Source organism: Psychrobacillus sp. FSL K6-1464, assembly GCF_038003145.1.
Lineage (GTDB): Bacteria > Bacillota > Bacilli > Bacillales_A > Planococcaceae > Psychrobacillus > Psychrobacillus psychrotolerans.
Window position 1 is genome coordinate 1,728,737 of the sequence record NZ_JBBOOP010000001.1, and the last position, 57,671, is coordinate 1,786,407.

A 57,671-nucleotide genomic window follows, 5' to 3' on the forward strand; every position below is an offset into this window, starting at 1 on the left:
TCAGAGACACTTCCTATTTTGCATAGTGTTTTGGATTATAGAAGAATGCTCACAAACCCGTTTACAGGAGAGGTGATAAGAGCACACCCTGATTTCTCGGTTATTTCTGCGATAAATGAAGGGTATATAGGTACAACCCCTATGAATGAAGCATTAAAAAATCGTTTCGTTACCTTTTCAATTCCATATATTTCAGGTGAGCATCTGGAAAAGCTATGGCAGGAGATGTTCCCCACAGCACCGAAAGACTTACATATACTTATGTTGAATTTGGCAAAAGATTTAATGGAACAAGTAGAACAAGGAATGCTCTCAGAAGAAGCAGCCTCCATTAGAAGTTTACTGTATGCTACTGAACTGGCATTATATATGGAACCAATCAGAGCGATTACCTATGCTATTGCTGAAAAGCTTGAAGATGACCAAGAAAAACAGCTTGTGTTAGCATTGGCATCTACTTGGATTAAGTGAGGGAGATAAATGGCTTCAGTTGACCGTTTTATACAGTTCAATAATGAAACGATAGATGCTAGGCAACTCATGCATTACGAAAATGTTGCTAAAGCTTTAACCAAAAATACATTATTAGCGATTAATGAGCGTAAACTGATCGAATTTCAACCAGCGGATCAAATAATTTCCTTAAGTGTGTTTTGGAGACATCGTGAGAAACATGTGATGCATGCAGGTAGAATTTCTGACATTTTCTTGATGGCAGAAGGGTTTTGGAAGTCCTTTGACGTGTTGAAATGGCAGCAGTTTCAGGAGGAAAAACCGACTAACTTAACTAAATTCATGGATCAGTTACTATTTTGTTTGGAAGAATTTCGTATGGTTGAAATGATTCAGAAAAAAAGAATAGGTACGCAAAAAGTATTTACAATTCGTATTCATACTTATTTAGAATTTCACAAACAGCAACTTCGTGTAAATGTTCAAAAAGGTTTTTTAGCGGACGCTTTTATAAGTTATTTATATATTTGTCTGTATGAAGGTACGATGTATGTAACAGGTCCAGATATATTTTCTGTGACAAATAGTATCATCCAAAAAGTATATGAATCTAAAAATACTCAACAATCTATTGATTTGGCCTATCAGCTATATTTTCTTTTAAACGAATATATAAATGAGGATAGCCTGCTACAATATTATGCAATTATATCGTATACACGGGTAGCATCCAAAGACTTTCACTATCATCAAGGGGCTAAAGATTCAGAACGTGGTGAGGAAGGTGAAAAAGATACGATTGAAGAGATATTTAGAACCTGGCACCGAGAAAATGAACAAGAAAATGGTGTGCATCTTCAATATGAACTAGAGCACGGCAGAGATGGGAAAGCACAACAAGCAATAGAAGCGGAGGAAGGACAGGAAGGGCACGAAATTACGATGACCGGTAAAGGTCAATCAAGTGGGAATAGCAAGGAAGGTCAGGTGGATCAGTCCACTAATGACCAATCCAGTGACTTAAAAAAAGCTGGTAAGTCCTTCGGAAAAGAACATACAAATGTGATGTATCAGGAAAAGCGTATTGCGATTACAAGTATTTCCGAAAACCAACATCTCCTATACAAATATCGACAAGACCATGCACCTTATCTAAAAGCATTTGTACAGGAAATGAAAAAACGATTAGAACAAAAGCGAGTAGATAAGCGTACGAACTTAACAAAGGGTAGGTTATCTACAAAGCTAACGGCTCTTTGGACAGATGAAAGACCAAAACCCTTTTATAAAAAAAATGCGCCAAGTATTCAATTAGATGCTGTTTTTGGTTTGTTAGTCGATGGATCAGCTTCCATGCAGGATAAAATGGAGGAAACAAAAAAAGCTGTTTTACTATTTCATGATGTATTAAGAGAACTAAAAATTACCCATGAAATTGTCCTCCATTATGAAGATGCTTATGAAGCGACGGAAACCTCTCAACCAAATGCATTTGAATGGATTCACAAGTTAGAAGATGGGCAAAAAGATAATGGTTTGGACATTCTTTCCATGGAAGCACATGAAGACAATAGAGACGGATTTGCCATCAGATGGATGGGTAAACGATTAGAAAATAGAGCAGAGGCTCATAAGTTTCTACTTGTATTTTCAGATGGAGAGCCTTCTGCATTTGGTTATGCCCAAAATGGTATTATGGATACAGCAGAAGCAGTGTTAGAGCAGGAGCAACTTGGTATCAACGTTTTACATTTGTTTTTGAATGATCGGGAAGCAACAGAAGAACAATTAAACTTGTTTCGTTTAATCTTTGATAAAAAGTCTGCCACTGCGTCTTCATTAGAAAAATTTTCAGAGGAAACACTTCGATTACTTCGGAAGATGCTACATCTGGTTGTGCAAAGTTCTTAAAAGAATCCTTATAATATGTTTATGAACCTTTAAATAGGGAATAAATATACTCGAGGATTTTTTTCGGCAACTTGTTCCTATTTAAAACAAACCTCCGAGCAAAATATAATTTTGAAAGGAGAACTATTACACATGAATTGGTATGAAAAGCTTAATCAATATTTTCCAGTGGATGAAATGAAATCTCGCGTTCATATGGAAACACTTTTGACGGATAAAGAAGATATCTATATAAAAGACGAGGGACCAAAGCATGTATTGATGTACGTGGAGTTTGAAAACTTCATTTTTGTAGACTATCTATTTGTTTCTAAAGAAGCTCGTGGAGAAGGCCTAGGTCGGAAATTATTGAGTCAATTAAAAGAAAAGAATAAGGTCATACTATTAGAGGTAGAACCTGTTAACTATGATGACTCTGATTCTGAGAAGCGTCTAAAATTTTATGCGCGTGAAGAATTCAAACATGCTACTCGCATAGGATACTCACGGCGTTCTCTAGCAACTGGAGAAAATACCATTTTGGAAATTTTATACTGGTCCCCAACAGACCAAGATGAGTATGCCATTTATGAAGCTATGAAATGGACATATGAAAATATCCACACGTATAAAGATGAACATTTTTATGGTGATTCTTATGATGCTTCTCATGAGGTATTAGTATTTAATGATGAGGATAAGAAAAATATGCTGAAGCCTTACTAAAGGGTCTTGCGACTTAAAAAAGAATTCATTTTAAATCAATTGTGATTTAAAATGAATTCTTTTTGTTGTGGTAATCTATTCTTTACTGCTCCATATAATATTATTAGGAAGAACGGTTTTTAGATTGGTCAGCAATTAGTAGTAGACGTTGTTTTAGTTCTTCTTCCATACGACCAATTTCTATTTCTGCTGCTTTTCGTTTTACACGACCATCAGCTTGAATACGCATCGTTTCTTCGATTGTTTGTAGTAAATTTTCTTGTGTTTTCTTCAATGTATCAATTTCTACAATGCCTCGCTCATTTTCTTTTGCCGTTTCAATACTATTCACTTTTAACATCTCCGAATTTTTCAATAATAAATCATTCGTCGTTTGCGTTACTTGCTTTTGTGCAGCTACTGCTTTTTGCTGACGATTTAAAGTTAAAGCAATAGCAATTTGGTTTTTCCAAAGCGGGATGGATGTCATAATAGATGATTGAATTTTTTCGGCAAGCGTTTGGTTGGTTTGTTGAATCATACGGATTTGTGGTGCACTCTGTATCGTAATTTGACGAGATAACTGTAGATCATACACTCTTTTTTCTAAACGATCTACGAATTGTGCCATATCATTGACTTCTTGATAAGCCATTTGATCGTTGGATAATTCTGCTTTTCGTCGTAACTCCGGAATAGTTACATTTACTATGTCATCCTTTTTTAACTCTGCAGCAGCAATATATACATTTAATGCTTGGAAATACGTTTTGTTTTGATCGTAAAGTTTGTTTAGCATTTGAACATCTTCCACAAGTCCTCTTTTAGAATGTTCTAGCTGAATGCCAATACGATCTACTTGTGTACTAAGCTTCTGATATTTTGTCATTACCTCCTGGACGGAGCGATTGACACGACTAAATAATTTTTTAATACCTGATTTTTTCTCGGTAGACAGTTCTTCGGGATTAATCTCGGATAATTTGCGCATCAAATCACTTAATATATCTCCAACAGGTCCGATATCTTTTTTTTGCACATGATCTAGCATCTGATGAGAAAAACGGGTAAGCTCAGATTGTGCGTTTGCACCGTAGGTTAGAATCGCTTCGTAGTCACCAGCTGGTATTTGGTCAGCTAATTGTCGAGCTTTTTGTTGCTCAGCTTCCGAAAGTCGATCGATCAGTTTAGTCGGGGCTGCTTCTGTTTCTGTAATGGCTTGTGGCTTAGTAGTATCTAGGTTAAAAGGGCTGGATAATAGTTCGTCCATTAATATATCTTCACTTGTATTTGATATCTTTTCGCTCATTTTCGGATTCTCCTTTTAAATATAAAGGTTTTTCTGTTTGTTTAACGGATAATTTAGCGAAATCTAACTCCATTTTAAGTAGCTCTACATCAGAGGCTAAGACACTTTGTAAATCTTCTTCCATTACTGTGTTGATAGATTCTAATGTCTCTCGTGTATCTTGCAAAGCTAATTTCATATCTTTATTCTTCACCGGTTGGGAAACTAATAAAGTATACTTTGATGTTAGTTCTACTGCTGAATCTAAATGTGCATAAAAGAACTTTTCAGCTTGGTAGAACTTTTTAGGGTTAGATCTTACAAGTGAAATAATCCTTTTTGCTAATCGATTCATTTCGAATAATTGTTTAAATGAACTGATTGAACGAACTTTCAGATACAGACTATTTAAAGCTTTTATCTTTTTATTTGCTTCTTTTAATTGTTGTTGGATATGGAAATACTCAGAAAGAGTCATTTGATGTTTTTTCATAATTCTTCTCTGTTGGATTTTCTTTATCGAAAAGTTAGAAACAATATATACTCCTATAGCAAAAACGGAGCTCCATAAAAATCCACTCTCGAGTGGAAAAAAGAAAACAAACCACGAAGTAATCATGATAGGGAAATTTAAGCAATGTCGTATGAAGGTTTGCAGTAGTTCACTCATGATGTTACCTCCTTTTTCCGGTATTAACGGGCAGTATCTCCCTCTTAATGGCTTGGGCTATATAACTGGCATAAGGGGGAGAAAACTGCCTGTAAAAACCCGAATGGTTTGATTTACACTTTTTGTAGGTGAACCGATCCTACGATAGAAGTTTCACTTTTTCTATACTACTATATACGATTCAATCAGCAGAAAGTTTCATTTCCTACAAATATTAAACAATATCTGACTCCATCGAAGTATAACCTTTTAGTTCATCAAATAATTCCATTCGATAAGCATTTGTCTGGGATAAAGGAGATACTCCTTTTTGAATATACTCCAAAAACTCCTCCAACTGTTGAATATTGCCTTCAATATGAATATGAATGAGTTTGTCTTCTGTTTGTTTGCAACTACCTTTCAATCCAAGTGATTGAGCTTTTTGTTTCACTAAAAATCTAAAGCCTACTCCATCCACATCACCATGCATTTGAATATAAGCCCGCTTTTTCATAGCATAGTCTCCTTACTTGTTTATAATAGTGTTATCTATAATTTAACTGAAAAAGTAGGAATATTCAATTTATAAAATTGCTAGGCATTTAAGTAGACATTTTATATAGGAGCAGTAAAATATGAGTTAATAAAAAATGTTAGAGGCGATGTCTATGTTCGAAGTAATTTATATGAAGGCAGACTATGAACCGTGGTGGCTTTTTGAAGGTTGGGAGCAGCATATTGTAGAAAAGCATACTTTTGAAACACAAGCAGATGCCCAATCCTATTTAAATGAGAAACTAGTAGAATTACGAGGGGAATTTCCAAAAGAAAAAGTGAAGGATGAGAAATACTGGGCTTTTTGGTCAGAAAAAGAAGTATGCTTTTGTGAATCATGTGACGATGATTTACAAATATATCATGGTTTAATATGGAATGAAATTACCTAAACTATTTAGAATTATGAAAATACTTATTGACTAAATCGGTACCAATGCTATAATTAATTTACAATTTAAAGTGAAAATCCGTACTAATGATTCACATATCCTATGAAGTGATCGATGTGAAATCGGTACTTCATGGAATATGTGAATTTTTTCACGTATTGATTAATTTTTTGGAGGTAATAGTATGAAACAAGGTACAGTGAAATGGTTTAACGCAGAAAAAGGATTTGGTTTTATCGAAGTAGAGGGTGAAAATGATGTATTCGTTCACTTCTCAGCTATCCAAGGTGATGGTTTCAAATCACTTGAAGAAGGTCAAAAAGTTGAATTTGAAGTAGTCGAAGGGAACCGCGGACCTCAAGCAGCTAACGTTACAAAACTATAGTCCCTTAAGAAGCACACCTTTAGGATGTGCTTCTTTTTATAGTCCTTCTAATTTAATTTAAAAGTGTGTTTAATTAGATTACATTTGGGTATAAAAAATAGAGTTTACTATTTTAGGGGGAACGACTTTGGACAGATTAACACTGGATCTTAACTTAAAACATTATTTAGAAGAAAACAAAGATGATTTTGAACAATATTTATTAAACCAGGCTGTTAATGTTAAAGATAAGATAAATGATATATTAAGAGTTGGAGATATAGATCTAATCAATAACGCTCATACTCTGACACATTATATTATTGATGAAAATACGAAAGATTTGAGTGCTTTTGCAAAGCAGGAAGGTATTGCATGGGCAACGTTTTCTTTGACGCTATCTTTTAAATTAGAATGGATCCAGGCCATTAGAAGAACTTTGTGGATCTTTATTCAAAAGTACAATAAAGACATACAACCGATTTCTATTGATTCGTTCTTTGAGTTAGAAAAGCAAATTAATAATCAAATAGATTATTTTTTAAATGAGTTTTTTATCAACTATTCGACTTATAAAGATGCTTTAATTTCTTCCCAACGTAAAGTGGTTGAAGCCCTTTCAGTTCCTATAATTCCAATTACACCCTCTATTTGTATTTTGCCGTTAATTGGCTCAGTAGATACTTTTAGAACAAGTATTTTAGAAGAAAAAGTACTAACAGAGATTGGCCGTTTACATATACAAACGTTAATAATGGATCTCTCAGGTATATCTGAAATGGAAACAGAAGTAATAGACCATTTACTGAAAATTATCTATGGTACTTCGATGATGGGCTGTGGCACCGTTATTACCGGTTTAAGACCGGATGTTGTGAGACAAATGATTCAATTAGGCGTTAAATTTGATGATGATACTAAAACCTTTGCAACGTTACAACAAGCGTTAAACGAGTATTTAGTCAAGTAAAGGAGAGGGGGATCGGGGGTTAGATCCGAAGCTTCTTTTATTTTTAATGGAGAAAAACAATTGAAATTAACACTACTAGAAGGGCATTTATTATTTTTCCAGCTTCTTATTCTTTAGGAATAGAACATAGAAAAGCCTATAATGTTTCAAATAGTCTTATTTTTGGTATAGTGAAGAGAGAGAGGGGCTATGAACTATGAATGTAGAACTTAAAAAAGAATTACCAACTTACGAGGAGCAACAAGACTTCTATATAAAACTACGATCTAAAATTACTGATTATGTAGAAAGTAAATCGGGTAAAGCAGGAAAGTTTACTCCATATCTTCTATTTGCTCCTGATTTATTTCACTTATTAGTAAAATCGATGTTTGATGACCGCATAGACGCGAAGAGTAAAACACTCGTTGGTAGTGGTATATTGTATTTCATCACGCCAGTAGACATATTACCTGAAGGTTTAATAGGACCAGGTGGTTTTATCGATGATATTATTGTAGCTACTTTTGTAGTAAATATGTTATTGAACAAATTTTCCCCTGAAATGATTGAAGAACATTGGGCTGGAGATGACAAACTACTAAACGTATTGAAGAAGGTTTCGGAAACAAGTGATTCCTTACTTGGAAAATTGCCGACAAGATCTCTGCTTGGTCGTTTTATTAAAACTTCTAAAAAGGGCACTGCAGTTAAAAGTTAATCCACACAGGAAAGTTCCAAATCCCTAATAAAAAAGCATTGCTATATAATATAGCAGTGCTTTTTTGATGTGTTAATGTTCTGAACTAGTCAACCCTATATCATGTATTGTAGGGGGGGATAAGAGAAGACATATCAAGTTAAGAAAAGTATGGTCCCCATAATCTGTACGATTTTCTTTTTATATTAATAAAAAAGAGTACAGGAAAATGACATATTGTCACCATCCTGTACTCTATTATTAGGTATTATAAGTTTTGTGTATCTTTCCACTCTAAGAACTCATCATAAGACAATTGTTTATCTAAGATAGACCCGTCTTCACGGATTTCAATTACGCGATTAGCAATTGTTTGAATGAACTGGTGATCATGCGATGTGAAGATCATTGCGCCTTTGAATAATGTAAGACCATTATTCAATGCTTGAATAGACTCAAGATCCAAGTGATTCGTTGGTTCATCTAGTAACAATACATTCGATTCGGAAAGCATCATTTTAGAAAGCATACAACGTACTTTTTCTCCACCTGAAAGAACAGAAGGTTTTTTCTTCACTTCTTCTCCTGAGAAAAGCATACGGCCTAGGAATCCACGTAGGAATGTTTCACTTTCATCATCAGGTGAATATTGGCGTAACCAATCTACTAATGATGGCTCATTGCCTTCAAAGTATTTAGCGTTATCAAGCGGGAAGTAGGCACGCGTTGTAGTAACACCCCAACGTACGGATCCTTCTTTTGGTTCTTCTTCCTCCGCAAGTATACGTAACAATGCAGATTTCGCTAATTCATCTCCAAGAAGAATAATCTTGTCTTCTTTGTTCAACGTAAAGCTGAAGTTAGAGAAGAGGTTTTTGTCTTCAGTAGAATGACCTAAATTTTGAACTTGTAATACATCATTCCCGATTTCACGTTTCATCGAGAAGTTTACATATGGATATTTACGCGATGATGGTCTGATATCATCTAGTTCTATTTTGTCTAGCATTTTCTTACGAGAAGTTGCTTGTTTCGATTTAGAGGCATTAGCACTAAATCGAGCAATAAATGCTTGTAGCTCTTTAATTTTTTCTTCTTTTTTACTATTTTGATCGGAAGCTAATTTGCCAGCAAGTTGACTTGACTCATACCAGAAATCATAGTTTCCTACATAAACTTGAATTTTACTGAAATCTAAATCCGCAATATGCGTACATACTTTGTTTAAGAAATGACGGTCATGGGATACAACGATAACAGTATTATCGAAGTTAATAAGGAAATCTTCCAACCACTGAATAGCTTTAATATCTAAATGGTTAGTAGGCTCATCCAGTAATAGTACATCTGGTTTACCAAAAAGAGCTTGAGATAAAAGAACTTTTACTTTTTCAGATCCAGTTAAGTCAGCCATTTTCTTTTGGTGCATTTCATCTGGAATACCAAGACCTTGTAAAAGTATTGCTGCTTCAGATTCAGCTTCCCAACCATTTAAGTCCGCAAATTCACCTTCTAGTTCGGCTGCACGCATACCATCTTCATCTGAAAAGTCTTCTTTCATGTAGATAGCATTTTTCTCATTCATTACTTCATATAAACGTTTGTGTCCCATCATAACTGTTTCTAAAACATTGTATTCTTCGTATTCGAAGTGATTTTGTTTTAAAATTGCTAAACGTTCATCTGGATTCATAATGACATTGCCTTCTTGGGCCTCAATTTCACCAGACAAAATTTTGATAAATGTTGACTTACCTGCTCCATTTGCACCAATCAATCCATAACAGTTTCCTGGTGTAAACTTTATATTTACGTCTTCGAATAACTTACGGTCACCAAAACGAAGACTTATGTTACTTACTGCAATCATGCTAGTACCTCCTAAAATTCACAATGAACTTATTATAGCACGAAATAGGAACGAATTCTACAAATCCTTGATTTTATAGGGTTTCAACGTATTTCAGTTAATGCCAACCCCAAAATCAGCCCCATATGCGTTTAAGCTTTGACTGAACAAGGAAACAGATTCTACTTCTATCTTTCAGGAGTTACTTTTAACTTTGGGTAGGGGGGAACTAGAAAGGATAAATGGTCAACCTGATATCCTTAGAATTAAAGCACAAGGGGGATGGGACAGGCAAGGTATTGGACGTAGACTATACTTTTTTCCAAGACACTTCGTTAACAGAGCCGGATTCTGAAGTTTTAGTGACTAAAATAATTCAAGAATCCTTAAGGTCATTAATTTTAGTTCCAGATCAGTATTCTGCTTTTAAAAAATTTGATTTTATTACACATAAAAAGAAAAACTGTATGACCAAAATTGGCCATACAGTTTTTTAGCCTTGTAATGATTTTTTTCGAAGTGGGGCTAAAAATAATGTGACGATCAAAATACAAGTTGCGATGACTACAGCACTAGTGAATAAGCCACCGTAACCGTTTTGTGCCGCTAATGTGGTCAATTGTTGCACACTAGTAGATAACATTTCTTTTAAGGTTGGATCTTGAACTTGATTTAGTAGTTGTGTCATGTCTGTATAAGCAGAAGCACCAGATGACATTTGCGCTGTTAGTTGTTGCAACTCAGCCGCACCTTCTTGACTTAAATTTGCTTTTGCAAGATTACCTTGTAAAATTTCAGGGAAGTCCGTTTTAAATAATGCCGGCATTTCATTGTAGCCGCGAGCAATAAAACCTGCGTATATTGTGGGTGCCAGCGTCATTCCAAGCGTTCTTGTTAATGATAATGTTGCAAGAGCAGTACCTTTATTTGCTTGTAATTTTTCAGTTGCTAACATATTTAATGGCGCGCCCAAAATAATCCCCATACCAAAGCCAGCGATGATTGAAGAGATGATAAATTGCCATTTTACTTCAATCCATAATGGGAATAATAAAAATCCTATTGCTGATATAACACTCGATAAGATGACCGCAAAAATGGGTCCGCGTTTATCTGTAAATACGCCACCTAAACCAGCACCCAAACCAGCTGCAAGAGCTAGTGGTGTCATCCAATAGCCGGAATTTTCAGATGCAATCCCAAGTACTTGCTCTGAAAATGCAGGGATGAAAATCATTCCGGCTAGTAATGCACCTGAAAATGCACCAATCACTAAAGTTAGTAAGTATGGCGGTTGACGTAGCAAGTGGAATGGTAGAATCGGGTCACCACCACGCTTTTCAAGACGATTTTCATGTACTAGTAAACCAATTAAAAGAACAATACCAGCAATGATATAGCCATAAACATTTGGTTGCAATAAGCTTTTTAAAAGGTGAACACCTTCTAAATTTGTCAGTCCATACATAATGCCTAAAATCGCTAAAGATAATAAAATAGTTCCAAATAAATCGAGTTTTCCAGGCTGTACATCTTTCGTTTCATCTAGTTTAATAAAGCCTAAAATAACGAGCACAATGGCAATAGGTACATTCACTAAAAATAGTACATGCCAGCTACCTGTAACGTCTAATAAAATACTGCCGATATTGGGTCCAAGTACGGCCGCAATACCGTTCATCCCACCAAGCATCCCAAGTGCCTTACCTTGTTTTTCGACAGGTAATGTACTTAATATATGTGAGCTACCAATAATGAAAATACCGCCGCCACCCATTGCTTGAATAAAGCGAGCGATTAAATAAAAAGAAAAGTTTGGACTCAAAGCCACGAGTAATGAGCCAATACCAAAAATGGCGATTTCTATAATAAATAATTTTTTGCGTCCATATCGATCAGAAAGTTTTCCAATAATCGGCACACTAATAGCTAAACCAAGTGTGTAAAGCGTGACACCCCATGCTCCCCAGTTTGCATCGACATCGAATGATTGATTAATCGTTGTTAAAGCAGCACTAATAATACCGTTATCAAGTGCGGCCATAAATACACCGATGGAAAAGAGGGAAATAGCCCAGGTTTGTGATGCGTTTTGCTTTTCTGTCATAAAATTCCTCCTTCGATTTAATATATTTTAACAAAACACCGCTCATATCGTAATATTGAATCAAATTTAAAATTATTCCTACGTTCGTATATCCCTAACTTTTGTAAAAGGCATAGCACTGTCTGTCAAGCAGGTTGAATCCGAATACAAGAATAGCTGTTAAACCCTGAAAAATATTGGTCATTATAACAATGTGATTTTTAAGTGTCTTGTATTTAAAGTTATCTATAATTATAAGGTATAAAAGTTAACCTAGTTTATAGTAGGAGATATTGCGAGGTGTGAATTGGATACGCGAGAGTATCGATTGTAGGACATAAGTTAGAAGCACAAGAGGTAGCGGTACGTGAGGCAGGGTGCGAGCGTCTATATGTATAGAAGGTAACAGGTACATCAACCGCGTCACGTACACAACTGACGGCTATGCTCGACCAGGGAAGGGAAGGTAATATGGTAGTAGTGACAAAAATAAACCGCCTAGCACGTAGCATAATCCACCTTAACAAGATAGTAATGGAGTTAACCGACAAGGGCCTGAGTGTCCAGTTTATACGTAATAATAAAACGTTCGATGCGGGCAAGGGGGCAAGTAGTATCAATACGTTATTGTTCAATATGCTCGGATCATTCGCACAGTTTGAGCGTGACATAATCGTGGAACGTACTACGGAAGGACTCGAGAGAGCGAAGGCACATAAATCATAGTTATACTGCAATGGCTCAATTGTTTTTAATTAAACAAATGATAAGAACTGACAAGTGGCGGGTGACTAGCGATAACGACATGACACTAAAATCTGCTTATAAAAAGATGTTTTCAGAGGAAATTCATGAAGGGAAATTACACTACTTTGTAAATACATTTGATAAGAGCTTATCAAGAGAAGATGCATATAAAGAATTTATTTAAACAGGCGATATTTAAGTGAATGGGCAGAATATAATGGGTTTAATGGCTCGTCTGAACACGAAACAGCTGTTGAATTCTTGAAAGAAAGTTTATCTACACCCAAATTTTATGAATCGAGGATTTCTCCAAATGGGACTGCTTACAATGTTCATAAATCCAATAAAATTGAACACCCAATTGCAATGTCTGACAGAGGCAGCCGTTATAGTGATGTAATTACAGATACTTCGAAACTTTCGGACGAGCATTTAGCTAGGCTAATTATCAGTGTAAATGATAATACAGTAAATGCTTTTTTACAGCAGATAAGGCGTAGCCTATCTTTCTTGGAAAGACCTTTAGTTACATCTAGAGGGGACGGAAAATCCTATATATACAGTAATTTCAATCCTAAATATGCACAAATGGCTATCACCATATTGAGAACATACTACAACTTCTGTGAACCTTTCAATTCTAATTCGGTTAAACAAACCCCTGCCCAAAGAATTGGTGTTGCTGATAGGGTATATAACTGGAAAGATATTATTTATAAAAGGTAATTAAAAAATCTATGTTAAAATAAGGGAAAGAACATTGTGAACAAATGTACTTAAACTAACGCGTTTAGCGAAAGAGAGTTTCATGGATATAATAAAAAATCCCTCTTCTACATCTTAGAAAAGGAGGATATGGAGGGACAGAATGAGACGTTCGATAAACTTTTCAATTTTACTGCTATTTGTTATTTTTATATCTGGTTGTACGGATGTTAAAGAACAAAACAAAGAAATAGAAGAAGAGGAACATGGGATAGTGGATGATGACAATACTCCTACTAAAACTACTTACCATTTTTCATATAAAGGGCAGGAATTTAAAATAATAACATTTTTCGATGAAGTGTTGGAATACACAAGAGTAATTAGTGAGAATCCTGAACTTGATAAAAAAGCTATCTATACAGAGTATGTTTTAGAACCGTTTATAGATAAATCCTCCCTGAAAGATATAACATTAGGCGACCCTCTTTCACCATCTTCGGAAATAGAACAGTTAGAAAAAAAGACGAATGAGCTACTTGAAAATCAAGAACAGATTAATAAGTGGATAGAGGAAGCCTTATTAAAATCCGCAGAACTGTTACCAGGTGAGGATACAAATGTTTATATTTTTCCAGTTAATCCTGAAGAATGGCATGTCATTAATACTGGTGGAGGATTGAGTGGGCTTACTTATTCAGAAAATGATATTTTACTTAAGTTTGACCCCTCCGTTTCAGAAGAAATGGTTAAATATGCGGCGGCACACGAATATCATCACACAGTTAATTTTTTGCATGATAGCATACCAATCGAGTATAACATTTTAGATTTAACTGTGACGGAAGGCAAAGCAGATTACTTTACTAGTATTGTATACCCTGAAATAAAAGTAGGAGTCTTTCGGACAGAGCCTCTATCAAATGAAGCCGAGGCTAAGGTGTTAGAAGAATTAAGCGTAAATGGCAAATCTATGGATTTTATTATTTACAATAATTTGATTTACGGTAATTCACGTAAAGATATTCCAAGATGGTCGAATTATAAAATAGGTTATCTAATCACTGAAAGTTTCATTGAAAACAATCCCAATATTTCAATATTGGAATGGACAAAAATTGGTGCAAGGGGAATTATTAAGGATAGTAAATACAGTGATTTGCTCCCATAGTGTTTTATTTAAAAAATTGTTGAAAATAGATACAAGGCATAGCTTAGTTCAATGAACTGGGCTATTTATTTTTTTATACAAAAAGCACCGCAATTGCGGTGCAATTAAATTTACATTTTTATTTGCATTTTGTTGTGTAAATTCTAGCTTTGCGATAGGTAACGGAACCCGTTAATAATATACCCGTTCTTTTTTATGTCCAAACTGTTATACAATCGGTTCGTCTGTTCCCCATTGTTTTTTCTTTTGCTCAACGTCTAATTCTCCACCTTTTTTCTTCATACTTCGTTTCATTATGACAAACCAAAGCTGTGCTGAGATATAGATGGATGAATACGTCCCTGCCAATAAACCTAAGAACAATGCAAATGAGAAGTTTCGAATTGCCTCTGCACCAAATAGAAGCAGGGCAACAACAACAAATGCAATATTCAGTACAATATTTACTGACCGAGCTAGCGTTTGACGTAGTGATTTATTTACAATTTCAGCTAACTCATTTTCATTATCAATTTTCTTTACTCGATTTAAGTTCTCACGTATACGGTCAAACGTTACAATTTTATCGTTTATCGAGTACCCGACAATCGTAAGAACGGCAGCAATAAAGGTTAAGTCCACTTCAAAACGAGTAAAACTGAAAATAGCTACCATGAGAATAATATCGTGTAGAACACCAATGATTGAAGCAACCCCCATTTTCCATTCAAAACGAATTGCTACATAGATAATAATTCCAATTGCTGCGTAAATTAATGCATAAATTGCATTTCTTACAAGCTCTTTACCAATTGTATTTGAAACTGCACTAATATTTGGTTCAATTCCAAACTCAGCCTTCATTTCTTGTTTCAATTTCAAAATTTCATCTTGAGTAAACTCATCTACATAACGAACTGCTGCGATATTGTTCGTATCTCCAGAAAAGACAATATCGTCAGATGGATAGCCTAAATCTTCCATATAACTTAAGACTCGTTCTTCAGTTAGTTGCTCGTTTGTCACAACTTCAACTCGTGTACCACTGGCAAAGTCAATGCCTAAGTTTAATTTAAAAATACTTAGTACAATTACTCCAATTAGGATAAACACAATAGAGAAGGTGAAATATCGTTTGCGTGAATGAACGAAGTCAAATCGATCAAAATTTGTTGTCAGATCAAGTGAACTGACATTTTCTTCAATCGAATGAACTTTTGATTTTCTAACACCAAACCAACTAATTTTGTTATCTAAATATCCACTTCGAACAAGTAATCCAAGTAAAACTCGAGATCCCCAAACTGCAGTTATGAAGCTGACTAAAATACTGATAATCAAAATCGTTGCAAAACCTTTTACAGAACTTGTCCCGAAGTAGAACAATACAACTGCGGCAATTAGTGAAGTTACATTCGCATCAAGAATGGCAGACCATGACGATTTTGTCCCTTCTGCGAATGCTTGTTTAACTGTTTTACCAATTCGAATTTCCTCTCGAATTCTTTCAGCAGTTAAAATATTCGCATCAACTGCCATTGCAATCCCTAAAACGAGACCAGCAATTCCAGGCAAGGTAAGAACCCCGTTAATCCAATCAAATACTAATAAATTTATATACACATAAACAACTAACGTAAGATTTGCTACAATTCCTGGTAAACGATAGTAGATTATTAAGAATAGGAAAATAAGTGCTGCTCCTATAATCCCTGCATAGACCGTCGATGATAATGCATCTTCACCGAATTGTGCCCCTACGGATGTGGAATAAACTTCAGTAAGTTTAACAGGTAAAGCACCAGCATTTAAAATACCCGCTAAGTTTTTTGTTTCTTCAACGGTGAAGGAACCTGAAATTTGAACCTCTGAAGTATTCAAAACGCTACTTACTTGAGGTGCAGATACAAATTTAGGTTTTTCTTTCGCTTGTTCTTCTTTGAAAGAATCAACACCTTCTTCAAAGTCCAACCAAATTACTAGGGCGTTATTTGGAGTTTTAGCGAGAATATCTTGAGTTACTTGTGCAAATTTATTTGCATCCTTTAATTGTAATGATACAATTGGAGCTCCATTTTGATCGAAATTATCATTCGCACCGCCCTCTTTCAAGTCGTTCCCATCAAGCATTAAATTATCATCAGCATCACGGAATGTTAAATTTGCTTCTGTAGATAATAATTCACGTGCAGAGGCCTGATCTTCAACACCGGCTAATTGAACTCGAATTCGATTTCCTTCTTCTACTTCAATAACTGGCTCATTAACACCTAAGACATCAATACGATTTAAAAGTGCATTTGCGGTGTCCGTTACATCTTGTTCGGTTATTTTGGGGCCATCTTTCAGCGGTTCAACTTGATATAAAACTTCAAAACCACCTTGTAAGTCTAAACCTAATTTAATATCTTTTAAGATTCCTTTTGTAGTCGTACTCATCGAAGCACCTAATACTACGATAACAAGAAAAAATGCAACTATATGCCATCTTGTCTTCATATGTAATTCTTCCTCCTCGCTTTAAGAAAAGCATTGATATAAAACATCTTAAGCATCGCTTAAGTTCGTTGCATTTATTTTCTAACCTCTATTTACATTTAGGTACAAAACTATTGGTATTGCAAATGATACAAACACAAGAAATTATTTCTTATGTTTGTATCCGTTAATGTAAAAATACAACATTTTTATTATGAATCACATTGGTGATACAGAAAGAGAATTTATATGTGTTCGAAAATCTAATAATAGATTGATGCATTAATGAGAAATAAAAAACGTACAGAAAATATTTTGCTCATAAGCTCATTTTAGAAAAGCCAACACCTGAAGATATTATAATGTATATAAAGAAGGAAAAGAAAAACATGTTAAATCTCACTCGTAAAGACATTGTTTTACAGACAAAAACATAGATATTTTCTATTCGTCACCGTTGTAACGTAGCATTCGATACCCAACCCGTATGTGTGTCTGAATATATTTTGGTTTAGATGGATTCTCTTCAATCTTCTTACGGAGCGTCGCCATAAAAACACGCAGGCTAGGGACATCTGACTGAAGTACAGTTTGCCAAACTTCCTTCAATAGAAAATTATGCGTAAGTACTTTACCAACATGCTTTGAGAGCACAACTAACAACTTATACTCAATAGGCGTCAAATGTACTTCTTCTCCACACACAAATACTGTGTTTGCCAAATAATCAATTTGTAGGTTCCCATTCACGAATACCGGCTGAATATGTTCTAAATTGTGCTCGTTAGTATTCCTTCTTAATGCTACTCGGATACGAGCAAGTAACTCTTCTATGCTAAATGGCTTCGTCACGTAGTCATCTGCACCCGCATCGAGTGCGCTTATTTTATCGTGTTCTTCTCCTCGAGCACTTACAACTATAATAGGGATTTGAGCCCAAACACGGATTTTATGAATAAGATCGACGCCGTCCATATCGGGAAGTCCTAAATCAAGAATAATTACATCCGGCTTCATCGAAAGCACTTTTTGCATTGCGCTTTGGCCATCCTTTACAATGTCGTATTCATAGTGCTGGGTAATTAATGTCATTTTGATCAAGTGACCGATTGCTATGTCATCTTCTATGACAAGGATGCGTTTATTCAACGATATTCACAACTCCTTTTTCAAGTGAAAAATTAAAAATGGTTCCGTTGGGTTCATTATCTGCCACTGTAAGTTCACTTCCATGTAATTTTAAGATGGTTTGGCACAAGGCTAAACCAAGTCCGAGTCCACGCCTGCTGTCACTTCGTTGAACTTTTCCTGTTGTAAAAGGATCAAACAGTCTTGCTTTTAACGATTCTTCAATGCCCGGTCCATTATCCATAATGCTAAAGTGTACGGAGTTCCCAATCTCCTTTGCAATCAAAATTATCTCACTGCCTGTAGGTGTATAAGTTAACGCATTATCGATAATATTGATAATCACTTGAATGATAAGGCGTGCATCCATTAATGCTAATAATAATTCAGGTTCGACATGGAATGAGATTTTGTGAGTATTGTTTATCCGAACGACGTGTAAGAGAGCTTCCTGCATAATATCTTCGACAAGTTCTGGTTGCATTTCAATCGCAAGTTTGCCATCATCTAGTCTTGAAACGGCAAGTAAGTTTTCAACCATTTGAACGAGCCATTTAGAGTTACTATAAATATCGCGGTATAGTTGAAGTTTTTCAGTATCATTAATTTGTTCTCCACTTGTTAATAATATATCAGCATTTCCTGAAATACTTGTAAGTGGTGTCCTTAAATCATGGGATATTGCCCTTAAGAGGTTTGCCCTCATTTGTTCAAGCTCTGCCTCTCGGGCTACTTCCTCATTTACTTTTTGCAAATACCATTTATCAAGAGCAAACGAAAAATCATTCATGATGGCGTGTAAAATATGACGCTCAAATGCTGGTAAGGGTGATTCTTTTGATAGAGCAATTCCAATAACACCTTTTACATTATCACCGGATACCAATGGTAAATAATAAGCATTTGCTTCAGGAAAGACATCGGTGGACACTCCTGCTATGTGATTATTATTTGCCACCCATGTTACTACACCACGCTCATTTACATTGTCAAACAGTGTTGCTATTTTATTATTTTCTATAGTAGACATGCTTTCTGTTCGGAAAAAAATAGATTTCACTATCAGTCTATTATTTATTTCAAAAAATTCTACTGGCTTATCTACTAGTTTAACAATCTGAGACATTCCTTCTGTAATAATCTCTTCTACCGTTTTTGCGTATTGTAATTTACGATTAGTTTCGAGTAACACTTCCATTCGGTAAGATTTACGAACTGCAACAATAGCCTGTTCTTTTACTTTCTTCGTTAGACTACTTGTGATGAGGCCGGAAAGGAACATAATTAAAAATGTTATAAAGTAGTCACGGTGGTATGCTTCGAATGAAAAACGTGGTTCTATAAATAGAAAGTTGAAAATGAGCACCGATACCAGTGAACTTATGATACTAACGATCCACCCGGTTGTCCAAGTTGCTAGTACTAATACTCCTAAGATATAGATAGTGATTATATTCGATTCACTAACCCCTATGGAAAAGAAAGACAGACCGATGAATGACGCCAAACTAAAAACGGTTAACATTTTCAGCATGTCCATCCACTCAAACTTGAGTTGAGTTCTAACTTCTGGAAATCGTAATGGTTCGTTTTCTTGATCAGGTACAATATGTATTGCTAAGTTGGGTACAAAGTCATTTAGCTGGTCGCTTATTTTGGAATTAGAACGCCACCATTTCTTTTTCATAGAAGTTCTTCCTAATACAAGCTTTGTTACCCCGCTTATTTGTGAATAGTTCGCAAGTGCAGCTGCTATATCGTCTTCCTGCACAATCACGACGTGACCGCCGAGTTGCTCCGTCAGTTTGATGTGCTGCTGCAAACGCTCGGAACTTACTTCGTTTCTTTCATTCCTGTCCATTTTTTGTACATAAAGTGCAGTAAATTTGCCGTGGAAGGCCTGAGCAAGTCTAGCTGCTGACCGAATAACTTTAGCATTGGTTGGTGAACTACTGATACCTACTAGTACATGCTCTTCCACATGTATTTTTGTTTCAAAAGAATCGTTCTTGCGTGTCTTTTGATGATAAATTGTGTCTGCAGTTCGTCTCAATGCGATTTCACGAAGTGCCACCAGATTCTGTTTTTGAAAAAAATAGTCGATTGCTTTTTCTACTTGTTTTAAAGGATAAATTTTTCCTTCTTTTAATCGTTGAATTAAATCATCTGGTTCAATATCCACAAGCTTTATTTGTGCTGCGTGATCAATTAAATAATCTGGGATTCGCTCACGTACTTTCACTCCAGTAATTTCTTTTACCAAATCATGTAAGCTTTCAATGTGTTGGATATTTACGGTCGTGTAAATATGGATACCTTTTGCAAGTAATTCTTCTACATCACCAAAACGTTTTACATGGCGCATAGTTGGTACATTGGTATGAGCCAATTCATCAATTAATACAATTTCTGGCTTGCGTTCAAGCACCGCATCGATGTCCAGTTCTTCGAAAGTTTTTCCTTTATAGTTTATTTTTCTAGTTGGTATTAGTTCAAGACCCTTCAGTAAGGCGGCCGTTTCTGGTCGGGGATGGGGCTCAATATAACCTACCACGACATCTAAACCGAGTTTCTTTGCTTCTTGAGCAGCATCAAGCATTGCGTACGTTTTACCTACTCCTGCAGCATAACCAAGAAATATCTTTAGTCTGCCTGCTTTAGTTTCTTCTTGCTTTATCCTTGCTAAAAACTCCTCTGGACTTGGTCGTATGTCTTCCATCACCCATCACCTCCCTTACATTATAGCTCCAACATTCATTAAGAAGGCATAAAGATTTTAACCTTTATGCCTTCTTAATATAAAATGCATTTTCCTAACACTACATTAATTTGAAATCCATTATGATGAAATTATTCTAAAAGAGAGAGGACGATTCAGATGATGGATGTTTATATGATTACTTTACTAATCATTAGTTTTGCTAGTCTTTATGGTTTGACCACATGGTGTTATAAGCAAGTGAATAAGTAGGGAGGAATAGTTATGTTTGCGTGGTTAGTAATGGAAATTATCATTGTAAGTCTATTTGGTTATCTAGGGCATGCATTACTTTATCCAGAAAACTATTAATATGCCATTAGGAGGTAAGGGGTATGTGGCAAATTGCCATTGTTTTAATAATTTATTTACCGTTTGTTATTTTAGCGGGTCACTATCTGTATCGCGTCACGATGCAGCAAAAGACCTGGTTCGATCCAGTGTTGAATCGTGTGGATCATTTCATCTACAAACTTAGTGGTATCAAGCAAGTCGATATGACGGGGAAACAATATATCCTGGCATTGATTCTATCAAATGCTTTAATGGTATTCATCGGATATTTTCTTTTACGCATTCAATCTGCATTATTTTTAAACCCAAACGACATTGATAATATGGAAGCAACGCTTTCATTTAATACTATAATTTCATTTATGACAAATACCAATCTTCAGCATTATAGTGGCGAATCCGGGTTAAGTTATTTGGCTCAGATGCTTGTAATCACATTCATGATGTTTACGTCAGCGGCAACTGGTTATGCGGCATGCATGGCTTTCTGTCGTCGCCTAGTGGCAAAAACAGATACACTCGGCAATTTCTTTGTTGACTTTGTCCGGGTGATTACACGCATTTTAATGCCTATTTCTATCGTTGTTGCAATATTTTTAGTTTCTGAAGGTTCGCCACAAACCTTCAGCGCTAATGAAACAGTAGAGACTATAGAAGGAAAGGTGCAAGATATCGCACTTGGACCTATAGCTTCACTTGAATCCATTAAACATATTGGAACAAATGGGGGAGGCTTTAATGGGGCCAATTCAACGACTCCGTTTGAAAATCCAACCGTTATTTCAAATGTCGTGGAAATGCTGTCGATGATGTTACTGCCTGGTGCTTGTGTTGTGGCATTCGGATTAATGGTTGCTAATCGAAACAAGAAAATAATATTTGGTAAACAAGGTCTAGCCATTTTTGCTGCTATGAGTATTCTATTACTTATTGGAGTAGTTACCTGTTATGTGGCAGAACGTTCTGGCAATCCTATCATTAATGAACTAGGTATCACTCAGGAACTAGGTAGTATGGAAGGAAAGGAAATGCGCTTTGGTGTCGCCCAATCTGCATTATTCACTGTAGTGACTACTGCTTTTACTACTGGATCTGTCAATAACATGCATGATACATTAACGCCAATCGGTGGTCTCGTGGCAATGTTTAACATGATGATAAACGTTGTATTCGGAGGCAAAGGGGTGGGTCTCATGAACATGATGATGTATGTGCTACTCACGATTTTCATTGCTTGTTTAATGATTGGTCGAACTCCCCAGTTTTTAGGTAAGAAAATAGGGGAAAAAGAAATGAAATTAATAGCACTTTGTATTTTAATCCATCCGGCAATCATTCTGCTGTTTTCAGCACTTGCTGTAGCGACAATAGCTGGAGTAGCAGGAATCACTAATCCGGGAGCACATGGTTTATCACAGGTTTTGTATGAATTTGCTTCATCCTCAGCAAACAATGGTTCTGGCTTTGAAGGGTTAGCCGATAACTCGACGTTCTGGAACGTGTCGACTGGTCTTGCGATGTTCTTTGGTCGCTATCTAACAATCATTATTCAAATAGCCATTGCATCACTACTTGCTAAAAAAATGTGGCATAGCGATTCGGTGGGATCATTGAAAACAGACAATGCAATGTTTACTTTCTTGCTTGTCACAATTGTTCTGATGATTGGTGCTTTAACATTTCTACCGGTACTAGCACTCGGCCCAATTACAGAACATTTACAAATAAGTTCTTGACGAGGAGAGAGTCAATAATGGAAACTGCATCAAAAAAATTTTTTATTACACATGATATTATGAAGAGTGCTATTTTAGGGGCATTTAAGAAGTTTAACCCGGTTTATATGATAAAAAATCCCGTCATGTTCGTTGTAGAGATAGGTTTCATATTTGTTTTATTGTTAACAGTTTTTCCTACAATGTTTGATAGCGAGGCAGGCGGAGAGGAACGCCTTTATAATGCCATTGTCGCCTTTGTTCTTTTCATTACAATCTTATTTGCCAACTTTGCAGAATCGATTGCAGAAGGGCGTGGGAAAGCTCAAGTACAAACGCTAAAGAAAACTAAAACCGTGACGCAGGCGTGTGTTCTTCTTCCTGATGGCTCCGAGGTAATGAAGCAGGCAGAAGAGCTGACAAAAGGAGATATTGTCTTAGTTCAGGCAGGGGAAGTCATTCCAAACGACGGCGAAGTAATAGAAGGGATTGCTACAGTGGACGAATCAGCCATTACGGGTGAATCAGCTCCTGTAGTGAAAGAACGTAGTGGTGACTTTTCATCTGTAACAGGTGGTACAACTGTTACTAGTGACTGGTTAAAAATTGAGATTACTTCATTGCCAGGCGAATCGTTTTTAGATAAAATGATTACCCTTATTGAAGGGGCGAGTCGTAAAAAGACTCCGAATGAAATTGCACTTAACACACTACTTGTTAGTCTAACTATTATCTTTTTACTAGTGGTTGTTACTCTTTACCCAATGACTACCTATTTAAATCTGCATATTTCAATAGCGACGCTTATTGCGCTGACCGTCTGTTTAATCCCTACTACGATCGGAGGTTTGTTATCAGCAATAGGTATTGCTGGAATGGATCGTGTAACACAGTTCAATGTGATTGCAATGTCTGGAAGAGCAGTCGAGGCATGTGGTGATGTAGATACATTAATATTGGATAAAACCGGTACCATTACATATGGAAACCGTATGGCATCAGAATTTACTCCTGTGAAAGGAGTAAATCAGAAAGAATTAATTCGATCTGCATGGCTTAGTTCCCTAACAGACGATACTCCTGAAGGGAAATCAATCTTATCACTTGCGTGCGAATTAGAAGTAGACTCTACAGATGAAGTAATGATTATTAATAACAGTAATCATATTTCCTTCACGGCACAGACTCGGATGAGTGGGCTAGATATGCAAGACGGCACAAGAATTCGTAAAGGTGCTTATGACACGATAAAAAAAGAGAGTATTGCTGAAGGTCATGTTATCCCAACAGACTTGGAACAACTAGTCCACCGAGTATCCTCGGTAGGGGGGACACCTCTAGTTATATCTAAGAATTATAAGATTTTGGGCGTTGTCTATTTAAAAGATATCGTGAAACCTGGTTTAAAGGAACGTTTTGAGAAGCTTCGCGCAATGGGTATAAAAACGATTATGTGCACAGGAGATAACCCGCTCACTGCTGCCTCAATCGCAAAAGAAGCAGGGGTGGATAGTTTTATCGCAGAAAGTAAACCTGAAGATAAGATAAAAGTCATTAAAGATGAGCAAGCACTAGGAAAAATTGTGGCAATGACTGGTGATGGCACAAATGATGCACCCGCTCTGGCACAGGCAAATGTAGGGCTCGCAATGAATTCTGGGACGAATGCTGCAAAAGAAGCAGCAAACATGGTGGACTTGGACTCAAATCCAACAAAGATTATTGAAATTGTGGAAATCGGAAAACAATTACTAATGACACGTGGAGCGCTCACGACATTTAGTATTGCGAACGATATTGCTAAATACTTTGCCATTATTCCTGCAATGCTGATGGTCGCAATACCAGAAATGAAATCGCTAAATATCATGATGCTGAACTCCCCAACGAGCGCCATTATTTCTGCCTTGATTTTTAATGCCATTATTATACCGATGTTAATCCCGATTGCTATGAGAGGGGTCAAATATAAGCCGATGAGCGCATCACAATTGTTAAATAGGAATTTGCTCATTTATGGATTAGGTGGTATTGTCGCTCCTTTTCTTGGTATTAAGGTAATTGATTTAATTATTGGACCAATTCTTCACATAATGGGTCTATAAGGAGGAGATGTTATATGAAAGAAATTTTTGGGAATTTTAAACAGGCACTGTTGGTATCGTTAATAATGTTTGTTTTATGTGGTTTGATCTACCCATTTGCTGTTACTGGAATTGCCCAGGTATTATTTAACCATGAGGCTAACGGTAGTTTGATCAAAGTGGATGGTAATACTGTCGGTTCAGAACATTTAGGTCAAGCATTTACAGCACCGGAGTATTTCTGGGGGCGCGTATCTGCTATCAATTACAACGTCTATACACAAAAAGATACTATCCCAGATGAAAATGGTGAAACAATTTATAGTGGTGTCAGTTCTGGAACGTTTAATTATGCTCCTTCTAACCCTGAACTACAAAAACGAATAGAAATAGATATCGAGACATTTCTAAAAGCGAATCCGAAGGTGAATCGAGAAGAGATACCAGCTGACTTAATGACCGCTTCTGGATCTGGCCTAGATCCCCATATTAGTGTGGATGCAGCGCTAATACAGGTAGAACGTGTTGCACAAGCAAGCGGGATTCCTGTTGAGGAAGTTAAAGCTATTGTAAAAAAACACACAGAGAGACGTGTGTTAGGTGTAATGGGAGAAGATAAAGTCAACTTCTTAGCAGCAAATTTAGATATATTTAGTAAAATGAAGGGAGACGGGAATGAAAAAGACCTATAATAATAGCCTGGATGTTGAAAATGTGCCTCGGTCACTATTCCCTTTCGATAAAGTAAGTGTTAAATACACCTCACCTTCTAACCTATATAGCTAGGTGATAAATAATCTAGATTCTAATGCATTTAAACCTTTTATTACTTTTGGACTTGAGTGATGGGAGGCATGATGTAATAACAAGGAGAAAGGTTTTATATTAATATAATCCATAGTACTTAATAAAAGCACCTCGAATAGAGATGCTTTTTGTTTTGCTCTAATTCACTTATACATTGCAGTACATACGCCGCCACTAATAATTTTATTAACCCCAATGTTTGCCTCAAACTAGCCCCAGTAACCTATTCTTCTGTATAAAAAAGCCCCCAAAAACAATTTTAAAATTGTCTCGGGGGTCAACTTAGTTAAATTTTACTTCCAATTTTTCTCGATAAATTCATCTCGACCTGATTGTGCTCGATCCTCTTTGTAATGGTTAGGGCTTTTTTTATAGAAGTCTTGATGATATTCTTCTGCTTCATAAAATGTTTTAGCTTCTCGTATTTCGGTAACAATAGGTTTAGAGAATTTCCCGCTTGCCCCAAGCTGTTCTTTCGATTTCTCCGCGAGCTGTCGTTGTTCATCCGAATGAATAAATATGGCAGTGCGATAACTTTCACCGCGATCTTGAAACTGGCCTCCATCATCGGTAGGGTCAATTTGTTGCCAAAATATTTCTAATAATTGATTGTAAGAGAAGATGCTTGAGTCAAATTGTATTTCTACCACTTCTAAGTGACCGGTATCCCCTTTTTTAACGTCTTCATATGTAGGATTATCAAGATGACCACCCATGTATCCAGAAGTTACCTTATGTATGCCATCCCATGTGTCGAATGGTTTTACCATGCACCAAAAACATCCGCCTGCAAATGTTGCTTTTTCTATCATATTTATTCCTCCGATTCATCTCACCAATTGAAATTTTGCTTGTGTAAAACAAATTTTAACACTTGTTAACTAGTTGTACAAAAATCTGAAACTATCTTAGCTGAAATACGTTATTATTACTGTATAAAGGGGAGATTTTAAGATGGAAGAAGAATTACAACAAACTAGAAGACGTCGCAGAAAAAGACGTCCCAGAGTAGGACGCATACTTTTTGTTATTTTTTTGTTTTTGGCTGTAGGAATTGGTATTTATACATTTACTCAATATTCAAGTGGTTACAAATTAGCAGATACAGAACAAAAAGAACCAATGGAATTTAATGGTGATGAGCTTAAGAAAGGTGACCGTGAAAATATTCTGGTTCTTGGTGTAGATTCCAGAGGGGAGGATCAAGCTCGAACAGATACAATGATGATCTTTTCCTGGGATAAAGAAAACAACGATGTGAAAGTGATATCATTCATGCGTGATATATATGCAGATATTCCTGAACATGAATCATATAAATTAAATACAGCTTTTTATCTTGGTAAAGTACAATTATTGAAAGATACTATGCAAGGGATGTTCGATTTACCTATTCACCATTATGCGTTAATCGATTTTAGTAGCTTTGAGTCTCTAGTCGATATAATTGCACCAGACGGCGTGCCAGTAAATGTTGAAAAGGATATGTCTGAGAAAATTGGTGTCACATTAACGAAAGGACAACAGAATCTAAATGGTAAAGAACTACTTGGTTATGCTCGTTTCCGTTCCGATGCAGAAGGAGACTTTGGGCGAGTAGGTAGACAACAGTTGGTGATGGAGATCTTAAAAGACGAGCTATTGTCTATTGAAAACGTACCGAATTTACCTAAATTCATTGGAGCTACTGAGGGATATATCCAAACAGATTATTCGCGTTCAGACAAAACAAAAAGAGTATTAGATGCAGTTGTAAGTGGTAAGTTAGAAATGGAAAAATTGACAATTCCAGTAGAAGGTACATATTCATTTAAGAATTATAGCCATGCTGGATCAGTCATCGTACTCAACAAAGAGATGAATAAAACGGCCATTACAGAGTTTTTAGAGAAATAAGTTGCTTTAATATTGCCATATTATTTTTTACTCCGTAAAATAAATATAAATAGAAAGGAAGTTTGATAGAAGTGGAGCCAGAAAAACCTTCTTTTTTCTCTACTAGATACATAAAATTTTTAGGTGGACGTAATACAATCTTTTCATTAGTTCTATTGCTAATGATTGGCCTTGTTATTATGATCTACGATGAAATTTCCTTTATTTTTGTGCCTTTGACAGTGTTTCTCGGCAATGTAATTTTACCAATAATTTTAGCTGTCATTGTATACTATTTATTACGCCCAATATTGCGGTTACTAGAAAAAATTAAAATTAAACGGGTCTGGGGAATTCTGATCATTTTCTTAGTTTTAGTCGGTTTAATAACTTTACTGGTATTCCTAGTGTTTCCTTTTTTAAAGGGACAAATATTTAAACTAGTAGAGGAACTGCCTACTTACTTTATCCAACTTTTTAATGATCTTGATGCTTTTTTAAGAACATCTATTTTTAAGGATTATTATTTACAAATAGAAAATGACGTTGCATCAGTATTAAATGGGCTTCCTGACGAAATTGGGGAATTCGTTCAAAATACTGTAACTGGAATAGCAACTGGGATTTCCTCCATTGTAGGGGTTTTAACTAGTTTTGTACTGGCGATTGTAACGGTTCCATTTATCGTTTTCTACTTATTAAAAGATGGAGAAAAGTTACCTAATTTTGTTATGAAGCTATTTCCTCCAAGGATGCGAGATGATTTACAGGAAGTATTTTCAGGTATAGATAGACAAATTAGCTCATATATTCAAGGACAAATACTAGTATCTATGTGTATCGGGTTTATGATTTATATAGGGTTTACTATTATTCAAATGCCATATGCTCTATTATTGGGAGTTATCGCTATGGTTACTAGTGTTGTACCATATTTGGGTCCAGTTATTGCTATTACTCCAGCAGCGATAATCGCGTTAGTAACATCCCCATTATTACTAGTTGGATTAGCAATTGTTTGGACAGTAGTACAATTAATAGAAGGTAAGTTTATATCACCACAAATAATGGGTAAATCACTACATGTGCACCCAATTACTATTATTTTTGTTCTTATAACAGCAGGATCATTATTTGGGGTTCCGGGAGTGATTTTAGGGATACCAGGATATGCCATATTAAAAGTTATCATTTCACACTTTTATACATTGTTTAAAAAGCGTTATAATAAGTTTGAACCAGTTATTGAAAATCATTATGAGTATACAAATCACAAGGTGGACTGAGAATAATGGCGAAGAAGTTTGAATCTTCCATAGAAGTAAAATCTATTAAGATAGATACGGTTGTGGATCATCCTATTATTGAACATGGGATAAACTTATCAGGTACAATTTATATTGATGGAGTACATGATGAATCGGTTGAAAATATCAAATTAGAGGTATTTAAACTAACGAATGGTGAATCATCTAAAATAGTTTCGAAACACTCTATAGAGTTAGTCGGTGCAGCTGCTTCAAAGGATATGCAAATGATTCCTTTCGAGATTATGCCCGATGAAAGATGGATACCAGATAATAATGAGGAAGTTACGAAACTTATTTTAAGAACAACCGTGTTATTTGAAAATGGATCTGAGTATAACGATGAAGACGAGATACATTTTGATATTGAAGAATAATATATAAGACTCCAGCCATGCGCTGGAGTTTTTTTTCTATCCTGAGTATTAAATCATTTACTTACAGAACTAAAGAGATAACTGGCATTCTATGTAGATTATTTGTTCCTTAGAAATATGTTACTCACCCTAAAGTGAATTTTATCTGGAAGATATTACGTTTTTTTGTTTGCGCCAATTTTAGAAATCTTATAGTATAAATCTTCTTTACTAGTGCATTCTAATATTAAATTGGGAGGCAACTAATGATGACTAAACGAATATTTTCACTATTGATTATTTCAAGTCTTTTACTGACTGCCTGTGGATTTCAAAGGGACTCCAATCAGCCAGCTAAACCAGAAACACAATTAAACAACCAAGATAAAGAAGTTCCTAACACAGGGAATGAAGAAGTAAATGAAGAAAATGATGTAGGAATTCCAAAGGTAGATGAGGGGCTAAATGATCCTTCGTTTGAAAAACCAAATGAAAATAACGATTGAATTGTTTGAATAATTGTGTTATTGTATTATTAAACTAACTCGAACGGAGGTGAAGAAAGGATGAAAAACACTATGAACGCACAATTTTTTATGTTGGAATTCTTATCAACTTCTTGTGCAATTACTCATGAAAATGCTACTAACGGGATAGGTCTGTCTATTTTTAGCCATTTTCATAGTAATACTCATAGCTGAGAAGTCATTCTTTCGGATCCAATTAGGTAGCGAAAAGACTGTGCTTTTTAGACAGTCTTTTTTTGTTGCGAAAAAAAGAATTGCTCCTCAGCTCATATAAGAATTGAAGGGAAGCGTTCATTATGATATGTACAGTTCAAAATATAACTAAAATGCTCGGAGGAAATATAATCTTTGAAAAGTTGTCTCTAGCTATTAAAACTGGGGATAGGTTAGCGATTGTTGGTCGTAACGGTAGCGGTAAAACGACTTTATTCAAATTATTGGCGGGAATTGAGAAACCTGATGAAGGATCTATTCACTTTAAGAAAGGTACTTCTGTAGGTTATTTGGCTCAAATTCCTTCCTATTCGGAAGATGTCACTGGTCTAGATGTTCTTCATTATGCTTTTGAAAAAATAACAGCCTTAGAACAGAAAATGATACAAATGGAACAACAAATGACAACTATTGGTGCAGCGGAGATGGAACGACTGCTACAACAGTATGGAGAAGTTCAAGAACAATTTACACTTTTGGGCGGTTATACAATGGAGTCTGAAATTGAAAAAGTAGTGCAGGGACTCCAGCTTACTCGGTTCATAAACCAACCATTTGCTAGTTTAAGTGGTGGAGAACAGACGAAAATAATGTTAGGGAAGATTTTACTGTCGGATCCAGATGTATTATTGTTGGATGAACCAACCAATCATTTAGATTTGTTTGCTGTTGAATGGTTGGAACAATATTTGATTGGCTATTCAGGAACAGTTGTAATTATTTCGCATGATCGATATTTCTTAGATCAAGTTGTGACTAAAATTGCAGATTTAGAGGAAGGAGAGCTTTCTCTTTATCATGGGGATTATTCTGCCTTTATATTAGAAAAAGAAGCCAAATTAATGCGTGAATTTCAGCATTATGAGGAGCAACAGAAAAAGATAAAAAAAATGAAGGATGCAATAAGACGTCTTCGACAATGGGCCAATGAAGCGGTGCCACCAAATCCGAAGTTATTCCGCCAAGCACGCAATATGGAAAGAGCACTAGAACGTATGATAAAAGTGAGAAAACCACTCATCGACCCCAAAAAGATGGAGCTATCATTTGAATTTGCTTCTAGAAGTGGGAAAGAAGTAGTCATGATGAAAAATGTATACAAATCATTTGGTGAGAATGTTTTGTTAGAAGATGCTCAGCTTAATCTATACTGGAAGGAACGGGTTGCGATAGTTGGGCGAAATGGTTCAGGTAAATCCACTATTTTACATCTGTTGTTAGGTAATCTTCCGATTGATAATGGAGAGGCTCGGTTAGGTAGTAATGTGCGTGTAGGTTATTTATCGCAGCATTTCGAAATCCAGAATCCGAAGGCAAGGCTGATTGATGTATTTCGAAGTGAGTTAAATTTAGTAGAGGGGGATGCTCGTCATATTCTTGCGAAGTTTATGTTCTTTGGTCCCGATGTTTTCAAGCGAATAGGTGATTTAAGTGGTGGAGAACGTATGAGACTTCGCTTAGCGCAACTTATGCATCAGGATATTAACCTCCTAATTCTTGATGAGCCGACGAACCATTTAGATATCGAATCGAGAGAGGTCCTGGAAGATGCTTTGGGTGATTTTGATGGTACTATTTTAGCTGTTTCACATGACCGATACTTTTTGAACAAATTATTCCCGAAAACGGTCTGGTTAGAACAAGGTCAGCTAACAACTTTTGAAGGGTCATATGATTGGGCGCGTATAAAGTGGGAAGAGCAAGTACCAATTGAAATTCCTTTTAAAAATGAAAAACAAGAAAAACCAACATATAAAAGAAGTGCAGGAGGAAGTGTAGAACGAAAGATTGAGGAAGAGATTCAAGCAGTGGAAAAAGAAATTTCCAACCTAAAAGAGAAAATTGAAATAGAAGAGGATTGGGAGACATACGAAAAACTATTGAAAGCTATTGAATCAAATGAAATGAAGATAGAGAAATTGACTCTGGAATGGATAGAGCAAGAAGATGATTCAAATTGTATATAATTTTGATAATAGAAAAGAAATTTATCAAATAGTTAGAAAAGAGCATTAACATTCATACATTTGTACTATATAATAAATTAAATACTATCCCAAATGGATTAGTAATATTGGCATGTATTTAATTTTATATAGAGAGTAGATGGAAAATGAGAAAATCAATAAAGTGGAAAATTATTGTTTCAGTAATGGCATTAATATTCGTAAGCATGATACCGTTAATAAGTATTAGTACAAATACAATAAGTGAAAAGACCGAAAAAGATTTACTTGACCAGAGCCAAGTAATAGTTAAAGAAATGACCTCATCCATACAAAATTATCTAGCTGTATACGAAAAAGGGCTTTTACAACTATCTACTTCTAATGCAATTTTAGATTTTGAAAATAATGAAAAAGCTACGAATGTAGTATTGACTACTCAATTAGAAAAAAACTTAGATACTAGATTCAATGAATTTGTTTCTTTGTATGATGCTGTAGCATCTGTGTATATCGCTTTTCCAGATAAATCGATTGAAATAATACCAGAAGCGGACCTTGGAGCAGACTTTGATCCAACCTCAAGAGAATGGTATTCCAATGCTGTTTCAAACAAAGAGAGTTTTAGCTGGTCTAAACCATTTGTGGATGCAGCAACTGGAGAATATGCTATTTCTGGTGCTAAAGCTGTTATTAAAAATGGCCAAGTGGTCGGTGTTCTTGCTATTGATATTTTACTGTCGAAGTTAACAGAAACGTTAGCTGACAGCGAGTTGGGGTACGAAGGTTATCCTATAATTGTAGATGCTGATGGTAATGCCATTGTTCATCCAACGTTATTTGGTGAAAATTTATCCAAGGATTCTTCTGTAAAGAAAATGCTTTCTAGTACCTCAGAAACAGGACATGTGACCGGTTTGATGGATGGTACTAACACAACTACTGTATACACTACGTTACCAGGATTAGATTGGAAGGTAGGCGCTGTTTATGAAGAAAGTAAAACCCATCAAACAGCAGACAGTATTCGTTCACAAATAATTATTATTGTTATATGTATAGAAGCGTTAATCTTTTTAGTATTATTTTTCCTAATAAGTCGTATATTGAAACCGATTGAACAACTTAAAAGATTGATGGATTCAATGGCAGAAGGAGATTTAACTGTTCAGGCTAATATTAAATCCAAGGATGAAATCGGACAACTAGCGAATAACTTCAACAAGATGGCTGTAAATATGAATGAAATTATTCAGGTCGTGAAAGAGTCAGCGAGTAATGTTCAATCGAATTCGGAAAGTTTAAGTGCTGTGGCAGAAGAAACAAACGCTTCCGCAGAGCAAGTTTCGTCAGCTGTGAGTGAGATTGCGGTAGGTGCTTCTAAATCTGCAGAAGATGCTGTAGACGTAACAGAAAGTTCGTTGCACTTAAGTGATCAAATCAATCTCATCAATGAAAAATCAGTAATGATGACTGATATAGCTATAAAAGCAAACACTATGAATTCGAATGGTCAAAACCAAATGAGTGAACTTAAATCATCTTTCCAAAACTGGGAGTCAAATCTAATCTCTATGTCCACATTGTTTAGTACATTGGAAGTTAGAGTAAATGCGATTGGTAGTGTGATGGAAACTATTATGCAAATTTCTGCACAGACGAACCTACTCGCATTGAATGCAAGTATTGAAGCTGCACGGGCAGGGGAGCATGGAAAAGGATTTGCAGTAGTAGCGGATGAAGTACGGAAACTAGCGGAGCAATCTGCAAAAGCGACAGAAGAAGTAAAGCATACTATTACGGAACTTCAAAGTGAATCGCATACTGTAGGGCAACAAATGGAAGATACTATCAAAACTTTCCGTGAGCAGGGATCTGTTGTAACAAATACTGAAGTAACTTTTGGTGAAATATCGTTACTGATGAATAATTTGCAAACGTCAATCGATGCTGTTTCAGCAGAAATTGAACAGGTTTCTACCTTTAAAGATCAAGTTGTAGATACGATTCAAATGATGGCTTCAACTTCAGAGCAAACTGCAGCAGCATGTGAAGAAGTAAGTGCATCATCAGATGAACAACTGAGAGCGATCCAATCGGTAGCGAAAGCTTCGGAGACTCTTACAGAGCTTAGTGACAAATTAGCGAATGCAGTAAATCGCTTTAAAGTTTAAAAGAAGTTGAATTGCTTGAAAACAAATGTTAATATTCACTCAGGAAGAACAATATAATTTAATAACTCTTATCAAGAGAAGCCGAGGGAAATGGCCCGTTGAAGCTTCAGCAACCTCTGACTAGTCAGAAAGGTGCTAACTCCTACAAGATAATTTCTTGAAAGATAAGAATTGAGAGCAAAACGTTCACCCTCTTTTCTTGTTTATAGGAAAGAGGGTTTTTTGAATTTAAAGGAGGACAACAAATTGCCTATAAATATACCAAAACAGTTACCTGCAGCTGAACATCTTAAAAACGAGAAAATATTTATCATGGATACCGATCGAGCGATAGCTCAAGACATACGTCCGTTAAATATAGTTATCTTGAACCTTATGCCTGAAAAAGAAAAAACAGAGCTTCAATTGCTCCGTTTACTAGGAAATACGTCGCTACAAGTAAATGTAACCTTTTTACATATGGCAACCCATGATTCCAAAAATGTAAGTAAAACACATCTAGATACCTTTTATACGACATTCGAGGATATTAAGCACCGAAAATACGATGGGATGATTATTACCGGTGCACCTATTGAGCATTTAGAATTTGAAGACGTTAATTATTGGAATGAGATTATGGAAATAATGGATTGGTCTAAAACTCAGGTGACCTCTGTTTTACACATTTGTTGGGGGGCTCAAGCCGCTCTCTACCATCACTATGGTATCGGGAAATATGACTTGTCGAAGAAATGCTTTGGGGTATTCAGTCATCGTTTATCAGACCCAACTGTACATTTAGTGCGAGGGTTTAATGATGAATTTCACGCACCTGTGTCTCGATACACAGCTATATCTTTCGATGAAATAAAAAAAGACCCTCGTTTAATACTGCTTTCCGACTCAAAGGATGCGGGTGTTTTTCTAGTAATATCCAAAGATAAAAAGCATATTATGATTACGGGTCATTTAGAGTATGATGCAACTACACTTGCAGACGAATATAACCGAGATATTAAAAAAGGTGTGGATATTGATGTCCCAAAAAATTATTTTCCAAACGATGATCCAACACAAATACCGATGAACTCCTGGCGTTCCCATACACATTTACTTTTTTCCAATTGGTTGAATTATTATGTGTACCAAGAAACTCCTTATGATTGGGAGTAACTAAAAGGCTGGCCGTGAGTGAATTCACGATCAGCCTATATATGTTGATGAAAATGAGCATTATAATTTTTTATTCTGTCTTAAAAATTCGGTTAATTTCCTGCATTTCTTCTATCGTCAGTTCCACTTCAAGTGCTTTCAGATTTCGTAACACTTGTTCTGGTTTTTTAGCTCCAGGAATTACTGTATCTATGGTATTTTGTGCTAGATACCATGCAAGAACGATGGAAGAAACCTCTGCTTGTTTATCATTTGCTATACTACGAAGAGACTCAATCTTTTCCAAGTTACGAATATAAACCTCCCCTTGAAATAACGGATTTTTTGAACGGCCGTCTTCAATTATAGAATCTTTATTGAATTTTCCTGTCAAAAGACCAGAAGCAAGAGGGAAATACGGGATAAATGAAATTTGGTGTTTGGCGCAAAAAGGGATTAAGTCATTTTCTGCCTCTCTTTTGAATAGATTATAGCCTGATTGGATTACTTCTAAATTCCCGTCTTTATTGGCTTCGGTTAATTGATCCATTGTGAAATTGGATACGCCAATTGCTCTAATTTTACCCTCTTCTTTAAGTCGTGAGAGTGTTCCAATTGCTTCATCCTTAGGAGTTCCTTCATCTGGAAAATGGATATAGAATAGATCAATGTAGTCGGTTTGCAGTCTGCGCAAACTATTTTCAACGGTCTCTCTTAAAAATTTAGGAGAGTTATCTACAATAACCTTTCCATCCTCTATCTTGTGTGCCCCTTTTGTTGCAATAATCATATCTTGCCTGGTGTTAAATTCCTTTAATATTTCTCCTATGAGTTCTTCTGATCTTCCCATCCCATATATAAAGGCACTATCTATAAAATTGATTCCATTTTGAATAGCAGCTCGTACAATTTCCTTGCCTGTTTCATCGTTTAAATTAGGGAATAGATTGTGTCCACCGACCGCGTTACTTCCTAAACCAATAGGATTTACCAATAGACCAGTGCGACCAATTTCTACTGCATTTTTCATAATAATAGAAACAACTCCTTTTCTCTGAATATTTCTATTATAATATAGAAAAACCAGAATACAAAAAGGTGGAGATTGATTTGACGGTACTAACGGATGTGCACACTGATTTTATTGGAGTAGTTCATCAAAAGTTTTCTGATTTGATGAGAGATGTAGAAAAAGCAATCATGCAGATGGAGGAAGATAAGTTATTTTGGACTCCAAATAATCATTCGAATAGTGTAGCTATCATCATTAAACATATGAGTGGAAATCTGATTTCAAGATGGACGGACTTTTTGACGACAGACGGTGAAAAGCCTGACAGAAATCGGGACGAGGAATTTGAAAGTACAGTGGAAACTCGTGAGGAGTTGTTAGAAATTTGGTCGAGGGGATGTCAAGTATTCTTAGAAGCATTAGATACAATAAAATCAGTCCATTTGCTCCAAACTATTTACATTAGGAACGAGCCTCATACTGTTATGGAAGCTGTTATTAGAAGTCTTTCTCATACATCTTCTCATGTTGGACAGGTGATTTATATTGCGAAGCAAGTGACTACTGAAGAGAAGTGGACAACATTGTCTATTCCTAAAAAGCAAAAGTAGAAGTGGAGGCATTATTTTGAAGCTTGGACTATTAAAAAACGAGGTAAAGTTATCTCCATACGACGGGGAATGGGGGAAAGAGTTCGACCGGGTGAAACTAGAAATTTTAGAAGCAACAGGACTTCTAGAAGATCGAATACAGCATATTGGAAGCACCGCAATAAAAAACATGCCTGCTAAACCAATTATAGATATATTAATAGGAATAGACGATATTTCAAATGTAGATAAAGCTATATTTAAACAATTACAAAGTATCGGATTTCTAAGATTGAGAGTGGAAAGACCAGGTGAAATAGTTCTGGCCAAATTTACGGATGAAACTTATGAAGTGAAAACTCATTTCATCCATATGGTAGATTTTGAAGAAGAACTATGGTGTAATCAACTATTTTTTAGAAATTACTTAAATTCCAATGAGAAAGCAAAAGAAGCTTACATGAATATAAAAATTCAGAGTGCAAAGCAAAAGAATATTAATATTAGTGCATATACAGATTTGAAGGAACCATTTGTTAAAAGTATATACTCAAAGCGAACTAGTAAGGAAGTGAATTAGGAATGCTCACTAATCTTTATTTCGTCAGACATGCGCATTCCATCTATTCCACGGACGAATTGGGAAGACCGTTGTCTGAAAAGGGTATGGTCGATGCAAAGAAAATAACAGATCTGTTACTACAGGAGAATATAGAAGTAATAGTATCAAGTCCTTATAAGAGAGCTATTCAAACTGTGGAAGGAATTGCGAATCATTTAAAAAAAGATATAGAAATTATGGATGCATTCAAGGAACGACTTTTATCCGATCAACCAGTTGCTGATTTTAACGAAGCAATGTTAAAAGTATGGTCGGATTATGGCTTTTCACTTCCAGGAGGAGAATCTAATCATGTTGCGCAAGCTAGAGGTATCCATGTAACGAAAGAAATCTTGAAGAAATTTGATGGCAAGAATATCGCAATAGGTACACATGGTAATATAATGGTTCTGATCATGAATTACTTTGACTCTATCTATGATTATCGTTTTTGGAAGCAACTTGAAATGCCTGATATTTATAAACTCACTTTTTACGAACAGCATTTGGTAGCTGTTAATAGAATAGACAATGAATCCAGAACGAAGAGTTCGGGCTATACTATTTACAAACGATCTGACATACAACATAACTTTCAACAAGTGGATTTGAATCATCAAAGAATGATTGGTACGGTAACCTTTCATGACCAGGTACTAATAACCGTTGAGGTAGATTTATTGAATGATTGTCTTCAGGTAGATGGGGATATCGAGCATTTGAAACAGTTAATGAGCGAAAGAGATTTAGACATGGATTATATGGTTTTCTTTAAGGAAATGACTAAGTTTTTTGTTGAAAATAAAATTAAAGATCCTCAAAAGTACGCTGAAAAATTATTAAAATAATGGGAGGAAATTACCGGAATAGAACGTATGTGTGGTATAATTGATAGTATAGATTGATCTTCTCATGGGTGGACGGCACAATTTTTTTTACTTTCTGTTTAACGACCGGTACAGAAGGGGGTGCTGCTTTTGACGATATTTGAATCGCTCGTAATTATGATTAGTTTTTCTTCTCTAATCATTGCATTGATTACGCTGACCTTTTCAATGACACGAAAAAAGTAATCCACCTATGAGTTAGCGCTCGGATGGATTACTTAATCTCTTTGCCGACACCCTTGAAGGGAATCAGTCTATTTTACCGACCGGATGCTACTAACATCCGGTCGGTATTTTATTGTATACCTGTAATTCCTTTATTATACCAACTATCCTGAAGGGAATCAACGGAGTAGTTTTTTAACTATACACTTCTATGTTCAATCGGCAGTTTGTCGATCAATCAAAATCAAAGTCTTCTTCTCGTTCGATTTTCAGGATATTCCCAGTTCTTGCATGGACTTCCACTTCAAAAATCTGATTGCTTGATGTCATGATGAATACTTCGTATACGAGAAGACCATCCTCCATATCCAAATCCACGTGTACAATTTCTCCAGGAATTCTCTGCAAAGCAATCCTCATCGCTTGCTCCGAACTAATTCTCTGTCCATTCATTGGATTTACCACTAATTAAAACCCTCCTTGTCTTATTGATACCATTTTATGCAGACTGAATATAAAAGGATAAAAACTGTTTGACAATTGAAAGTATTCCTACTATCATAATAATTAACTTTTATGTTCGGAAAAAAGGCAGAAGATGCTAAAAGTAGTGTCGCCTAAGAACAGACGAGCTGAGACGAGTTAGTATAGCTGAGAAATTGTTTGAGTAAGAATAGTAGCTTTTGCGGACAATCAAGAGAGTCAGTGGATGGTGAGAACTGATTTGTTGCTAGAGCGAATGGGCTTATGAGAGCTTCCTCGATAACATTCATTGTTGAAGAGGTAGACGTGTTTCCTACGTTACAGGAGCTTAAGTGGGAGTATTACACTCCAACTAGAGGTGGCAACGCGGTAAATACCGTCCTCTTCCAAGGGATTTTTCTGAAATCCCTTGGAAGAGGACTTTTTTTGTTTCAAAAATAGCTGAGCAGAGCAGAGGAGAGATTTAAGATGAGAGGATTTATAGATAAAGTGGAGAAGAGTGAGCATTTGACTTATGAGGAAATGGTGGCTGCTTCCAAGCTATTGTTTGCAGAAAATACGGAAGTACACTATATTGTTGACTTTTTAAAAGCACTCTCCAAAAAGGGAGAGACTTCTATTGAGGTTGCAGCACTTGCAACAGTTATGAAGTCATTTGCCATTAACTTAAACGAACCGCATGGTGATTATATGGATAATTGCGGTACAGGTGGAGATGGTTTGAATAGCTTTAATATTAGTACCACCTCTGCATTCGTGTTAGCCGGTGCAGGAGCAACAATAGCGAAGCATGGTAACCGGAAAATCTCTAGTAGCGCTGGAAGTTCGGATGTACTAGAAGCATTAGGAATTCATGCATCTATTAGCTCTGAGGCAACTATCGACCTACTTAAGCAAGAGGGATTAACTTTCCTCTACGCACCAAATGTACATCCGAAGTTAAAAAGGATTGGAATCGCTAGACAAATGATCGGAAAGCCGACTATTTTCAACCTGGTCGGTCCGTTAACTAATCCAATTAAATTAGAAACACAATATACCGGAATTAATCGTTCGGATTTCACGATGGAATATGCAGAAGTCTTAAGAATTTTAGGAAGAAAAAGAGCCATTGTTGTTTGCGGTGCTGGAGGGATGGATGAGGCTTCTCTTGCCGGTGTTAATCAGTTAGTCCTAATAGATAACGGAGATTTAATACCCTTTAAGCTGACGGCAAATGATGTAGGTTTAACTTCTGCTCCTATTTCTGCAATACGTGGTGGAGATGGTCACACAAATGCCAAAATACTGCGTAACGTTCTCCAAGGTGAAGCAAGTCCTTATTTAGATACGGTGCTTTTTAACACTGGAATAGGATTATTTGCATCTGGAATCGTTAGCTCAATTCAAGAAGGAGTAAAGCTAGCAGCAGAAACGATCCGCTCAGGAAAAGCATTAGAAAAGTTGGAAGCAGTTATAACTTTCAGTCAACAATCTGTTAGACAGGAGGTGGCATTATGACAACAATCTTAGATAAGATATTAGCTGCCAAAAAAGGGCAAGTAGAACAGATGCTTCTGGGATCGATACCTGACCAGTTAGAAATTATTACACGACCATCGTTATTTGAAGCACTTTATCAATCTGAAAAACTACAAGTAATTTCTGAGATTAAACGAGCTTCCCCTTCTAAGGGATTAATCGCAGAAGGTATTATTCCAGCTGACCAAGCATCTCAATATGCTAATGCGGGAGCAGCTTGTATTTCTGTATTAACCGATACTCCGTTTTTTCAAGGAACATTTGATGATTTAGCTGAAGTTGCTAGCACTGTTTCTATTCCAATTCTTTGTAAAGACTTTATCATTCATCCAATCCAAATAGATCATGCGAAGCATGCTGGAGCTTCTGTTATATTACTTATCGTAGCAGCACTAAAACAAGAAAAACTTTTATCTTTATACGAATATGCAGTTAGCAAGGGTTTGGAAGTGTTAGTAGAAGTTCATGACTCAGTGGAGCTAGACCGTGCTTTGCAGCTGGATGCAAAACTAATCGGCGTTAATAACCGAGATCTTCGAACGTTTCAAGTAGATTTATCACGTACGGCTGAAATTGCAGCAAGCTTTCCATTTGAGGAAAAACGTGTGCTCATAAGTGAAAGTGGTATTTGGAATGCTACGGATGCTTCAAAAGTAGCTAACTATGGTGCCAGTGCTGTACTTGTTGGGGAATCGTTAATGCGAAGTGGAGATGTTCAGAATGCTCTTCAAAGCTTGCAAGTACAAAGAGAGGTAATTACTTCATGACGAAAGTGAAAATTTGTGGCCTCATGGAGAAAGAACATGTTGAAGTGGCAGTTCAGGCGGGAGCAGATGCGATTGGTTTTGTTTTTGCACCTAGCAAAAGAAAAATAACGATTGATAAAGCACGAGAGTTAGCAAAAGGCATTCCACCTGAAGTTTGGAAGATTGGAGTATTTGTCAACGCAACAAAAGAGGAACTATTAACTGCTTTTCAAGAGGTGCCGCTCGATTTTATACAATATCATGGCCAGGAAACACCTGAATTTGTTCGAACAAATAATGTACCTTCTATTAAGGCGTTATCTGTTCATAATGAAGCTGATGTTTTACAGGCAAAACAATATGACACTGATTTTTATTTATTTGATGCACCGGGTACGCATTATCAGGGGGGTAGTGGTGAAGTATTTGATTGGAAGCTGATGGAGGGTAATGATATTCCAACAGAAAAAATCATTCTAGCGGGTGGGTTGAATCCAAACAATGTAAAAGTGGCTATTGAGCAGATAAAGCCCTTTATGGTTGATGTTTCTAGTGGAGTAGAGCGAAATGGAACCAAAGATATAAAGCTTATTCAAGCATTTATAAGAGCCGTAAAAGATGATGGGAGTGTGGAATAATGGTAAAAATAGCAGATGACCAAAGAGCGGGAAGATATGGTAGATTCGGTGGTCAATATGTTCCAGAAACATTGATGACAGCTTTAATAGAGCTTGAAAAAGCTTACGAGGAAGCAATTGCTGATCAAACATTTGTAGATGAAGTAAATTACTATTTAAAAGACTATGTTGGTCGCGAAACCCCATTATATTTTGCAGAAAGACTGACAAGAGAACTTGGTGGTGCACAAATTTATTTGAAAAGAGAAGATTTAAATCATACAGGTGCCCACAAGATAAATAATACAATTGGTCAGGCGTTGCTCGCAAAGCGAATGGGTAAAAAGAAAATCGTAGCGGAAACAGGTGCTGGGCAGCACGGCGTTGCAACTGCCACTGTTTGTGCATTATTTGACCTTGAGTGTGTTGTATTCATGGGCAAAGAAGATGTGCGTAGACAGGAACTAAATGTATTTCGAATGGAATTGCTCGGTGCACAAGTAGTGTCAGTGGATAAAGGGTCTGGCACGCTGAAAGATGCAGTGAATGAGGCTTTAAGGTATTGGGTTTCTAATGTCGAAGATACCCATTATATATTAGGCTCTGCGCTTGGTCCCCATCCATTCCCTAGAATTGTTCGTGATTTCCAACGAGTAATTGGAGTAGAAACAAAGCGTCAAATAGTTGAAAAGGTAGGGAAATTACCAGATGCGGTTGTCGCATGTGTTGGTGGCGGTAGTAATGCAATAGGCATGTTCCATCCTTTTGTAGATGATCAGGATGTTGCATTGTATGGCGTAGAAGCAGGAGGAAGTGGTATTTCGACAGGACTCCATGCAGCGGCTGTCACTGGGGGTAAAGAAGGGGTGCTACATGGTTCTTATATGTATATTTTGCAGGATGATAATGGATTTATCCAAGAAGCACATTCCATCTCCGCTGGTTTAGATTATCCTGGAGTAGGTCCAGAGCATTCCTATTTACATGATATTGGTCGTGTACAATATACGTCCGTAACAGATGCTGAAGCGTTAGAAGGTTTACAATTACTATCGAAAAAAGAAGGAATTATACCAGCTCTTGAAAGTGCCCACGCCATCCATTTTGCGACGGAACTTGCAAAAGAAATGTCTCCAGAAGAAATATTAGTAATTTGTTTATCTGGCCGTGGGGATAAGGACGTTCAAACAGTGCGTGATGCGTTAGGGGTGAATAACAATGGCTAAAACAAAATTATTAAACGCTATTCAATCAGTAAATACTCAAGGAGATAAAGCATTTGTCGCATATATAATGGCAGGAGACGGAGGACTAGAGACATTAAAGTCTAAAATTTTCTTTTTACAACAAGCAGGTGTAACTGCTATTGAATTAGGTATTCCTTTTTCGGATCCTGTTGCAGATGGGCCAACGATACAGGAAGCAGGGGAACGCGCGCTTGCAAACGGTGCAACACTTCGGTCTATCCTGCAGGAACTAGAAACTTTTTATGAGGAAGTTAGAGTACCGCTTGTACTAATGACTTATTATAATCCGTTACTTAGTTATGGGTTAGAACAGTTTGCACAACAATGTGAAAAATTAGGAATAGCTGGACTAATCGTCCCAGATGTACCACTGGAAGAAACAATAGAACTTCATGGAGTACTTGAAAATACAGATATCGCTTTAGTTCCTCTTGTTTCTTTAACAAGTCCACCAGAGCGCCTTAGGAAAATTGCAGTGTCCGGTGAAGGATTCATCTACGCTGTAACGGTAAACGGAATCACGGGGATCAGAGATGGGTTTAGTGACCAGTTGGAGCAACATTTCACAAGTCTGTCTGAGCAGAGCGCTATACCTGTACTAGCAGGATTTGGTATATCTACCCCGGAACAAGTAAAAAGTATGGGAACATTAGCTGATGGCGTAATTGTAGGGAGTGCTATTGTGGAAGCGTTCCATCAAAATGACTTGGATCATATAACAGCACTAGTTCAAGCTTCTAAAGCAAAAGTATTTAACTAACACTTAATGGATTGAGATTGTATGGAGGATTCTTCAATTAAAAAGCATAAGTAAGGTAAAATAAACCCCATTCTGAGCAACTAGCTCATAGAATGGGGTTTATCATTTATTTTATCTAAGCCTTTTTGATAAATAAAGACATGATTAATCCTACGATTGCTAGGATTAAACCAAATATAAATGCATCTTGTACACCAGCAGTTAATGAAGCACTCAATGTTTCTGGATCCATTATATCAGTCGCATTCTTTAAATAAGCAGTTTGAGAAGTCGACATAATTGTAATCGCAACGGCTGTACCGATTGCACCAGATACTTGTTGTAATGTATTCATCAATGCTGTTCCATCAGGATACAGATTTCTAGGAAGCTGATTAAGACCATTTGTCTGTGCTGGCATCATAACCATTGATATTCCAACAAACAGAACTGAGTGCATCACAACAACCATAAATATAGAAGTGTCCATTGTAATATTGGATAGCATCCATAACATGATAATCATGATGACAAACCCTGGAGTAACAAGGCCTCTAGGACCATATTTGTCAAATAGACGACCAGTTAAAGGAGACATAAGTCCGTTCAAGACACCCCCTGGTAGAAGTACGAGTCCAGCTGTAAATGCAGCTAAAGCAAGTCCTGTTTGTAAGTATAATGGCAACAGAATCATGGAAGACATAATTACCATAAAGGTTATAAATACACTTAATAACCCTAACGTAAACATTGGGAATTTTAGGACACGTAAGTTAATCATTGGCACTTCCATTTTGAACTGTCTTAGACTGAACAAAACTAGTGATATAAGGCCGACAACGATTGTCAAAATAACTATTGCACTGCCCCAACCCTTTTCTCCTGCACTACTAAAGCCGTACACAATTCCGCCAAAACCAATAGTTGATAAAATAATAGAAAGTATATCTATTTTCGGTTTCGTTACAGTTGTTACATTTTCTACGAATTTTATACCGAACAACAACGCAATGAAAAGAAACGGTAAACAAATCCAGAAAATCCAATGCCAAGTAAGTTTCTCAAGAACCAAACCTGAAATAGTTGGACCAATGGCTGGTGCAAACATGATAACCAATCCCATGAGCCCCATTGTTGCCCCTCTTTTGTGAACAGGGAAGATGAGTAAAATAGTATTGAACATTAATGGTAATAATAATCCTGTCCCTATTGCTTGTACAACCCGTGATAGCAATAACACAGTGAAACTAGGTGCAACCGCTGCAATGAATGTTCCTACTATAGAAAATAGTAAAGAAGCAATAAATAATTGTCGCGTGGTGAACCATTGCATGATAAATCCAGAAACAGGAACTAATATTCCCAGTGTTAATAGGTAACCAGTTGTTAACCACTGAACGGAGGATGGACTAATATCGAATATTCCTATTAGATCTCCTAGTGCCATATTCAATGCTGTCTCACTAAATAATCCGACAAACCCTGCTATTAAAAATGAAATTAAAATAGGGGTTGTTTTAAATACTTGTTTTTCTTGCTGTGGTGCGTTTTCAATCATGAACAAATTCCTCCAATTAATAACTATATAGACCTTCATACATTTGGATGAATTTAAACTAATCCTTACTTAATAATATTGTTATGTGCTTTTTAGCTACTTCAAGCGGTTTATTACTTTTACTCGTCAAAGATAAAAGAATAGCACCTTCTATCATTAAATTCACAGTAATCCCCAAGTCCGTTGCTTGTTCTTTGTCATATCCAGACTGAAGCAATTTTTTCTGATAAATTGCTTGCCATTCTGCAAAGGCTAATTGACAAGCTATACGAATCGGCTCACTCGTAGAATGGGTTTCGCCAGCTATTGTGCCAATAGGGAAACCTATGTTTTTACTATTTACAATGATTTCTGATAAATGATCTAAATGTATTTGAAATGCATTGATAGGATCTTCAATTTCATCAAATAATTCTTGAATTTCATTTATAACAATTTCTTTTGTATATTCAATTGCTGCAATGGCAAGCTGTTCCTTTCCATCCGGAAAATAATGATAAAGTGATCCTTTGGGAATTCCACTTTCCGCAAGAATGTCTTTAAGCCCTACTCCGTAGTAGCCTCTTAATCGAAAAAGGCGAGAGGCAGTTTCAATAAGAACATCTTTTGAATTATTTTTCTCAGACACTTTTAAATCACCTCACAAATTATACAAACTGGTCTATTAGTAAATATATAGAAATGCACAAGCGTTGTCAAAAATTTTTGATGAGATTAGCAGTGGCAGGTTACCATTTGCGTATATCATTCCCATTATATAAATGATAAAATATTTTGATAATGGTATTGAGCAAAAGGAGAAATGTAGATGATTTATGTAGGACCTCCAAATAATTTACACCAATTAGCGGCTTTCTTAGAAACGATGAATAGTATTGATGCTTCACATATTGGTTATTGTGGAGAAGAAGAGGAAGAGATTTTTGATACACTTTCCCATGATTTTTCGGATATAGACATAGAGAAATCATTTGTGGTTGCATACGAAGAAGATCATCTAGTTGGTGCATTAGGATTTGATATAGATGCAGAAAAAAGAAGTGCGGAAGTATGGGGACCATTTGTCGGAAATGGGAAAGATAAGCTTCAAATTGCCGATGACTTATGGAAAGCCTTAGAGAATACAATTCCTTTTAAATTAGATGAATACCAATTCTTTATAAACGATAAAAACACTTTTGTGAAACAATTTGTTGGACGTATGGATGGAATAGAAAACGGCCACCATCTCATATTAACGACTGCAAGAGATAATATAGCTGATAGAAATGATCTACATGTCGTAACATATGACTCTTCTTTTATGAAATCATTTAGCGAGCTTCATCAACTGGCTTTTCCAAATACATATTATAGTAGTGAGCAGATTCTATCCCGAATAAGTAAAGACAACCTCTTGCTTATCATCCAACACGATATGGAGTTAAAGGGGTACGTGTATGTGGAAGCTTCTCCACTTCACGGAGAAGGAGCAATTGAATATATTGCCGTTTCTCCAGATTACAGAGGGCAAGGGTTAGCAAAGAAACTAATGAAAGCTGCACTACATCATTTATTTTCATATGATTCAATAGAAGAAATCACCTTAAGTGTGGAGTCTAGCAATAAAGCAGCAATAGCTCTTTATATGGACACTGGATTTCGAGTAAAACATAAGCTCGTTGCCTACAAAAAGTAGATAAGCGTTATTTGGATCGAGAAGTACGTTCTTCATAATTCTTTTCATGCTTCGTATCTCTTAACATTTGATTATTATGCTTTTCCTCCGGATCGATTCCAGACATTGCATCATCGAAAGGTTGATAATTCATAGGAGGAAAACGATTCTTTTTGATCATTTTGTAAGTAATGCGTGCAATTAACACAATAAAGAAAAGTCCAAATAGAGTACTAACTATATCCATCTAATAACACTCCTTTCCATATAGTATTCGACTTCAAAGAAGAAATACCTTTTTCAAAGAAGGTCCTTCATCGTAATCACTTCCCACTACGCATAGAATATAGAGTCTTAAAAAGTCTATCATACGAAGGGAGAAGAAAATGGGAGCAAGGTTGATCCAAATTTCGGTTGTCTATTTTGCAATTGGGGTTAGCTTAGGAATGTATATGTCTATGGCGCATGATTATGCTTTAACAGGGGTTCATGTACACATTAATCTGTTAGGCTGGACATCGTTTGCACTTGCTGGAGTTATCTATCATTTATTTCCTGTCATTTCTAAAAATATATATGCAAAACTTCACTTTTGGAGTGCCAATATAGGGATTCCTTTAATGATGGTTGCACTAACTGTATTAATATTAGCAGAAAATGAGCAAGCGACTATATTCGTAGCGACTGGTGGAGTGTTAGTAGTGTTTAGTGTAATTATGTTTGCGATTAATGTATTAAAAAATGTAAGAGCATAATTTTCATTTTTAAAGGCACTGCCAAATAGAAAGTGCCTTTAAATTACATAGAACTTAAACAGGTTAATACAAATACATCTTAAGGCTGAGGGAACTTCCCATCTGAAGACCATAGGAAATGGTATCCATATCTATATAATGAACTGTATAAGGTAAATAAATAGGAGGTTGCGGAAATGAGTATAAAAAAGATTGGTGTCATCGCAATTATTGTCATAATTTTAGGAGCAGCTATTAATATCGGGATGAATATTGCAGGGGGATTTAACAAAAAATCAGAAGAAATTGAGATAGCCGAAAAGTTTACGAAAATAGAAATTATAGGCGACAATACAGCCATTGAAGTAGTTCAATCATCGGATTCTAAAGGGAAAGTTGAATTTAAAAATAAAAAGGGCACATCTAGTAAAATAAAGGCATATGTTAAAGGCAATACTTTACATGTAGAAAAGAAAAAGAAATTTTTTGGCGGCATTAATATTGGATTAAATACTTCTCACAATAAAATTATTGTATCTGTTCCAGATGAAAAGTATGAAGAGTTAACAACGGAAACAGACAATGGGCAAATTACCGTAAATAATCTTCAAATTGCCAATGTCGATATCAAAACTGATAATGGAAAAATAGTGTTAGAGGACCTGGAAAGTAAAAAGGTCTATGTAAAAACTGATAATGGAAAAATAGACTTTCACCATGTATCAGGAGATGTAGAAGCCAAAACAGATAACGGGCAAATTACCATGGTGACGGATAATTTAGACCGGAACATCTCTTTCAAAACCGATAATGGCCTTATAAATATTCATACCACGACGGAACCAAAAAATGCAACTATTCAGGCGGATATAGACAATGGAAGAATTAATATTTTTGGTTCTGCTAATGAAAAAACTGTTTTTGGTAAAGGCAAGAATATAATCGATTTAAGAACAGATAATGGAGTTATTTCTATTATAAAGGGAGATTAACAAAGAAAAAAAACCAATATATTGACGTACACCCTAATCTTTGTTAAATTGTTTCTTATATCATTTGTGAAGAGAAGATTCTAGTAGAAGAAAAACTCGTCCTTAGTGGGCGAGTTTTTTTATGGAAGAAAGGAGCAGTCTATTGTTAAAAAATCTAATTGTAGTTGTAGGCTCCTTTATAATTGCTTTTGCGTTTAATGCATTTTTAGTGCCGCATGAAATTTTAAGTAGTGGAATTAGTGGGATCGCTATTTTGGTAGGATTGATAACCCCGTTTGATACAGGTATACTCAATTTTGTCATGAATGTGCCTCTATTGATATTAGGGTATTACAAGCTTGGGAAACAAATTACGCTCAACACACTCGTGTGTGTGTTATCGTTATCTGTATTTCTTTATGTAATTCCAGCAGAGTCAATTACAGATAATATATTGCTATCAGCTATATTTGGCGGAGCTATAGGCGGTGTGGGAATAGGACTTATTATGAAATACTCGGGTACTTCTGGTGGTATGGATATAATAGCTATTATTATTTCTCGCTCAAGTAATTTTAGTGTTGGACTATTACTCACAGGAATGAATAGTGTGATTGTGCTAATTTCAGGAATGATATTCAACTGGGAAATAGCACTCTACACCTTATTATCTATATATTTAACTGGTAAAGCGATTGATACAATCTATACTAATCATGAAAAAATAACTATGCAAATTATAACAACGGTCGCTGAACCAATTCGTCAGGAATTGTTAGCAAGCATTTATCGTGGCGTCACAGTGACAGAAGGTTATGGTGGCTATACGCTAGAGAAAAAGTATATTTTATTGATGGTCGTTACTCGTTATGAAACGGCGCAAATCAAACAAATCGTTAGAAAACATGATGAGCAAGCATTCATTAATATTACACAAACGATTGAAGTAGATGGTAATTTTGCACGAAATATTCATTAGATAACAAGATACACTTGTTACTTATCCAAATAACAACATATAAAAGTATAAGAATAAATCAAAAGCCGAGAGTTAACACAACTCTCGGTATTTTTGTATTTAAATGTAATTTCTCGTTTTTTTCATGATGAAAGATAAGTGTTGAATAAAAATTTCTGCACTGGGAACACTTTCCGGTAAGAACCATAATTTAATGGAAAGTGAGGTAGAATATGAGTTTATTTAAAAAGAAACGCAAAATCGTTATTCAACCTTCACCTCCAAGTAAAAGTGAGCCTAAAATTGTTGAAGAAAGTAGTTCATTAAAAAAAAGTTTAAAAGAGAATATACAATATATAAAAAAAACACTTGGCGAGAGTGCGGATATTATTGTTCGTGAAGTTAAAATGGGTACTGAAGGAAATATTAAGGTTGGAATCATTTATACAGATGGTTTAAGTAACTCGGAAAATTTGCAAAATTTTATCATGGAAACTTTAATGATGGATATAAAAAAGACAGATATTGAAAGTAATTTAACTGCGGATTCCCCTGTTTTAACTTTGTTTAAGGACTTTGCGCTAACCGTAGGAGAGCTAAAGGATGTAAGTGAATTTGATCAATTATTCACTTCTCTATTATCTGGGGATGTAATTCTTTTAATAGATGGCTTTTCAAGTGGATTCATCATTGGTAACAAATACTGGGAAAGTCGAGGAGTCACAGAACCAACAGCACAAACGGTTATCAGAGGCCCTAGGGAGGGTTTTTCTGAAAGCTTACGTGTAAATACTGCACTAGTTCGTCGAATTATTAAAGATGAAAATCTATGGATGATTAGTAAGGAAGTCGGTAGGCGTAGTAAAACAAATATTTCCATAATGTACATAAATGGTGTAGCTGAACAAAATGTAGTGGATGAAGTTTGTAATAGGATGGATCGTATTGATATTGATGGCATTATGGAAAGTGCAAATATTGAAGAGTTTATACAAGATTCGCAATTAACTGTATTTCCAACAGTATTTAATACAGAGCGACCAGATACTGTGGCAGCAGGTTTACTAGAAGGTAGAATTGCTATTTTAGTGGATGGGACGCCTTTCGTATTAATGGTACCTGCACTATTTACAGAGTTCTTTCAGTCTTCAGAAGACTATTATCAACGTACAGTGATGGCTAGTTTAATTCGGATACTTAGATTTGTTGCATTTGGTGTTTCCGTACTTGTCCCAGCGCTATATTTATCGATAATCACATTTCACCATGAAATTATACCGCCAGCACTATTAATCAGTTTGGCCGCCCAGCGAGAAGGAGTCCCATTTCCTGCATTCGTAGAGGCAATTATTATGGAAATTACTTTTGAAATTTTGCGAGAGGCCGGATTAAGGATGCCTAGAGCTATTGGATCCGCTATGTCCATAGTTGGTGCATTTGTAATTGGTACCGCTGCAGTAGAGGCTGGATTTATCTCTGCTGCAATGGTAATTGTTGTTTCTATTACCGCCATTTCTAGTTTTGTTTCTCCATCTTATGACATTGCTATTGCTGGCCGGATTTTACGATTTATATTTATGGCTTTAGCAGCATCATTTGGCTTATATGGTATCCTTATCGGTTTTATCGCATTAGTTCTTCATGTATGTAGCCTTAGTTCCTTTGGTGTTCCATATATGACACCGTTAGCTCCGTTAAATCTAACTGGACTTAAGGATAGTATAGTTCGATTTCCTATATGGGATTTACTTACACGCCCGCCTTATATTTCAAAGAATAGAGTAAGGCAGCGCCGTACAAAAGTAAATTTCCAAAAAAGCTCTCACTCGAAGAGGTCTCAAAATGGTTAGAAGGATTGTACAACTTATAGGTATCATTTTCATCAGTTTATTGCTCACGGGTTGTTGGGATAAGCGAGAAATTAATGATTTAGCCATTGCAACTGCAATATCCATTGATAAAAAAGACGATGAATATCATGTTTCGGCTCAAGTTGTTTTACCAACTGAATTATCGATGAAGGGCGGGATGGGAAGTTCTCCAGTTACACTCTATGAAGCATCGGGAAAATCAGTCAATGAAGCCATTCGAAAACTCACTCAAGTGTCCCCACGGATTATCTACTTGGGACATCTAAGAGTAGTGGTAATTAGTGAAGAATTGGCAAAGGAGGGAATTGCAACTACTGTCGATTTTTTATCACGCGGATGGGAACTGAGATCTGACTTTTATATGATTGTTTCTAAAGGAAGGGATGCAAAGGAAATATTAAATGTACAAACCTCCTTGGAACAAATTCCGTCAAATGAACTCTATAATATTCTACACACATCAGAAGCTAACTACTCTAGTACAGTTGCTGTAAACTTTTTTGAACTAAAAACAAATTTAGAACGTGATGGAAAAGAAGGCGTACTAACTGGCGTTGAGATACTAGGAGATCCCAAGAAAGGCTCAAGCAAACAAAATGTCGAAATGATAATTCCCGATGCTAAAATAAAATTTAAAGAGTTAGCTGTTTTTAAAAAAGATAAACTAGTTGGGTGGTTAGACGAGCAGGAAAGTAGAGGTTTTAACGAGGCAACAAATCAAGTAAAAAGGACTATTGGATTAGTTACATGCCCTGACGGGGGGGAAGTCTCTATTCATACTAAAAAATATAACTCAAAGATAAAAAGTAAAACAATGAGTAATAATCCTGAAATAGAAATCAAAGTGAACATCGTTGCAAATTTAGGTGAGGTTAGTTGTGACATTGATTTAACGAAGGAAAAAACTATTGAAATGCTGCAAAAGGAATATGAGAAAGTGGTAAAAAATGATATTCAAGAAACAATTAAAGTAGTTCAACAAAAATATCAATCAGACATTTTTGGTTTTGGGGCTGCTATATACAAATCAAACCCACAGCAATGGAAAAAAGTTAAAGCTAATTGGGATGAAATTTTTGCTGAATTGCCAGTAAGTGTAGAAGTTAAGGTACAAATTAGTCACTTTGGTTCGGTTTTAAATCCAATTGACAAGAAAGAAAAGTGAGTAAAACAGTATGGTAAAAGTAATTGGAATATTATTGGTAATTATTGTCGTTGTCTTGATTGATGTGCCAACTATGTGGAAGAACAAACAAAAAAAAGAATTGATTGTCTACTCAGTACTGCTATCTATAGGAGTAACGTTATTAATTTTATTAGCAGTTGGTATTAAAATACCTAGCCCTGTTGATCTGTTTACAATAATGGAGAAATCATTCGAAAGTCTTGTCAAATAAATGAGTAAAGCATGAGGGGGGTAGAGGGATGCAGACAGATAAAATAACGCCATTTCAATTTTTAGTATTAGTTATTTTTTTTACGATAGGTTCAAGTATCCTCTATATTCCTTCTACACTTACAACTGCAGTAAAACAAGATGCTTGGCTTGCAGCAATAATCGGTAATCTCTTAGGACTATTAGTTGTCTGGTTTTTTACGACAATTAGTTTATGGTTTCCTAAACTAACCTATACCGAAGTAAATGAAAAAATATTCGGAAAATTGGTAGGGAAGTTAATTTCTATCTTATTCGTGTTAATGGCTTTCCTTTATGCTTCGGCGCTTATTGCACAGTCAAGTATTTTTTTAATTACACAAATGTATCCCGAGACACCTTTAACATTTATAAATCTTTTAATGGTTCTTATTGTTATTCTGGCGGTTCGTCTAGGTATTCAAACTATCGCGCGTTCTGCTGAAATCTTTTTATTCTTTTTCTTCTTATTGTTTATGATCCTAGTTGTGAGTATATCACCTCAAATCCAATTGGATAATTTAGAACCCTTTTTTCAGGCTCATATTACTTCAATTTTAAATTCTTCTTTCAAGGTTACGGCAGTTTCTAGTATTAACGCCATTGTCTTATTCATGATTTTTCCCGCATTTGTTAGCGATATTAAAAAGTGTAGAAAAAATTTCTATATTGGTACTTTAATTGGTGGTGCTGTAATTATCACAATTACCATGCTTTGTATTTTCGTACTTGGTTCAAATACTACCGAGCATCAAGTATATCCAAGTTATACATTAGCGAAAGTCATAAATGTAGGAGACTTTATAACACGTATAGAAGGTCTAATGGCTCTTTTGTGGACTCTTGCGCTATTTTTTAAAGTTACACTTTATTTTTACACAGGTGTGCTTGCCTTAAGTAAACTATTGAATATAAAGGAATATCGAGTATTAACTTTCCCGGCCGGAGCAATAATCCTAGTCTTTTCTATTATCATTTTCCCGAATATTTTATATCAATATAAATTTGACGAAGAGATTGCAATTGCCATAACTTTTGTCATTGGTTTAATTTTCCCACTATTAGCAACCATTGTTTTTCAACTAAGAAAGAAAAAGTTTAAAAAAGATCCGGATTATGCGAAGTCAAATTAGAGATGAGTTATGACCAATGATACGCAAAGAGAAAGTTAAAACGCTCTCAGAGCTAATGTGAAGCATCCTAATATTTGTAATTGTCATGATCGAAACTGTATTTTCGACGAAAAATTATAGTGAATTTTAATAAGGTTCCCAAATACATATTTGGGAACCTTATTTTGTGGTAATATAAGTAGTAGAGGAAGTGGTTTGATGCAAAAGGAATTACCTAAAATTATGAAAGATTTTTTAGTGTATTTAACGACTATTAAAGGCAAATCAATACGAACGAGAAAAGAATATGAATATGATTTAACTTTGTTTTTCCGATTTTTATTAGCAGTTGAAAATGATGTGCCAATAACCGAGATACAAAGCATTAGTATTAAAGAAGTGGATCCTGAATTTATCCAAAAGATAACGCTCGAAGATATCTACCTTTTCCAGGAGTATTGTGAAGTACAGCGCCAAAATAGCGCCGCATCAAGAGCTCGCAAAGCAGCAACTATTAAATCGTTTTTTAAATACCTAAAAGGGAAAAGAAGATTATTAGATTATAATCCTGCAGAAGAGCTAGAATCACCTAAGATAGCAAAAAAAACACCGATCTATTTGGATCAGCATGAGGCAATACAGTTCATCACTGGTATAAAGAAAACGAGCCATTATTATCGTAACTATAGTATTATTATGTTTTTCTTAAACTTAGGAATTCGTGTTTCCGAATTATGTAGCTTAAATATAAACTCCATACAAGGAAATGTATTACATGTTGTGGGGAAGGGAAATAAAGAAAGAACGGTATTCTTGAACTCCACTTGTCTCCAATCCATCCAACAATATAAAGAAAAGGAAAGACAATACATAAAAGGCGCGAGTACAAATAACTCCTTGTTTCTTTCTCAAAAAGGCACACGACTCACTCGACAAACGGTAGCTAAAATAGTGAAACAAATCAACGTGGCATCAGGGTTAAACAAAGGAAGTATAACGCCTCATAAGTTAAGGCATACTTCCGCAACAATCATGTACAAAAATGGAGCAGATATTAGAAGTCTTCAGCAAATACTAGGTCATACGAGCGTTTCCACTACACAGATTTATACGCATGTAGAAGACAAAGAAATACAAAATGTAATGGAGAATAACCCATTCAACCATTTAGTTTAATATAATTATATTATGTAAACTAAAAATAATTTCATTTAAAAGAGGTTTCTTTAGATTAAAATTCTCCATATTGCGAATCATTTATTATAATGGTGGGAATACAACAAATGATTGAATACTCTAATAATAAAAGTTATAATGATAGTAATATAGATGAAGGGATGATGAATGGTAGATGATTAAATAATTCTATTTTATACGTAAAATGTATACGCATTTTCACTTAAAATAGGATTAGTCTGTCCATTATTATACCTTTGTAACGCCTTGTTCTAGGCTTATTTTCGTATGAATACTAATCCTTCTGAAGCTTTTTCAGGAGGATTTTTATTTGTTTATGCGTATGCATTCAAACCTTAAAGGGATGATGCAACTTCTAAGATCATCTCCAGTTTACAACACTATTGGAGGTAATATAATATGCCGATTGAAATTAAAAACTTAAATTATGGGTTCGATTCATTAGATCATCCACTGTTCGAAAATGTTAATATAACGATTGATTCTTCTTGGTGTTTAGGTTTAATCGGAAGAAATGGACGTGGGAAAACAACCTTACTCAACTTAATGATGAAACAATTTCCTTTTTATGGTGAAATTATTTCCGACTTGGATTTTGTTTATTTTCCACAGAACATTAATAATAAGAAACAATTAACGTACTATGCAATTGATGAAGTGATTCCAGTAGAATTGTGGAAACTTGAGCGAGAATGCGAACAGTTATCGCTAGATAAGGAACTATTATGGCATCCTTTTGAACAGTTATCTGGTGGCGAGCAAACAAAAGTATTATTAGCTGCTCTATTCTGTGAGGAATCACGTTACCCACTTCTAGATGAACCAACAAACCATTTAGACATTGAGGGGAGGGAAATTATTGCTGAGTATTTAAAAAGAAAAAAAGGCTATATTGTTGTCAGTCATGACCGTAATTTTGTTGATAAAGTAGTCGATCATATTTTGGTCATTGAGAAAAGTCAATTAGTTATTTATAATGGTGATTTCTCCACTTATGAACAACAAAAACAATTACAAGATCAGTTTGAACTTGATCAAAATAAATCGTTAAAATCGGAAATTGAGCGTTTAAATAGAACTGCTAGAGAAAAGTCTGTGTGGGCTAAAAGAAAGGAAAAGCCATCAGGTAATGACCCATTCGGTAATGCTATGGCCAAGTGGATGATGAAGAGATCAAAAGCTATTGAAAAGCGGACGGATGCAAAGATAGAAGAAAAGACAAAGCTACTAAAAAATATCGAATCAACAAGTAATTTAACAATTAATTGTATATTTAGCCATCGAAATCCAATAATGCGTGTCCAAAATTTCACCTTAAGTTACGGTGGAAAACAACTGTTTCATCCGATAACATTTGATGTTTATCAGGGTGAGCAAGTAGCATTGGTTGGACCAAATGGCAGTGGCAAAACATCAATTATAAATTATTTAAATCATCAATATTTTGATGGGAAAATTAGCGGAGAGGTAATCATATCTCAAGGACTATCTAAAAGTATCATTCATCAAAATCATGACGATAATAATGGCTCGTTACACAATTTTTCTGTCGACCATCATATTGACTACACATTATTCCTAAATAATCTTCGGGTTTTAGGTATGGATCGAGATGTTTTTAATATTCCAATTGAATGGATGAGTAATGGTCAACAGAAAAAAGTAGAGTTTGCCAAATCTTTAGGCATGCCGGCAGAGTTTTACATTTGGGATGAACCATTGAATTATTTAGATATCTTTAATCAAAATCAAATTGAAACAATGATATTGACATATAAACCAACGCTTTTATTTGTAGAGCATGACCAAAATTTTCTTAAGAATATTGCCTCAAAAACTATAGAAATTATTCCATTCTGATACAATTTCATTTAAATATAACTTCTATTTCTTATTTAAAGAAAAAACGCAACTTCCATAAAACCGGAAGTTGCTTATTATCTTATTGAACTAACGCCCTATTAGTATAAGTACGTTCTTTCAAAATTAGAGTTAATTTTATATCAATAATTGGTTTATTTAATTCTAACACCTGACTTTTCACTATAGTTTGATGTTCTTATGCAAGAAAATGATTCTTTCTATTTCTTCAAAACCATTTTTCTTATAAAATTCTTCGGCAGGTATACCTCTATCTGTGAGAAGTGTAATGTTACTTATATTACTGCTATGAAGCTCTTTTATTAAATGATTTAACATCGCTCTTCCAATACCTTTATTTTGACATTTTGTTTTAACACACATTTCATGAATGAAAAATTCATCTCCGCTCCACCATACTCTATTTACACCAAAAATAAAGCCGAGAAT

54 protein-coding genes, 2 pseudogenes, 1 riboswitch and 1 other annotated feature (2 of these 58 running past the window's edge) are annotated in these 57,671 nt (G+C 35.6%); of the genes and pseudogenes, 41 read left to right on the forward strand and 15 right to left on the reverse strand.

From position 1 onward, the window contains the following. The 3 genes from MKX39_RS08485 to MKX39_RS08495 form a co-directional block, all read left to right on the forward strand. Positions 1-471, forward strand: the 3' portion of a protein-coding gene (locus tag MKX39_RS08485) for an ATP-binding protein (protein WP_093534348.1). 393 nt of this gene lie to the left of the window's left edge; the window shows 471 of its 864 coding nt (coding positions 394-864); its start codon lies off the left edge, out of view; the stop codon is at positions 469-471. A gap of 9 nt (positions 472-480) precedes the next feature. After that, on the forward strand, positions 481-2,364 hold the full coding sequence (locus tag MKX39_RS08490) for a vWA domain-containing protein (RefSeq protein ID WP_340769119.1): 1,884 nt from the start codon (positions 481-483) through the stop codon (positions 2,362-2,364). Between the two features lie 132 nt (positions 2,365-2,496). Continuing rightward, a complete protein-coding gene (locus tag MKX39_RS08495; RefSeq protein WP_093534344.1) occupies positions 2,497-3,069 on the forward strand; it encodes a GNAT family N-acetyltransferase in 573 nt (190 codons plus the stop codon). Positions 3,070-3,172: 103 nt separating this feature from the next. Here the strand turns inward: MKX39_RS08495 and MKX39_RS08500 are convergent, their stop codons facing one another. The 3 genes from MKX39_RS08500 to MKX39_RS08510 all read right to left on the reverse strand — a co-directional run bounded on the left by MKX39_RS08500 (position 3,173) and on the right by MKX39_RS08510 (position 5,502). Next, complete coding sequence (locus MKX39_RS08500) at positions 3,173-4,357, reverse strand: toxic anion resistance protein (RefSeq protein ID WP_093534342.1); 1,185 nt, start codon at positions 4,355-4,357, stop codon at positions 3,173-3,175. Continuing rightward, complete coding sequence (locus MKX39_RS08505) at positions 4,329-5,006, reverse strand: 5-bromo-4-chloroindolyl phosphate hydrolysis family protein (protein ID WP_340769120.1); 678 nt, start codon at positions 5,004-5,006, stop codon at positions 4,329-4,331. The genes MKX39_RS08500 and MKX39_RS08505 overlap by 29 nt, the downstream gene beginning before the upstream one ends. A 214-nt stretch (positions 5,007-5,220) precedes the next feature. Next, positions 5,221-5,502, reverse strand: coding sequence for an acylphosphatase (locus tag MKX39_RS08510; RefSeq protein WP_093534338.1), 282 nt, complete (start codon positions 5,500-5,502; stop codon positions 5,221-5,223). Between the two features lie 154 nt (positions 5,503-5,656). Between MKX39_RS08510 and MKX39_RS08515 the strand changes: the two genes are divergently transcribed. From MKX39_RS08515 to MKX39_RS08530, 4 genes are all read left to right on the forward strand, one after another. After that, the gene (locus MKX39_RS08515; RefSeq protein ID WP_340769121.1) at positions 5,657-5,935 is read left to right on the forward strand and encodes a DUF1033 family protein; all 279 of its coding nucleotides are present in this window, start codon (positions 5,657-5,659) and stop codon (positions 5,933-5,935) included. Between the two features lie 184 nt (positions 5,936-6,119). Further along, complete coding sequence (locus MKX39_RS08520; RefSeq protein WP_093534334.1) at positions 6,120-6,320, forward strand: cold-shock protein; 201 nt, start codon at positions 6,120-6,122, stop codon at positions 6,318-6,320. A 127-nt stretch (positions 6,321-6,447) separates the two neighbouring features. After that, positions 6,448-7,269: an STAS domain-containing protein gene (locus MKX39_RS08525; protein ID WP_340762246.1), complete on the forward strand. Its 822-nt coding sequence runs from the start codon at positions 6,448-6,450 to the stop codon at positions 7,267-7,269. A 196-nt stretch (positions 7,270-7,465) separates the two neighbouring features. Then, positions 7,466-7,969, forward strand: a complete 504-nt coding sequence (locus tag MKX39_RS08530; protein ID WP_340769122.1) for a YkvA family protein — start codon at positions 7,466-7,468, stop codon at positions 7,967-7,969. 247 nt (positions 7,970-8,216) lie between these two features. Here MKX39_RS08530 and MKX39_RS08535 read toward each other — a convergent pair whose 3' ends face one another. Both MKX39_RS08535 and MKX39_RS08540 read right to left on the reverse strand, forming a co-directional pair. Beyond that, positions 8,217-9,818, reverse strand: coding sequence for an ABC-F family ATP-binding cassette domain-containing protein (locus tag MKX39_RS08535; protein ID WP_093534328.1), 1,602 nt, complete (start codon positions 9,816-9,818; stop codon positions 8,217-8,219). Between the two features lie 472 nt (positions 9,819-10,290). Next, positions 10,291-11,904 (reverse strand): MFS transporter, encoded by a 1,614-nt coding sequence (locus MKX39_RS08540; protein WP_340769123.1) that lies wholly within the window; start codon positions 11,902-11,904, stop codon positions 10,291-10,293. 393 nt (positions 11,905-12,297) lie between these two features. Here MKX39_RS08540 and MKX39_RS08545 point away from each other — a divergent pair. From MKX39_RS08545 to MKX39_RS08555, 3 genes and pseudogenes are all read left to right on the forward strand, one after another. Continuing rightward, a pseudogene (locus MKX39_RS08545) lies at positions 12,298-12,609 on the forward strand (recombinase family protein); the annotation flags it as partial. Positions 12,610-12,891: 282 nt separating this feature from the next. Further along, on the forward strand, positions 12,892-13,356 hold the full coding sequence (locus MKX39_RS08550) for a hypothetical protein (protein ID WP_340769126.1): 465 nt from the start codon (positions 12,892-12,894) through the stop codon (positions 13,354-13,356). A gap of 142 nt (positions 13,357-13,498) precedes the next feature. Next, on the forward strand, positions 13,499-14,506 hold the full coding sequence (locus tag MKX39_RS08555) for a DUF2268 domain-containing protein (RefSeq protein ID WP_340769127.1): 1,008 nt from the start codon (positions 13,499-13,501) through the stop codon (positions 14,504-14,506). 207 nt (positions 14,507-14,713) lie between these two features. On the opposite strand, the gene secDF is transcribed toward MKX39_RS08555, so the two are convergent. From secDF to MKX39_RS08570, 3 genes are all read right to left on the reverse strand, one after another. Further along, on the reverse strand, positions 14,714-16,984 hold the full coding sequence (gene secDF, locus MKX39_RS08560) for a protein translocase subunit SecDF (RefSeq protein ID WP_340769129.1): 2,271 nt from the start codon (positions 16,982-16,984) through the stop codon (positions 14,714-14,716). Positions 16,985-17,407: 423 nt separating this feature from the next. After that, entirely contained in the window at positions 17,408-18,112 is a 705-nt protein-coding gene (locus tag MKX39_RS08565) for a response regulator transcription factor (protein WP_340769130.1), read from the reverse strand. Next, positions 18,105-20,810, reverse strand: coding sequence for a sensor histidine kinase KdpD (locus tag MKX39_RS08570; protein WP_340769131.1), 2,706 nt, complete (start codon positions 20,808-20,810; stop codon positions 18,105-18,107). Before MKX39_RS08570 ends, MKX39_RS08565 begins: the two co-directional genes overlap by 8 nt. 282 nt (positions 20,811-21,092) lie before the next feature. On the opposite strand from MKX39_RS08570, the gene MKX39_RS22330 reads away from it, so the two are divergent. Genes MKX39_RS22330 through kdpC form a run of 4 tightly spaced genes read left to right on the forward strand, consistent with a single transcriptional unit; the run spans position 21,093 to position 25,634 of the window. Further along, positions 21,093-21,161, forward strand: coding sequence for a potassium-transporting ATPase subunit F (locus MKX39_RS22330; RefSeq protein ID WP_419958782.1), 69 nt, complete (start codon positions 21,093-21,095; stop codon positions 21,159-21,161). A gap of 23 nt (positions 21,162-21,184) precedes the next feature. After that, positions 21,185-22,879 (forward strand): potassium-transporting ATPase subunit KdpA, encoded by a 1,695-nt coding sequence (kdpA, locus tag MKX39_RS08575; RefSeq protein ID WP_340769133.1) that lies wholly within the window; start codon positions 21,185-21,187, stop codon positions 22,877-22,879. Between the two features lie 17 nt (positions 22,880-22,896). Continuing rightward, the gene (gene kdpB / locus MKX39_RS08580; RefSeq protein ID WP_340769134.1) at positions 22,897-24,963 is read left to right on the forward strand and encodes a potassium-transporting ATPase subunit KdpB; all 2,067 of its coding nucleotides are present in this window, start codon (positions 22,897-22,899) and stop codon (positions 24,961-24,963) included. A 14-nt stretch (positions 24,964-24,977) separates the two neighbouring features. Then, positions 24,978-25,634: a potassium-transporting ATPase subunit KdpC gene (kdpC, locus tag MKX39_RS08585; RefSeq protein WP_340769136.1), complete on the forward strand. Its 657-nt coding sequence runs from the start codon at positions 24,978-24,980 to the stop codon at positions 25,632-25,634. A 408-nt stretch (positions 25,635-26,042) separates the two neighbouring features. Here kdpC and msrA read toward each other — a convergent pair whose 3' ends face one another. After that, complete coding sequence (msrA, locus tag MKX39_RS08590) at positions 26,043-26,561, reverse strand: peptide-methionine (S)-S-oxide reductase MsrA (protein WP_340769138.1); 519 nt, start codon at positions 26,559-26,561, stop codon at positions 26,043-26,045. Between the two features lie 142 nt (positions 26,562-26,703). Between msrA and MKX39_RS08595 the strand changes: the two genes are divergently transcribed. The 8 genes from MKX39_RS08595 to metA all read left to right on the forward strand — a co-directional run bounded on the left by MKX39_RS08595 (position 26,704) and on the right by metA (position 35,302). Further along, the gene (locus MKX39_RS08595; RefSeq protein ID WP_340769139.1) at positions 26,704-27,645 is read left to right on the forward strand and encodes an LCP family protein; all 942 of its coding nucleotides are present in this window, start codon (positions 26,704-26,706) and stop codon (positions 27,643-27,645) included. Between the two features lie 71 nt (positions 27,646-27,716). Next, complete coding sequence (locus MKX39_RS08600) at positions 27,717-28,910, forward strand: AI-2E family transporter (RefSeq protein ID WP_340769140.1); 1,194 nt, start codon at positions 27,717-27,719, stop codon at positions 28,908-28,910. A gap of 5 nt (positions 28,911-28,915) precedes the next feature. Continuing rightward, complete coding sequence (locus MKX39_RS08605) at positions 28,916-29,308, forward strand: sporulation protein (protein ID WP_245762606.1); 393 nt, start codon at positions 28,916-28,918, stop codon at positions 29,306-29,308. A gap of 245 nt (positions 29,309-29,553) precedes the next feature. Beyond that, entirely contained in the window at positions 29,554-29,793 is a 240-nt protein-coding gene (locus MKX39_RS08610; RefSeq protein ID WP_340769142.1) for a hypothetical protein, read from the forward strand. A gap of 72 nt (positions 29,794-29,865) precedes the next feature. Beyond that, positions 29,866-29,988, forward strand: a complete 123-nt coding sequence (locus MKX39_RS08615; protein ID WP_281249738.1) for an RAxF-45 family protein — start codon at positions 29,866-29,868, stop codon at positions 29,986-29,988. A gap of 122 nt (positions 29,989-30,110) precedes the next feature. After that, a complete protein-coding gene (gene abc-f, locus MKX39_RS08620) occupies positions 30,111-31,994 on the forward strand; it encodes a ribosomal protection-like ABC-F family protein (RefSeq protein ID WP_340769143.1) in 1,884 nt (627 codons plus the stop codon). A 146-nt stretch (positions 31,995-32,140) separates the two neighbouring features. Next, complete coding sequence (locus tag MKX39_RS08625) at positions 32,141-34,147, forward strand: methyl-accepting chemotaxis protein (protein WP_340769146.1); 2,007 nt, start codon at positions 32,141-32,143, stop codon at positions 34,145-34,147. Between the two features lie 65 nt (positions 34,148-34,212). After that, a riboswitch (SAM riboswitch) is annotated at positions 34,213-34,318 on the forward strand. Positions 34,319-34,393: 75 nt separating this feature from the next. Then, on the forward strand, positions 34,394-35,302 hold the full coding sequence (metA, locus tag MKX39_RS08630; RefSeq protein WP_340769148.1) for a homoserine O-acetyltransferase MetA: 909 nt from the start codon (positions 34,394-34,396) through the stop codon (positions 35,300-35,302). 70 nt (positions 35,303-35,372) lie between these two features. Here the strand turns inward: metA and MKX39_RS08635 are convergent, their stop codons facing one another. Next, on the reverse strand, positions 35,373-36,311 hold the full coding sequence (locus tag MKX39_RS08635; RefSeq protein WP_340769149.1) for an aldo/keto reductase: 939 nt from the start codon (positions 36,309-36,311) through the stop codon (positions 35,373-35,375). A gap of 80 nt (positions 36,312-36,391) precedes the next feature. Here MKX39_RS08635 and MKX39_RS08640 point away from each other — a divergent pair, with 80 nt between their 5' ends. From MKX39_RS08640 to MKX39_RS08655, 4 genes and pseudogenes are all read left to right on the forward strand, one after another. Next, positions 36,392-36,904: a DUF1572 family protein gene (locus MKX39_RS08640; RefSeq protein ID WP_093534286.1), complete on the forward strand. Its 513-nt coding sequence runs from the start codon at positions 36,392-36,394 to the stop codon at positions 36,902-36,904. Positions 36,905-36,920: 16 nt separating this feature from the next. Continuing rightward, on the forward strand, positions 36,921-37,463 hold the full coding sequence (locus tag MKX39_RS08645) for a GrpB family protein (protein WP_093534284.1): 543 nt from the start codon (positions 36,921-36,923) through the stop codon (positions 37,461-37,463). A gap of 2 nt (positions 37,464-37,465) precedes the next feature. Then, positions 37,466-38,017: pseudogene (locus MKX39_RS08650) on the forward strand (histidine phosphatase family protein); the annotation flags it as partial. A 444-nt stretch (positions 38,018-38,461) separates the two neighbouring features. Continuing rightward, complete coding sequence (locus MKX39_RS08655) at positions 38,462-38,557, forward strand: putative holin-like toxin (protein WP_245762605.1); 96 nt, start codon at positions 38,462-38,464, stop codon at positions 38,555-38,557. A gap of 213 nt (positions 38,558-38,770) precedes the next feature. Here the strand turns inward: MKX39_RS08655 and MKX39_RS08660 are convergent, their stop codons facing one another. Then, a complete protein-coding gene (locus MKX39_RS08660; RefSeq protein ID WP_340769152.1) occupies positions 38,771-39,001 on the reverse strand; it encodes a PepSY domain-containing protein in 231 nt (76 codons plus the stop codon). Between the two features lie 189 nt (positions 39,002-39,190). Next, positions 39,191-39,406: a binding site (T-box leader), on the forward strand. A gap of 81 nt (positions 39,407-39,487) precedes the next feature. Here MKX39_RS08660 and trpD point away from each other — a divergent pair. The 5 genes from trpD to trpA are packed head-to-tail and all read left to right on the forward strand — an operon-like array spanning position 39,488 to position 43,910. Next, positions 39,488-40,519: an anthranilate phosphoribosyltransferase gene (trpD, locus tag MKX39_RS08665; RefSeq protein WP_340769154.1), complete on the forward strand. Its 1,032-nt coding sequence runs from the start codon at positions 39,488-39,490 to the stop codon at positions 40,517-40,519. Beyond that, the gene (gene trpC, locus MKX39_RS08670) at positions 40,516-41,307 is read left to right on the forward strand and encodes an indole-3-glycerol phosphate synthase TrpC (protein WP_340769155.1); all 792 of its coding nucleotides are present in this window, start codon (positions 40,516-40,518) and stop codon (positions 41,305-41,307) included. The genes trpD and trpC overlap by 4 nt, the downstream gene beginning before the upstream one ends. Then, the gene (locus MKX39_RS08675; RefSeq protein ID WP_340769157.1) at positions 41,304-41,924 is read left to right on the forward strand and encodes a phosphoribosylanthranilate isomerase; all 621 of its coding nucleotides are present in this window, start codon (positions 41,304-41,306) and stop codon (positions 41,922-41,924) included. Before trpC ends, MKX39_RS08675 begins: the two co-directional genes overlap by 4 nt. Next, positions 41,924-43,129: a tryptophan synthase subunit beta gene (gene trpB / locus MKX39_RS08680; protein WP_340769159.1), complete on the forward strand. Its 1,206-nt coding sequence runs from the start codon at positions 41,924-41,926 to the stop codon at positions 43,127-43,129. The genes MKX39_RS08675 and trpB overlap by 1 nt, the downstream gene beginning before the upstream one ends. Beyond that, entirely contained in the window at positions 43,122-43,910 is a 789-nt protein-coding gene (gene trpA / locus MKX39_RS08685) for a tryptophan synthase subunit alpha (RefSeq protein ID WP_340769161.1), read from the forward strand. The genes trpB and trpA overlap by 8 nt, the downstream gene beginning before the upstream one ends. Before the next feature lie 115 nt (positions 43,911-44,025). Here the strand turns inward: trpA and MKX39_RS08690 are convergent, their stop codons facing one another. Then, positions 44,026-45,447, reverse strand: coding sequence for a DHA2 family efflux MFS transporter permease subunit (locus MKX39_RS08690; protein WP_340769163.1), 1,422 nt, complete (start codon positions 45,445-45,447; stop codon positions 44,026-44,028). Between the two features lie 58 nt (positions 45,448-45,505). Continuing rightward, positions 45,506-46,075: a TetR/AcrR family transcriptional regulator gene (locus MKX39_RS08695; protein ID WP_340762266.1), complete on the reverse strand. Its 570-nt coding sequence runs from the start codon at positions 46,073-46,075 to the stop codon at positions 45,506-45,508. A gap of 180 nt (positions 46,076-46,255) precedes the next feature. On the opposite strand from MKX39_RS08695, the gene MKX39_RS08700 reads away from it, so the two are divergent. Further along, positions 46,256-47,125, forward strand: a complete 870-nt coding sequence (locus MKX39_RS08700) for a GNAT family N-acetyltransferase (RefSeq protein WP_340769164.1) — start codon at positions 46,256-46,258, stop codon at positions 47,123-47,125. A 7-nt stretch (positions 47,126-47,132) separates the two neighbouring features. On the opposite strand, the gene MKX39_RS08705 is transcribed toward MKX39_RS08700, so the two are convergent. Next, a complete protein-coding gene (locus tag MKX39_RS08705; protein WP_093534264.1) occupies positions 47,133-47,351 on the reverse strand; it encodes a hypothetical protein in 219 nt (72 codons plus the stop codon). Positions 47,352-47,490: 139 nt separating this feature from the next. Here MKX39_RS08705 and MKX39_RS08710 point away from each other — a divergent pair, with 139 nt between their 5' ends. The 9 genes from MKX39_RS08710 (at position 47,491) to abc-f (MKX39_RS08750) (ending at position 57,221) form a co-directional block, all read left to right on the forward strand. Beyond that, the gene (locus MKX39_RS08710) at positions 47,491-47,859 is read left to right on the forward strand and encodes a cytochrome-c oxidase (protein ID WP_340769165.1); all 369 of its coding nucleotides are present in this window, start codon (positions 47,491-47,493) and stop codon (positions 47,857-47,859) included. A gap of 176 nt (positions 47,860-48,035) precedes the next feature. Further along, positions 48,036-48,830: a DUF4097 family beta strand repeat-containing protein gene (locus MKX39_RS08715; protein WP_340769167.1), complete on the forward strand. Its 795-nt coding sequence runs from the start codon at positions 48,036-48,038 to the stop codon at positions 48,828-48,830. Between the two features lie 142 nt (positions 48,831-48,972). After that, on the forward strand, positions 48,973-49,788 hold the full coding sequence (locus tag MKX39_RS08720) for a YitT family protein (protein WP_340769169.1): 816 nt from the start codon (positions 48,973-48,975) through the stop codon (positions 49,786-49,788). Positions 49,789-50,000: 212 nt separating this feature from the next. Next, complete coding sequence (locus MKX39_RS08725; RefSeq protein ID WP_340769170.1) at positions 50,001-51,617, forward strand: spore germination protein; 1,617 nt, start codon at positions 50,001-50,003, stop codon at positions 51,615-51,617. Beyond that, the gene (locus MKX39_RS08730) at positions 51,610-52,803 is read left to right on the forward strand and encodes a Ger(x)C family spore germination protein (RefSeq protein ID WP_340769173.1); all 1,194 of its coding nucleotides are present in this window, start codon (positions 51,610-51,612) and stop codon (positions 52,801-52,803) included. Before MKX39_RS08725 ends, MKX39_RS08730 begins: the two co-directional genes overlap by 8 nt. Positions 52,804-52,813: 10 nt before the next feature. Then, positions 52,814-53,035 (forward strand): hypothetical protein, encoded by a 222-nt coding sequence (locus MKX39_RS08735; RefSeq protein WP_340762273.1) that lies wholly within the window; start codon positions 52,814-52,816, stop codon positions 53,033-53,035. A gap of 28 nt (positions 53,036-53,063) precedes the next feature. Further along, positions 53,064-54,185, forward strand: coding sequence for a GerAB/ArcD/ProY family transporter (locus MKX39_RS08740; protein ID WP_340769174.1), 1,122 nt, complete (start codon positions 53,064-53,066; stop codon positions 54,183-54,185). Between the two features lie 198 nt (positions 54,186-54,383). Further along, on the forward strand, positions 54,384-55,340 hold the full coding sequence (locus MKX39_RS08745; RefSeq protein WP_340769175.1) for a tyrosine-type recombinase/integrase: 957 nt from the start codon (positions 54,384-54,386) through the stop codon (positions 55,338-55,340). 420 nt (positions 55,341-55,760) lie between these two features. Continuing rightward, positions 55,761-57,221: a ribosomal protection-like ABC-F family protein gene (abc-f, locus tag MKX39_RS08750; RefSeq protein WP_340769177.1), complete on the forward strand. Its 1,461-nt coding sequence runs from the start codon at positions 55,761-55,763 to the stop codon at positions 57,219-57,221. Between the two features lie 183 nt (positions 57,222-57,404). On the opposite strand, the gene MKX39_RS08755 is transcribed toward abc-f (MKX39_RS08750), so the two are convergent. Continuing rightward, a protein-coding gene (locus tag MKX39_RS08755; protein ID WP_340771379.1) for a GNAT family N-acetyltransferase crosses the window boundary here: on the reverse strand, positions 57,405-57,671 show its 3' portion. 15 nt of this gene lie beyond the right edge of the window; 267 of the gene's 282 nt are visible here — the last part of the coding sequence; the start codon falls outside the window, past its right edge; the stop codon is at positions 57,405-57,407.

What these genes read in the sequence shown, in the direction of transcription:
- MKX39_RS08490 (WP_340769119.1), top strand. Translation starts at nt 481, where the DNA reads ATGGCTTCAGTTGACCGTTTTATACAGTTCAATAATGAAACGATAGAT.
- MKX39_RS08495 (WP_093534344.1), top strand. Translation starts at nt 2,497, where the DNA reads ATGAATTGGTATGAAAAGCTTAATCAATATTTTCCAGTGGATGAAATG.
- MKX39_RS08500 (WP_093534342.1), bottom strand. Translation starts at nt 4,357, where the DNA reads ATGAGCGAAAAGATATCAAATACAAGTGAAGATATATTAATGGACGAA.
- MKX39_RS08505 (WP_340769120.1), bottom strand. Translation starts at nt 5,006, where the DNA reads ATGAGTGAACTACTGCAAACCTTCATACGACATTGCTTAAATTTCCCT.
- MKX39_RS08510 (WP_093534338.1), bottom strand. Translation starts at nt 5,502, where the DNA reads ATGAAAAAGCGGGCTTATATTCAAATGCATGGTGATGTGGATGGAGTA.
- MKX39_RS08515 (WP_340769121.1), top strand. Translation starts at nt 5,657, where the DNA reads ATGTTCGAAGTAATTTATATGAAGGCAGACTATGAACCGTGGTGGCTT.
- MKX39_RS08520 (WP_093534334.1), top strand. Translation starts at nt 6,120, where the DNA reads ATGAAACAAGGTACAGTGAAATGGTTTAACGCAGAAAAAGGATTTGGT.
- MKX39_RS08530 (WP_340769122.1), top strand. Translation starts at nt 7,466, where the DNA reads ATGAATGTAGAACTTAAAAAAGAATTACCAACTTACGAGGAGCAACAA.
- MKX39_RS08535 (WP_093534328.1), bottom strand. Translation starts at nt 9,818, where the DNA reads ATGATTGCAGTAAGTAACATAAGTCTTCGTTTTGGTGACCGTAAGTTA.
- MKX39_RS08540 (WP_340769123.1), bottom strand. Translation starts at nt 11,904, where the DNA reads ATGACAGAAAAGCAAAACGCATCACAAACCTGGGCTATTTCCCTCTTT.
- MKX39_RS08555 (WP_340769127.1), top strand. Translation starts at nt 13,499, where the DNA reads ATGAGACGTTCGATAAACTTTTCAATTTTACTGCTATTTGTTATTTTT.
- secDF (WP_340769129.1), bottom strand. Translation starts at nt 16,984, where the DNA reads ATGAAGACAAGATGGCATATAGTTGCATTTTTTCTTGTTATCGTAGTA.
- MKX39_RS08570 (WP_340769131.1), bottom strand. Translation starts at nt 20,810, where the DNA reads ATGGAAGACATACGACCAAGTCCAGAGGAGTTTTTAGCAAGGATAAAG.
- kdpA (WP_340769133.1), top strand. Translation starts at nt 21,185, where the DNA reads ATGTGGCAAATTGCCATTGTTTTAATAATTTATTTACCGTTTGTTATT.
- kdpB (WP_340769134.1), top strand. Translation starts at nt 22,897, where the DNA reads ATGGAAACTGCATCAAAAAAATTTTTTATTACACATGATATTATGAAG.
- kdpC (WP_340769136.1), top strand. Translation starts at nt 24,978, where the DNA reads ATGAAAGAAATTTTTGGGAATTTTAAACAGGCACTGTTGGTATCGTTA.
- msrA (WP_340769138.1), bottom strand. Translation starts at nt 26,561, where the DNA reads ATGATAGAAAAAGCAACATTTGCAGGCGGATGTTTTTGGTGCATGGTA.
- MKX39_RS08595 (WP_340769139.1), top strand. Translation starts at nt 26,704, where the DNA reads ATGGAAGAAGAATTACAACAAACTAGAAGACGTCGCAGAAAAAGACGT.
- MKX39_RS08605 (WP_245762606.1), top strand. Translation starts at nt 28,916, where the DNA reads ATGGCGAAGAAGTTTGAATCTTCCATAGAAGTAAAATCTATTAAGATA.
- MKX39_RS08610 (WP_340769142.1), top strand. Translation starts at nt 29,554, where the DNA reads ATGATGACTAAACGAATATTTTCACTATTGATTATTTCAAGTCTTTTA.
- MKX39_RS08615 (WP_281249738.1), top strand. Translation starts at nt 29,866, where the DNA reads ATGAACGCACAATTTTTTATGTTGGAATTCTTATCAACTTCTTGTGCA.
- abc-f (WP_340769143.1), top strand. Translation starts at nt 30,111, where the DNA reads ATGATATGTACAGTTCAAAATATAACTAAAATGCTCGGAGGAAATATA.
- MKX39_RS08625 (WP_340769146.1), top strand. Translation starts at nt 32,141, where the DNA reads ATGAGAAAATCAATAAAGTGGAAAATTATTGTTTCAGTAATGGCATTA.
- MKX39_RS08635 (WP_340769149.1), bottom strand. Translation starts at nt 36,311, where the DNA reads ATGAAAAATGCAGTAGAAATTGGTCGCACTGGTCTATTGGTAAATCCT.
- trpD (WP_340769154.1), top strand. Translation starts at nt 39,488, where the DNA reads ATGAGAGGATTTATAGATAAAGTGGAGAAGAGTGAGCATTTGACTTAT.
- trpC (WP_340769155.1), top strand. Translation starts at nt 40,516, where the DNA reads ATGACAACAATCTTAGATAAGATATTAGCTGCCAAAAAAGGGCAAGTA.
- MKX39_RS08675 (WP_340769157.1), top strand. Translation starts at nt 41,304, where the DNA reads ATGACGAAAGTGAAAATTTGTGGCCTCATGGAGAAAGAACATGTTGAA.
- trpB (WP_340769159.1), top strand. Translation starts at nt 41,924, where the DNA reads ATGGTAAAAATAGCAGATGACCAAAGAGCGGGAAGATATGGTAGATTC.
- trpA (WP_340769161.1), top strand. Translation starts at nt 43,122, where the DNA reads ATGGCTAAAACAAAATTATTAAACGCTATTCAATCAGTAAATACTCAA.
- MKX39_RS08690 (WP_340769163.1), bottom strand. Translation starts at nt 45,447, where the DNA reads ATGATTGAAAACGCACCACAGCAAGAAAAACAAGTATTTAAAACAACC.
- MKX39_RS08700 (WP_340769164.1), top strand. Translation starts at nt 46,256, where the DNA reads ATGATTTATGTAGGACCTCCAAATAATTTACACCAATTAGCGGCTTTC.
- MKX39_RS08705 (WP_093534264.1), bottom strand. Translation starts at nt 47,351, where the DNA reads ATGGATATAGTTAGTACTCTATTTGGACTTTTCTTTATTGTGTTAATT.
- MKX39_RS08710 (WP_340769165.1), top strand. Translation starts at nt 47,491, where the DNA reads ATGGGAGCAAGGTTGATCCAAATTTCGGTTGTCTATTTTGCAATTGGG.
- MKX39_RS08715 (WP_340769167.1), top strand. Translation starts at nt 48,036, where the DNA reads ATGAGTATAAAAAAGATTGGTGTCATCGCAATTATTGTCATAATTTTA.
- MKX39_RS08725 (WP_340769170.1), top strand. Translation starts at nt 50,001, where the DNA reads ATGAGTTTATTTAAAAAGAAACGCAAAATCGTTATTCAACCTTCACCT.
- MKX39_RS08730 (WP_340769173.1), top strand. Translation starts at nt 51,610, where the DNA reads ATGGTTAGAAGGATTGTACAACTTATAGGTATCATTTTCATCAGTTTA.
- MKX39_RS08735 (WP_340762273.1), top strand. Translation starts at nt 52,814, where the DNA reads ATGGTAAAAGTAATTGGAATATTATTGGTAATTATTGTCGTTGTCTTG.
- MKX39_RS08740 (WP_340769174.1), top strand. Translation starts at nt 53,064, where the DNA reads ATGCAGACAGATAAAATAACGCCATTTCAATTTTTAGTATTAGTTATT.
- MKX39_RS08745 (WP_340769175.1), top strand. Translation starts at nt 54,384, where the DNA reads ATGCAAAAGGAATTACCTAAAATTATGAAAGATTTTTTAGTGTATTTA.
- abc-f (WP_340769177.1), top strand. Translation starts at nt 55,761, where the DNA reads ATGCCGATTGAAATTAAAAACTTAAATTATGGGTTCGATTCATTAGAT.